Genomic DNA, 57,671 nt, shown 5'->3' on the forward strand with positions numbered 1-57,671 from the left:
TATGGTTGATCCGGACAGCGGCCGGATCGTCGGTGTGGGGATATGCGGCCGTGATACGGAAGGGCTAATCTCCGAAGGAGTCTTGGCCATTGAAATGGGTGCTTTGGCTGAAGATATGGCCTTGAGCATTCATCCGCATCCAACCCTTTCAGAAACCGAGGGCGAAGCCGCTGAGATGTATCTGGGCAGCGCCACCCACATCCTCTCAAAAAAAATCCAGTCCTAGGTCAGTTGACATACAGATCATTTTCCCCTTGACATAAGTATAGTGAAGGCATATATTTAGTTTATTAGCATATACTAATATTGATTATGGACAAAGTCGAAAAGCTGGTTGACATATTTAAGGCCCTATCTGATCCGACGCGCCTACGATTGGTGAAGTTGCTAAATGACTGCCCGCCGGGGGTTTGCCAGGGCGGACCGCTATGCGTCAATGCGCTGGCGCACCAGCTCGGGGTGACCCAATCGGCTGTTTCGCAGCATTTGCGTATCTTGCGGCAGGCGGGTCTGGTAAATGGTGATCGCCGTGGGTCCTTTATGCACTATTCACTTGATCCGGATGGACTAAAAAAATACCGCGAAGCGCTGCGAGAAACCCTGGGCGATGATTTTGTAGCCGGTTGAGGCCATTTTTTTTAATTTATTATATTAGTATATGCGTATATTTTTAAATATTAAAAGAGAGGAGGTGTTATTATGTGTTGTCAAACGACCCGTCATCATGGATTTCAGAGATGGGGCCCGCCAATGGCCTGTGATTGCGGATGCGATGAACCCCCGTATACGCGGCCCCGATTTATGACCAAAAAACAAAGGATTGCAGCATTAGAAACGCATCTAGCGGATCTGCAGGAGGAAGCCAAGGCTGTTAAAGAACACATTGCGCAAATCAAAAAAGAAAAATAGCCATGCAATTTAAAACAGAGAGGGGCAACCGCTCCTCTCTGTTCCGCACAAACACTCTTTGATGAGGTAAATATTTTCACATTGCCTGCCCAATTTCTAGTCTTTTTTCCATTTGTCAAACAAGAAATTTTTCGCCCACATTTCAAGACAGGCTATTGAAAGATGGTACGGATTAAATCTCCTTGGCCCAATTCCTTAATTCAAATTTTTGTATCTTACCGGTTGAAGTCTTCGGTAGCTCACAGAAGACAACATTTTTAGGCCTTTTGAATCCGGCCATATTTTCCCTGCAGAAAGCGATTAATTCGGATTCGGTCGTTTCTTCATAACCGCGATTGAGCTCCACAAAAGCACATGGGGTCTCTCCCCATTTCTCATGTGGTTTGGCAACGACTGCTACCAGAGAGACTGCCGGGTGTTTGGCCAGGACATTTTCGACTTCAACAGAAGAGATGTTTTCTCCTCCGGAGATAATGATGTCTTTGGAGCGATCCTTGATTTGGATGTAGCCGTCCGGGTGCATGACAGCCAGGTCTCCGGAGTGGAACCATCCATTTTCGAAAGATTTTTCAGTCTCCTCCTTATTTTTGTAATATCCTTTCATGACCGTATTACCGCGAATCATGATTTCACCCATTGTTTTACCATCTCTTGGCACCGTTTCCATCGTCAGGGGATCGAAAATATCAATTTCCTCCATCATTGGATACCTCACGCCCTGGCGCGCTTTGATTTCGGCCTTCTGGCCCATGGAACAATCATCCCAATCCGGATTCCAGGCACAGTGAAGTACGTGCCCGTATGTTTCGGTAAGGCCGTAAACATGCATCACTTCAAAACCAAGACCCTCCATTTTCTCCAGTATAGCGCTCGACGGCGGTGCACCCGCAGTCATGGCATAAACCTTGTGATCAATTTTGCGCTTTTCATTGTCCGGTGCATTGGCGATCATATTCAGAACGATGGGCGCTCCGCCGAAATGCGTAATTTTATGATCGACGATTAGATCATAGATATCTTTGGCAATGATATATCGACAACAGACGGCCGTTCCTGTCAGAGCGGCAATCGTCCACGGGTATCCCCATCCATTACAGTGAAACATGGGTACCGTGTAGAGATATTTCAGATGATTGGGCATATTCCATGCAATGACGCTCCCCATGGACATTAAATAAGCGCCGCGATGGTGGTAGACGACGCCTTTGGGCCGGCCCGTTGTCCCGGAGGTATAATTCAGTGTAATCGCCTGCCACTCATCAAGGGGCCTCTTCCACTGATAATCGGCATCCCCTTTTTCCAGAAATTCGTCGAAGGTAAATTCCCCGAGGCATTCTCCCTGGCCATTCTGCAAATTTGCATTCGGGTCTTCAATATCAATCACCAAAATTTCTTTTTCATGCTTGGTCAGGGCCTCTTTGACCGCAGGAGAAAACTGAGTATCGGCAATAAATGCCTTCGTGTCGGCATGATCCAGAATATATGCGATGGTATCGGCTTCGAGTCTCGTGTTGATCGTATTGAGAACCGCCCCGGTCATCGGGACCGAGTAGTGTGTTTCAAAAATTTCGGGCGTATTTGCTGCAATAATTGAGACCGTATCCCCTAATCCAATGCCGTGTTTTTCAAGGGCGCTGGCAAATTTCAGACAGCGATTATAGGTTTCAAGCCAGGTGTAGTTTCGATCGGCATATATTACGGAGGGATAGTTCGGATATATATCTTTGGTTTTTTCGATAAAGGACAAAGGCGAAAGTGGAACAAAATTCGCTGCATTTTTTTCGAGGTCCATCTCATAATTATTCTTCTTCGAATCCACGGTTTCCTCCTCTTAATTATGGTCCTGTGGGAAGGGCAACCTGCAGTCCTCAGAAGGGTGCATATTGCCCGGGATGTCAAATTTTCATAATCGATCCACCTCATTTGACTGGATGCATAGCCGTGTAAAAAATATCGATCAAACGAAACATTTTTATGGAACGTGCTGAAAAGAAATTCGCAAAAAAGGCCCGGCATATAGCAGAAACTGCACTTGACAAAATAGTGCCGGATTGCTAAGAACAGACCGACCGGTCCGTCTTACCCTTATTTTGAGGTTATGTCAATTGAATCTTAAAAATACCATCGTTCACGAATCTCTAAAACTCTTCTCGCTTAATGGATTTTTAAGCACATCCATTCAGGATATCCTCTCGGCTGCCGGTACCTCCAAAGGCGGTTTTTACAATCATTTTGCAAGCAAAGAAGACCTTTTCTTCCAGGTTCTGAACGAAGCCCGCAGAATTTGGCGCGAACGCAACCTGCAAGGCCTGGATAAAATAGATGATCCCATCAGCAAAATTGAGCAGCTGCTTTTAAATTATAAGGAAAGCTATCTTCTAGACTCAGAAAATTTTCCCGGCGGATGCATATTTATTATGTTTGCAGTTGAATTGGGTAACTCACGTCCGCACCTGTCCAGGGAAGTTCAGAAAGGCTTTGTCGGCCTCAAGACGATGCTCAAGAGAATATTGGATAATGGCCAATCGCCTGCAATGCAATACAGCGGCAATGACACAACCACTGTTACAGAGATAATCTTCAACGGCATGCTAGGAGCTTCGGTTAATTTCAGTGTGGATAGATCATATGAAGCTCTGGATAAATCCATTAACTCCTTGATTGATTATCTCAATAAACTCAGAGATTGAATTTGGCAATATAGAGATATATAAATTTATTGGCAGGAGGAGATTAAAATGATTGATTTTACGTTCACCGATGAGCGGAAAAATGGTGCTCCCGGAGGTTTATATCGGCGTAGGTTGTCTGGAAAGCAGCAGCACATGGTCGGTATCGTCGGCGCCCGGGTAATGGTCGCCATCAACAATGATGCCAAATCACCGATATTTGAGCAGGTCGATTACGGTATTGTCGATGACTGTAGAGAATTTTTGCCCACATTGATCGAACAAATAAAGCAGTACCAGGAGAAAGAAAATACCTGCGAATAGTCAAATTAATTTTGTCCTTATCGATAACATTTGTCAGGACATGAAAGGGGATAAAACATGGCAATAAAGAAACGAGAAGACTATCTAAAGGCGCTGCGCGAACTTAGACCGAATATCTTCAAGTTCGGCGAGCTTATTGAAGATGTTACGACCCATCCTGCGACAAAAAGAACAGTGGAGAGCCACGCGTTGAATTACGATGCAGCCAATGATCCGGCATTGCAAGACATTTACTCAACGACATCAACTTTTTCCGGCGACAAAATTTTACGCTGGAACTCCATGATGCAGAGTTCAAAAGATCTGATCGCCAATATGCGCATGAAACGGCAGAATTATCGGCGCACCGGCAGCTGCACCGGAGCGGTATGCGTCGGGTGGAATGCCATGAACGTCATGTGGGCCGTTTGTGGTGAAATGGATGAGGCCAACGGAACTGATTACCAACTTCGACTGAAAAACTGGATCCTATCGGCTGAGAGTAAAGGGCTGACAGTCGCCGGGGCCCTGACGGATGCAAAAGGCGATCGCAGCCTGAAACCTTCCCAGCAGCCCGATCCCGACACCAACCTGCGGATAAAGGAAGTTCGGGAAGACGGCATCGTCATTCGCGGGGCCAAGTTAATGATTTGCGGAACGGCAGCTTCCCAGGAGATTTTTCTGCTGCCGGGCAGTGTCTACGGTGAGGCAGATCAGGATTATGCGCTTGCCTGTGTTGTGCCCAGAGATATTGAAGGGTTGACTATTGTAGAGGCCACCAGACCCAGCGATCGGAGAGAGCTGGAGGATACAGCTGCTGTCGAAACGCCGGATACGGGTATTACCCAGGGATGGCTGCTATTCGAAGATGTTTTTGTACCCAAAGAAAGGGTGTTTCTGTGCAAGGAGTTTAAATACACCGGGAAGGTTATTCAATATTTCACCGCCAATTACCGCGCCTGTATCGGTGCCTGTGTCGCCGGGCAGGGGGATGTGATGATCGGCGCGTCGGTCCTGATGGCACGGCTAAATGGGCTGTCAGCCAAAGTGTTTACTGACAAGCTGGTCACAATGTCCGTCAACAATACGATCACCTACGGCCTGGGGGCCGGTGCGATCGCTTTGGGCACCAAACATCCCTCCGGTTCTTATTTTGCGGACTCCCATACCGCCCATACCAACAAAGTTATGGTGGCCACCCTGCCATATGAAGTAAAGCGACTTACTCAGGATATCGGCGGCGGAATCGTCGAAACCGGGTGCATGCCCTCTTATAAGGATTTTACCAATCCGCAGTACGGGCATCTTATTCAGAAATGTCTGAAAGCCGGCGCCGGATCCGCCGAATCACGATTTAAAGCCGCACGCCTGTCCGAATGGCTGACCATTGGCTCCGGCGTACCCGGTTGTATGCACGGCGGCGGGTCGCCGGACGGGGCCAAGCTGGTGGTGCGGTTTACGACACCGCTTGAAGAGTACGCCGATTATGCTAGAAAAATTATTAACATCGAGGAGGAAATTTCCGAACCGCAGAAAAAGTTAAAGAATTAGATGCGCTACGAAAAATTGCATATTAAAGGTGACGGAAATCTGTGTAATGTTGCATCGACGAATGCTCAAATTCAAGCTGATCGACAACCAAGCAGGTGGCTTGGGAAATGTGACAGGATACAATTTGTTCAATCAACCTATAAAAAACGGAATTGAATAGCTTTCCTTTGCCTTATTCGATCGATGATTTTGTTTCATGAGCTCGAAAAGATCCCCTGGTGTGCTGATAACCTTTTGAATAGTTGTTATTTCTATCAACCTGATTATCCGCCAGCACGCATTCGTGTTGTGGGCTGCGGCGGAATTGTCGTATCAGCGGTGGAATCCGCTTGATGCCTATAAATTTGGAATTTTGATACACTTATTTTGGAGAGCGAGAAATGTTTATTAATGGTCAGTGGGAAAATGCCAAAAGCGCACGCCGTTTTCAATCATTCAATCCCGCATCGGGTGAGCCTATCGGGGAAGTTCCGGATGGTGACGGAATTGATGCCATCAGCGCCATCGATGCGGCTGCTGATGCCTTTCCGGATTGGTCTTCTCAAACCGCATACCAACGGTCCCAGTTCCTTTATGCGGCCCATGCATTGATGATGGAAAACCTGGACCGATTGGCCAAGATAATGACCGAGGAGCAGGGCAAGCCCATCGTTGCCGCGCGTAATGAAGTTAAATACGGTGCCGAATTTCTGCTGTGGTATGCGGAAGAAGCCAAACGCATCTACGGCCAGACCATCCCATCTGCTAGGGCTGATCAACGCTTTATGGTGCTGCGCCAGCCTGTCGGTGTCGTCGGCGCCATTACGCCGTGGAATTATCCCATCTCCATGATCACCCGCAAGGTTGCTCCGGCGATAGCGGCAGGTTGCACCATCGTCTTAAAACCTGCCGAAGCAACCCCTCTATGCGCCATAGCCGTTTTTGACATTTTTGCTAAAGCCGGGATTCCTGCCGGTGTCGTCAACCTAGTGACAGCCCTGGAGCCGGGGCCGATTGGAGCCGCATTCCTGGATGATCCCAGAGTTCGGAAACTGACCTTCACCGGATCGACCCAAATCGGCAAGATGCTTGCCCGTGAGGCCGCAGCACAGTTAAAGCGGGTATCTTTGGAATTGGGTGGTCATGCGCCCTTTATCGTTTGCCGCGATGCGGACCCGATTCATGCGGCCAAAGGGCTGGCGCTGGTCAAATTTCTCAACACCGGTCAGGCTTGCATCAGCCCCAATCGTATTTATGTGCATACGGATCTAATCGACCCATTTATTGCTGAATTGTCCAAAAGGGTGTCAGCACTGAAGGCCGGTTCCGGTTTTGATCCGGGGGTCAGGATCGGTCCGCTGGTCAACGATGCTGCCCTGGAAAAAGTTGACCGCCAAGTTCAGGACGCAATCCAGAATGGTGCCGAACTGGTTATTGGTGGTCAAAGACTGCGTGAAGAAGGGCTGGACCAAGGTTTTTTTTATGCACCGACCATATTGAATCGTGTGACGGCTGATATGACCATATATCGGGAAGAGACGTTCGGTCCGGTTGCACCCATCATTCCCTATGAAAACGAAGACGATCTGCTATCCATGGCCAATGATACCAGCTACGGTCTGGCATCCTATGTTTATACACAAGACTTGAAAAAGGCCTTTACCTTATTTGAGGGATTGAATTTCGGAATCGTCGGCATCAATGATATCAATCCAACTTCGGCGGCGGCGCCTTTCGGAGGCATGAAGGAAAGCGGTTTAGGACGTGAGGGAGCCATCGAGGGTCTTGACGAATATCTGGAAACAAAGCTGGGTGGATTTTCCATCTGACCGCGCCGCATACGAGGATCCGCGATCATCAACACCCACATCTATGAGGGTGGATTTTGGCAAAGAAATAATTGCCGAAATACATCAAAAAAATTGCCGTGTTTTCTGAAGATCAAACACTTGACGAACCATATCGTATTTTAGTTCATGCCCCCTCTTGACTTCCATTTAGTTGATAAACACATAGTAATCGATTTATAAACATCACAAACGACCTGTTGCCTTTTAGAATTACAATTCACTAGATAAAAAAATATCAGGATAAATAGGAGAAATTCACATGTATTTGAGAAATTTTTATCATTAATTAAGGATAATGAAACCGTACATATCAGGCATAAAGGCTCTGCCGCATCCCAATCGGGTATAGTGTTAAACGTCCACTAAAAAATCTGATTTTACTATGATTGCATCCCATATCTTGTTTGATTAAATAGCGAAGCCCACACTTTGGCTGAATTGGGGAATGCGGCTATGAAGACTTTCCGTGCCTATCTGTAAAATCCTTTCTTATTTCCTTTAAAAATATATTCCAAAGCGCTGTTGATGAAAATTGGCCAGTCAATTTTGGATGGCTTGACGAAATGATCAATTGATACGTCTTTTTTGATTACTTGACCTAAATCAATTACCTTTTTTAATGTCTTTGTTAGATAAAATATAGGCTTATATTTTGTTGATTTGACCATTCGATATTCTTAATTGGAGGCACAGCCCATGTGTGAAAGCTTTAAAACCAAATGTGTCTGCGGACAAAAAACCGCTGAGATCTTTTTTGGCAAAATGGTTTTAGCGGAATCTTCAGTGGCAAAAGTCTTCTGCCCCAACTGCAGCCAGGATATAGACGCCAAACGCGCGGAACGTATATGGGATAATGACTGGATTCTTGAAATGGATATGAATGTGTTGCGCACCCATGCCGGTTCGATGGGAATCGCACCGCAGGAAGTGACCGCTGCCTGGGTATTTGATCAGGGCTATGCCACCTGGGTCGGCATCACCCCGGATGATACTGAAAGAAGGAATCAGGAGCGCAATGAAATCCAGAAACTGGCCAAAACCGATCTGCGTGCTTACTACGAGGCCATGAAGGAATGGGGGCTAAACCGTGAAAAGAAGTTTTTGGAAGAAGGCTGGCGCAAGATGAAAGCCCTGGCCTGAAACGGATGCAAAAATCCCCACAAATATTGGCATCGCGGATACAATCTTAGCTACCCAAAGATCAAGAGGGCAGGATGAAACTCATCCTGCCCTCCTGGTTTTTGTAGATTAGATGAATAACGCTTTTTTTGAATGTTTGACGGTTTACCTTTCAAAAGCGCTGTGGTCCTATTGAATCGCGTTTTTATAGTTTTCATCAACTTTTTGCCAGTTAATGATATTAAAGAATGCCGCAATATATTCCGGTCGGCGATTCTGATATTTCAGATAATAGGCATGCTCCCAGACATCCAAGCCCAGAATCGGTGTTTGTCCTTGACTCAGGGGGCTGTCCTGATTGGGTGTGGTGGTAATCTCAAGTTCTCCTTTGTTAACAACCAGCCATGTCCAGCCACTGCCAAAGAGTAAAGCAGCCGTATTTGAGAATTTTTCTTTAAAGCTGTCATAATCGCCGAATTTGGTCGTTATGGCTTTTGCGACGTCTCCGGCAAAATCAACCTCCTTCCACAACAACGGCCAGAAAAAGCTGTGGTTGGCATGCCCACCGCCGTGATTGCGAACAGCGGTACGAATCTTCTCCGGAATGGCATTCAGATCCGTTATTAGTTCTTCGGCGCTTTTGCTCTGGAAACTATCTTGGCCTTCAAGCGCGGCATTGAGTTTGTCGACATAGGTCTGGTGATGTTTGGTATGATGAATCTGCATGGTTTGTTCATCAAAATACGGTTCCAACGCATTATATGCATATGGAAGCGCAGGTAGTGTATGGCTCATGTTTGCACCTCCGAATCGTGTTGTAATTTTGACTTAAAGACAATAAGAAAAGATCTTTATGATTTTCATATGGTTAGGTTCAGTTTAATAATAAGCACTAAAATTGATCCGACAACTATTTGTGTGCACTAAGAAAACATATAAATATCAATCAGTTAATATTAAGAATGGTTTTTCTGATTTAGTAGCTGCATAAATTTTAAGCGACTGTATCGTGCAAACTCATGCATAAGAGGTGTACCGAAAGAACAGGGATCGAATTCAAATAATCGTTGAAGCGCAAATTCGATTTCATGTTCTCAACTTGCTTTGAGATCACAAGCTGTTCTTTCGCAACGCACCCTAATGCATTCAAACAGTGCACGATGTCTATGCTGACAATTGGGTTTTCCAAATCGGATGCAAAGCACTCGATTTCACCCGCAACGTTTGGGGCACTTCGCGCCCCTGTGTTTTCCCGCCTGTGTCGGTAAAACCCAAGCCACCCGCTGTGCGTGTGGTCGTTGACTCATTGCGCTACTGTCATGAGCACTGCAGAAATGCTCCTCGGCCGCTTAGTTCATTAAGACTTAGACTGGCGGTTACTTGCACTTGGAGACCTACTGATGACCCGTCTGAAAATCGTGTCGAATTTTTTAGGATTAACCCAAAGTACGGTTGGATTGCTGTTTATGGTGGTTTTGGTGGGCATGGGCGAGCGTATGGCCGAGCGCTTTCTGCCCATTTATTTACTGTCATTGGGTGGCGGTGTAATATCGATCGGCCTGCTAAACGGACTGGATAATTTCTTATCTGCCGTTTATGCCTTTCCGGGAGGGTATATATCCGAGCGCATCGGTTTTAAACGATCACTATTGGTGTTTAATTTTATGGCCATGGCCGGTTTTTTAGTCGTCATTCTGATCCCGGCCTGGCAGGCGGTTTTAATTGGTGCTGTCTTTTTCCTGGCCTGGTCGGCCATATCCCTGCCGGCGACCATGGGTCTGATTGCTAAAGTGCTGCCGACCAACAAAAGAACCATGGGTGTCACCATGCATTCGCTGGTGCGTCGCTTTCCAATGGCGCTGGGACCGATACTGGGCGGATTGTGTATTGGTGTTTGGGGGGTTGAGCAGGGTGTTCGCATTGCTTTTTGTGTTGCCTTAGCACTGGCAATATTAGCGGTTTTACTGCAACAAAAGTTAATAGAAGATGATAGTCAAGCTACGTCTGGTGACGATTGCCAGATCTCACCTGAAAAGAATCCTTGGAAATTGTTCCAATCGATGGATGTTTCGCTGAAAAGGTTACTGGTATCCGATATCCTTATCCGGTTTTGTGAACAAATTCCCTATGCCTTTGTCGTGGTCTGGTGCATGCAGACAGTTACCCGTCCGGTAACGGCTTTTCAATTCGGCCTGCTGACCGCCATTGAAATGGCCACAGCAGTACTGGTTTACATTCCGGTGGCCCACTTTGCAGATAAAACCACCAAAAAGCCTTTTGTCGTGGCCACCTTTATCTTTTTTACCTTTTTCCCTTTAGTGCTCTTATTCTGCCAGTCGTTTGTATGGTTGATTTCGGCATTTGTGCTCAGAGGCTTAAAAGAATTTGGCGAGCCCACCCGTAAATCGCTGATACTGGATTTGGCGCCGGAATCCTGCAAAGCCGGCATGTACGGTCTGTATTATTTTATGCGGGATGTGTGTGTCTCTGTCGCGGCCTTTAGTGGGGCTTTTTTATGGCAGATTAGCCCGGCAACCAATTTGATTGTCGCCTTCGCATTTGGTGTGGTGGGGACCATCGCATTTGCCCGCTATGGTACCGATGTCCGCAAGCCTAACGGTTGAAGCCATATTTTACCCGACGGTCATCAGGGCAAAATAAAACGCCCTATTTGTGATTGGCAAGATTATCAGAGGGATCACAAACAAGGCGTTGACTTATAAGGGATATATTCTTTTACGGTTCTCGCCGAACCAAGGTTGTCAGATTTCTTCGACGGCTCACATTATACGGACTCCACGCTGACGATTTCAGGGATTTTCTTTTTGACGTATGTTTCGATGCCCTGTTTGAGGGTCATCTGTGACATGGGGCACCCGCCGCAAGCACCCGTCAAACGGACGGTGACAACACCGTCCACTACATCGACCAACTCCACATCGCCACCATCAGCCTGAAGCGACGGCCGAATATCATCCAACGCGCTTTGAACCTGCTCTTTCATTGTTTTCTCCAGAATTGTTAAGGGTTATGGTTATTTAAAGATATCGTTTCCGACATTAATCTTTATACCACTTTGTGGCATTGGTCAAGCTTTTCCTGTCTTTTAGGTGGCAACAGTCAGCTGACTATCGCCTGGCTTAAAGGTTCAATGTCTGGCAACAGGTTTCTTGTCGCCAGTTGCTGCATCACACAAATAGATCTCTGGTTCTTGCCAGTAGCCAAGGGCGAGCAGCCAATGGCTGAAGAAATGACGCCTGCTTTTGGGGTCGAAGCCCCAAACGTTTGAACCCTGAACCCCTGAACGCTGAGCCTAAGAACCTGATACCTGACACACAAACCATTATTTGCTAAATTTTAATTACGAAATAGGAAATTTGCAATCGCGAATTCGTTGAATAAGGATTTTACTGCTGATTTCAATAGATGATTAAAAGCAACTGCTCATATGCTGGCCAAAACATGGGTGATGAAAAATCCAATTGACACGTCGCTTGGGGATGCGTTAATCATTAAACGTTCCTCAATAAACCGCGCATCATTCCTTTAAACCTGCTCAATCTCCTAAACGGGTACCCATCTCAATGTATCGGGTGAAGGGGGCTCAAAGATGATTGAATCCATATATCAAATTTTGGCTAAAATTGGTTACACACACCCGCTGCACCCGCCTGCCACCCATTTGCCCGCCGGCCTGATTATCGGCGGGTTTTTATTCGCTCTGGTAGCCTGGATTTTTAATCGCAAAAATGTGGCCCAGAGTGCCCGGCATTGTTTTATACTGGCCTTGATTATGGCAATTCCGACTGTATTGCTCGGTCTGATGGACTGGCAGCAGCGCTTTGGTGGTGCCTACCTGTTTGAGATCAAAATGAAGCTGGTACTGGCCGGAATACTGTTATTTTTGCTCTTGGTAGCTGCAGTTTACGGCGCTTTGGCCAGCGGTCTGACCAAAACCCTCGTGGCCATCTATACACTTTGCCTCCTGACCGTCGTCGGCCTGGGATATTTTGGCGGGGAATTGGTGTACGGTACCCGTGAGCCTGCTGCGGCCGAGGCCTCTGGGATGGCGGCCACCGGCGAACAACTGTTCAAGCAAAATTGTTCGGCCTGTCACTTTACCGACAGCACGGCAACCAAGGTGGGGCCGGGATTGAAAGGCGTTTTCAAGCAGGATAAATTTCCCGTCAGCAAGCATTCGGTTTCAGATGATAATTTTCGCCAGCTCTTAAAAACGCCTTTCAGCAAAATGCCGCCCTTCGGGCACCTATCTGAAGATCAGGTGGATGCTTTGCTGGATTATGTAAAAACGCTGTAACGTCAGTTTGATTAATGTTAACTCTTACCGAACAAAAGGACAAGAATTGCGAATGAAACCGAAACGATCATCTAAAAGGATTCTGGGAATTGCTTTGGGATGCCTATGCGCATGTTTGACCCTTTGGGGCTTTGCGCAGGCATGGGGGCAAACCTTCATCTCTGGTAAAGTCATCACAGCCGATGGCAAGGTGGTTGCCAGCGGTGCGGTGGCGCTGGAAAAAGGTGAGCTGCACAACGATGCCTTTTTAGCAGGCGGGGCGATTGGTTCTGACGGCACGTTTAAAATACCTTTACCGAGCGGCGGCCCATGGGGTCTGCACGTCTACAGTGAAGGATATATCTACTTTCCGCTACAGGTGCAGATCAAAGTGGGTGAGGACAACGACATCCCGGTGATTTTGCCGGTGGACGGGAACCCGGCTGACGATCCGCGGATCAGCGACATTCGTTTCCAAAAAATTTCCGATCAGGTCTTTCAAATCAAAATGCGGGTTGATGACGCCAACGATAACCTCGGCCCCCAGATGCTGGCAGTTGATGCCAAACGGTTTCGATCCTACCGGTTGGTGCCGGTCAGCGGCGATCTGAAGGATAAAAAAGCGGATTTTCCAGTTGGGGAATATGAATCGCCGTTTATCCCCATACCGCTTGATACGGAGGATTTAAACGACTGGCTTTTTGTGGTGGCGGATCATCAATGCAGCAATGGCCCAATTTATAGCGGTTTGAATCAATCCATTTTCAAACCGGCAGTTGCACATGCTGAAAAATTAGCCTGCGATGTGGCCGGGATCTGGAAGTCCAATTTTGATAAGGTGTATCAATTTGCTCCGGAAAAGGCAGGTAAGTTCAGCGGCAAGCAGTTCGCAGGCGATATTTTAATCGATAAGATGGCTCAATCCGGAAATAATGTCACTATGGACTTCCGTTTCAAAGGCGACAAGGGCAAAGCGGATCTTCAGCTGGCGTGTCAGGAAAATCAAATCCGTTTGGTGGGAACCTTCCAGTTGCCGGAGCGCTCCGGTGAGTGGGTCTTTACCAAACTACAAAATGCCAAGGCGACGCAATCCGGTAAGGATCTGTTTGCCGCCAACTGTTCAGGTTGTCATTTTATTGATCGCAAGGATACCAAGGTGGGTCCCGGGTTGCTGGGGCTTTTTAAAAATCCCAAACTTCCCCGGTCTGGGCGCGCAACCAGCGAAGAAAACGTCCGAGATACCATCGTCAACGGGCAAGGGAAAATGCCGCCATTTAAACACCTTGAAGAATCTAAAATAAAAGCCCTCATTGACTATTTAAAAACTTTATAAGGTGTGTCTATCTATTTCTTAAGCCGTTTATTCCCATAATAATTCATGGGCTCTGTGCTGAAGACTTGAGCGGCACAGAGCCCGTTGTCATTTTCCTCAATTTGGCAAATTTTGTTCAATTCAGATTACAGCATAATGACAAATAGGCTTCTAATAGGAATTGCCCTCCTATGTTTTCTGCCGATAACAATGGCGGGCAATGCGGCAGATCCAGATGGGTTGCTCCAACCACCGGGACTAAGACTGCTCAATGAACCAGCAACCGTAATTCCCGCCACCTATCAATACGTTAACCAGAAACGGGAGCTGCCGCTATATCGAAGCACCTCCGGTGCACCGATGACCGGATGGAAAAAGAAATTCATTCAAACACGCCGCTTTTCAAGTAATCATAGCGCCTGGATCTTTTACCGACCATCGGATTTAAAGCGAATTCAGGTCATCGGAAATTCTGTAACATCGGATCCGTTGCAAATCTGGCCGGTGGGGGCAACACTGATCCTGGAGGGATACAAAGGGGATGCTTCGCGGGCTGGTGACACCCAACCCATCGAGATTGAGATGATGACGAAAACGGCACCGGCACTCGCGTCCGCTACCAAAAACTTCTTTGCGGTTGAATGGAGTTATGCGCGTTTTTCTCCGGACGGCAACTGGTCATTGTCGAGACAGAAGTTAATGCAATGCCATCAGTGCCACAGCATTGCCTTTCAGCTGACAGGTGACCTCATTTTCACACAGTTTCCTTAGCACGCTGGGCCCCGTATAATTTGCATCACATGTTTTTCATACAGGTTTCAGGCCTCAAATGGTGTTCAGGTGTCAGTGTTCAGGTGTCAGGGAGCGTCAGACTAAAATCAAAAACAAATAAACATTCGACCGTTAATGCAACTGATTAGCAAGAACTCGAGACTGGCGACCGAAGGCCCGACACCTGAACACTGACACCTGAAAACTATAATTGGGGGCCTGTAGCATCATTTAAACCAATGCGCTCAAAATATACGATACTCCCAAATTTACTTACCAAATTCCTACCATGGCTGCATTTTTTTGGCGCCTGTCTTTTCTTTGTTCTTATCTATTTTTTTGCAGCCTTTCACAGCCAGCTCGGTCAAGAAATTTCGGCTGGTGAAAGTCCGGGCTTTGCTCTTGTGGGTCAACATCTGTTTGCCCTTTTGGGTTTGGCTGCAGGTTATTTACTTACCATCGCTGGATGCCAATATCTTTGGCTACGGGCCAGAACGATTCCGCATGCGGCTGCATTCAAAGTTGCGGCTGCTGTTCAATTTATAGGGATGGGAATTTTGGCATGGACGATAGTGAGCGGTTGGGTCCACTTTACTTCCGTTATAGCGATTTTGGTACTGGCATCCATTCTGGTGCAGGGTTATATGGTTCTATGGAGTCAACAGGCAAATAAAAAGAACATCCCTTATCGTCTGAGGCAGACAGAGTCTCATGTATGGTTATTTCTGGTTTTGCTCTTTATAGTAAATGTCATCGTAGCTCAGCTTGATCCTTCCTGGCACCGTTTAAAAGAATTTCTTCAGTTAAATGCCAGTATAGAAACTATAGAAATTTTCCTGCAAAAGCTAATCCCCGCGTTTTTTGCCGGTGTAACGGGATTGTGGTTTGGGATTGCAACACTGGCTGTCATTTCACTGTCAGCTTATTTACAGACCAGGTTTGAAGCAACATCTGCCCTAAAAGGAGTGTCATTTTTTCTACCGTTTATTTTACTTTGCGGTTTTTACACTGCGATCACCTTGTTCGCTCTGACGGTTGCTATTGAATGGCAGGTCAGCAAGCTGGGTCTCAAACCCGCCATATACGCACTGGCTTTTTTACTGTCAGCTGTCAGCGGTGCTTCTGTGTCCACTGCCTATTCGCGAATCATAGATTTCCTGCCTGCCAATCAAAAACGCAGCCTCGTGGGACTGGTTTGTGTCTCGATGGGTGTCTTAGTGGTCTATCCGTTATTTTGGCTGATGACTGCCAGACCCTATCGGCGCCATATCTGGATTATACTAATGTCATTCGTTATTTTGTTGTGCAGCTTTATAATATTTATCTTATTGTACGGCGATTTATTTAATCCTTGGTTTACTTCCTTCTCGTATCTGAAAAGCATTTTTATAAAATTATCAACCATGATAACCGCCGGAGCCTTAGTGCTTTTGTTGGAGGAGGTGACAGCTCCGAAAAAAGTTTTTTTAGCCGGATCGGTAAAAAGGCCGGCTTTATTGGTTCTCGTTGCTCTGGTCGGGTTTGTTCCTTTTGGACTGCTGAACTATTATCCGAATGCCAAAACAACTCTGCTGCAATTCAGTGATCTGACCCGGGTGGAAGCCGCCTATGCGAGAGAGCTTGCTGGTATGCTAAAACTGGACCGCTGGATTCGCCTGGGGCAAAATCCGGATTTCAATCAGCAGCCCCATCCTTGGCCACAGCCCTGGAAACTGCAAAAAGTGGGGCCTTCCTTTTTGCCGCATGACTTTAACCTGATGATCATTGTCGTTGATGCGCTCAGAGGAGATGCTTTTCATTCTGCCGGCTACCATCGCAACCTGACGCCTTTTTTGGACAAATGGGCGATAGAAGAGACGGTCTCATTTCGCCGGGCCTATAGCCAGGGCGGAGGCTCTTTTGCGGCTTTTCCCTTTCTGGTGGCCGGCCGAAGCCGCTTCACCCTCTACGGACCCAATTTGTATCAAGATAATCTCTATCTTAAAATTGCACAGGCTGAAGGCATCCAGCACTATATGGTGATGAAGGGCTTTGGCCCGCGCTCCATCTTCCCACCGGATCAACCAGTTACAGAGCTAACCATTCCCCGGGTCGTCGGTGAACGGCGCGCAGCCACTGCAGACGAAGTGTTTCAGTCAGCGCGTGAAGCCATCAGCCGTGTCAATGCAGATGAGCGGTTTCTGTGTTTTTTGCATTTGATGGATGTGCATAATGACCTTTATAAAAAACCCGAGGGCATCGATTATGGTGATGCTCCCCGGGATCTTTACGATAACAACCTGTCGTATCTGGACCGCGCCTTTGAGCGTTTTGTCGACTGGCTGAAAGCAAATCATATTTACAATAAAACCGTCATTTTATTTACTTCTGACCACGGGGAGCAATTCTGGGAACACGGTGCCAGCCTGCATGGCCATACCCTCTATGAGGAAGAAATTCGTATTCCGGCGATTCTTTTGATACACGGTATTGAAAAGCGGTTTGAAGACGTGCCCATACTCGCAGCGGATATGGCACCAACAATTGCCGAGCTGGCCGGCTACACTGTTGATCCGCCTTATGATGACCCGCATATGGGGATATCACTGGTACCGCTGATATTCAAAGATGACCGCAGCCGATATCTCCAAAGAGATATCGTCGGCCGGGCTTCTTTCAAGCGCCGTTATTTTTTGTATAGAAATTGGCAGTGGAAATTTGTCTATTTTGCCGAACTGGATCTGATCCAGTTGTTTGACGTGACAGAAGACCCTCAGGAGAAGAAAAACCTAATTGAAGAAAAACCTCGCCTGGCAGCTGAATTGGAACAGGAACTGCTGAGCTACCTAAAAGATGTGGAAGGCAAAACGTATCGCCCGCTGCTAACTCTCTCTGGACCTCAAACGGCTCATCCTTCCAAGGCTGCAAAATATTGAATTACCGGTATGATGCTTAGCCCGCTTTTCTTCTCTTCTTATATTGACACAACCTGATCCAAGTTTTACTTTCTTTATTAATAATTTGCTTCCAAAATCAATGCCCGTCGAAATCAAAAATTTCCCCATATAAACAAGGAGATCCAATCATGAAAAAATGGATATTCATCGGTCTGGGTGCCATCGTTGTTCTTCTGATCGTCGTTGTGGTTGTGGGTATTTCAAAACTGGGACCGCTTGTTAAGACGGCGGTTAACACCTATGGCCCCAAAATTACCAACACCGAATTGCGGGTGGACGATGTCGGGATTTCCTTATTTTCGGCCCAGGCAAAGCTTAAGCGGTTTTTTCTTGGAAATCCAAAAGGCTTCAAATCGCCCAGCGCGATGAAAGTCGGTTCAATCTTTGTTGATGTTGATCAAAGTTCAGTTACCAAGAATCCGATTATTATCAATAGGATCGAGGTTGTCGCACCCGAAATCACCTATGAAAAACGGGGCAAAAGCGATAATTTTCAATCGATACTCAACAATGTGAAAAGGAATGTGCCCCAAAAAGGGACCACCAAAAAGGAAACCACCAAAGAGGGACCGGGAAAACAGCTGATTATCAACGATTTTATTGTCAAAAAGGGGAAGGTCAATCTTGCTGTGGCCATGGCCGGAGGGGTACTGGGTGAACAGGAGATTAAGGCCGATCTTCCCGACATACACATCAAAGATATTGGCAAAAAGAAAGGTGGGGCTTCAGCGTCCGAAGTGGCCAAAGAGATCTTTGCCGCTCTTTACAGTCAAATCAAATCTCCAGTTGTCATGGGGGCACTAAAGGATCAGCTTAAAAATTTAGGCGGCGATTACGCCAAAACTGCAGAGAAAGCCTTAAAAGGCGCAACCGATATGGTTGAGGGCTCGAGCAAAGAGGCGGGCAGTGTGACCGATAAGGTCAAGGGTTTGTTCAAAAAGGAATAGAACCCATCTCATAAATGCATCTAACGCCCAAGGGCTTTGTTAAAAACCGATTCAAAGTACTCGAATACTTACGTGTATACTCCGTTTTTGAATCGGTTTTGTGCCGCGCCCTTGGACGTGATCTACTATTTTTGAGATGGGTTCTACGTATAATTCCTTCAAGGTTCACCGGATTGGATTTCATCGAGCGTTTTCTGAAATTGGGCGGCATGCGGTCCACCAAGCGCCACTGCTCGTTGCGCGGCAACCACTGCCTCACTTTTTTTCCCTTGCTCCCATAGCACCTGGGCCAGATTGTTAAAGGCAACACCTTTGAGGGGGAATCGAGCGGTTGTTTTTTGTAATACGGTTGCCGCTGATGATAAATCTCCCATGGCATAATAGCTGTTGCCTAACCCGATATGCGCCGCAAAACTCTGCGGCCAGCGGTGTAAAGCAGTTTGATATCCTTTTACAGCAGCGTCCCACTGGCGGGCTTTCTCCAGCCCGACAACCGCCGATAGCCATGGTTCTTCTTCTACGGTTGCCGGTAAACGGTCTGGCGGCAATACCAGCAAACCCCAATGGTCACCTCGCGCCCAGGTATTATCAAAAGTCCTTAATGCTGTTCTTTTCTGATTTGTGACTCCTGAATGCAAAACGATCACATCGGCGTCAAAATCATATCCGATGACGACGGCATAATGCCAGACGGGTATCCAGGAGAGCCCCAGGTTTTGTAATACGATGACCGGATGCCCGGCGTCGATCTCCTTCAGCAGAACACGGACCCCGCTGATGGGATAGGCTACTCTTCCCTGGCGGCGGGTGGCAGCAATCATTGCCGGTTGCAGGCTGCCCTTAAGAGACGGTGTGTAAACCTGGGGGGTGAGTTGATCCGGGTCGATTTGAAGGCCGCTCCAAGAAAGCGCCATCGCCAGAGATGCCGGCCCGCATTGGTATTCTTTTTGGGGGAAGAACGGCACCGCATTTAATTTGTGGCGAATTGGAACGGTGTCGGAGGCCCGCTGCCATTGTTCCGTCGATGTGGTGGAACATCCGTAAAAAAACAACAGCGCCAATACCCAACCCCAGAGCCAGGTTCGCCACCCTAAGTCCAGTTTGCGGTGCCGTCTGATGTTGTTTTTAGCGCACAAATGTAAAGACGTTGGTGTAACCCATAGCATCGGTAATCGCCAATATAATGACAAGGACACCGACAACGATCAAGAAGACCACAAAGAAGTTTCCACCGGCTGGCAGTTCTTCGATTTGATCGGCAATTCGCTGGGCTTCTGCATCGGTGAGACTATCAACGCGTGCCATGGCTTCGAGGGGATCGATCCCCTGAGCTCTGATGACCGCCTGCGCATCTTCACGCGCCAAAAGCGTTTTGATTCTGCTGCGGGCTTCCTGCCCGTCGGCGGTTATCATTAGGGTGGATTCCGTTTGAACCATGGCTGCCAATGCGGATTGGTAGGGCACGGTCAGCAGGACCATCATAATGACCATAAACACGCTAAGGAACTTGGATCGTTGCCGCAACAATTTCATTCTGTACCTCCTCCAAAGTAGTTTTCATAATCGTAACTTTAAAACGGGAAATTGTCAATTTTACAAACTCCAGAGATCTCCGCAGCCGCGGCAGCTTTTGGGAGGGTTGGCCGATTGGTGGGCATTGCGAAAGGATTGGTATGGCTCCCCCAGCCAGATTTCTTTAAGTGACGTTTCAAAAACATTGCCCAGGACAATGGACGTATAATCAGCGGTCGAAAAAGGTGAAATACAGCATGGCAACACATTGCCGTTTGCGGTGATATACATCAGTGTTGTGGGCCGCGTGCATGCTTTCCAGGAGTGGGGCTGAGCTGCATCTGTCTGAACACTTTCAAGCGGCGTCGTCAAACCCGATGCCATAAATTGGATGCCCAGTTGTTTTGCCAGATCCTGCCCCTGTTCCACCGTTTGCCTGATCTGGCTGTCGGATGCCACCAATGTCTTTTCGGATGTAGCCAGCCCGTAGCCATCGCCATCCTGAAAATATACCAACCGCTGTAAATGTACCTGGGGGACACCGATATCTGCCGCCAGCCTCACAAAATCGGGCAGCGCGGCGATATTTTCACGGGTGCCCAGATACCAGAGCGAAAGGGTGGGGTGAGACAACTGCTGCCGGCGCATGCGCTTTACAAAAGTCCGTAAGTTAGTAACAATTTGATCAAAGCGATCGCTGTCGCGCATGGCCTTGTATCCCCGCGCATTGGCGGCATCCAGAGAAATACGCAGTTCATCCAGACCGGCTTCCATCAGTTCATTTTGCCAGCGTTCATCCAATAATATTCCATTGGAGTTAAACACTACAAACACAGAGTGATTTTTTAAGTGGCGAATCATGTCCGGTAAGGCGTTATTTAACAGCGGCTCACCGATGCCGTGCAGCGCAATCCGTTCCAGCGTTGGCAGTTGGTGGGTTATCCGGACCAGCTCGTCAACGGTTACGTCGCGCGGCGGCTCCCAACTTCCGCGATACAGAATGCAGGCCCTGCATTTGAGGTTACATCTATTGGTGACCTCAAGATACAAATTGCGCGGAAGTTCCCGATTCGAGTCAAAAGCCACCATGATTTTAGAAAGGAATCCTTTAATTAAGCTTTAATGATCGTTGTACAGATAGTTCCGGTTCTGGTCGGCTTAGTTGCCGAGGACAGCCGTCCTGTGAGCCTGATGGGTTTGTTTCGAAAGATCGGGCAAAACTCATCGGGCTCATCAAAGCGGTTTCGAAGCTTGCGCCGGGCGGCACAACCACCGCCGCAATTGTCAACATGTTCGCATGTCAAACAGAATTGCGGTGTCTGGTGGGTTTGTTGAAAATAAGGCGAATCAAACACCGCCTCTTTTTCTTGGACCAGATCTGCGATGGTCAAATCCGATTCCGGCCAGTAAACGCAGGCTTTTAAATGTCCGTCGGGGGTAACCCGCATGCTGTGGCCGCCGCAGGGGGTACCTTTGAGGCCCTTGACTCCCAAGAAGGTATTGACCAGGGGTTCACTGACAGAAATAATTTCGGTGTTTTCAAACAGAAGATTAAATGCCTGCCAATACTGGTCGAAACTGGGCATAAATTCATTGGTATACATGGGTTGGTAGACATTCACCCTAAAGTCGGCGCTCAAAGATCCTGCAAGTGCAGCGATCTTACCCAGGTCTTTATAATTGACATTCATCAATACCGCTAGCATCGAAACGCGAATTCCCAGACGACGGCATCTGGCAATACCATCCATCACCGTTTGCCAGTTGCCCTGACCGCGAAAGGCATCCTGTCGCTGCTGATCCGGAAAGTCCACCGAAAATTCCACATCGCTGAAATATTTTAATTTCTCATCCGGCGTTATCGACAAGGTGTAGCCGTTGGAGGCCAGGCTGAGCCTGATCTGTCTATCATGCAAGTATTCTATAATGTCAGTATATTCTGGATTAAGACCATTCTCACCCGTACCAAAGCCGATGGCACCGACAGGGATGCTGTCGCACACGTTTTGAATATCGGTAAGGGTTAGATTATCAATCTGGTTCTGATCCCGGTAACAGTGTGCACAGTTTAAATTACAATCGCTGGTCAATCCGATTCCCAGTGAAACCATTGTCAGCTCCTAAAACTAATTTTATTTTGAATCCGATCTGTTTACTTGGGCTATTATTACCACGAAGATCACGAAGATCACAAAGGACATGGAGGAATAAAATTGGTTAATCTTCGTGCTCCCTGTGGTGACTTAGGTCAAATTCTATCGTTTAAACAGGTACTTGAGTGGTACCAAAAACATATAATACGTTGCCAGTACACTGCCGCGCAAAGAACCCGATACTTTGGAGACCCCGATTCGTTTGCGGTATCTGATGGGCACACTTTGAATGCGCAACCGGCTGCGGGCGGCTTTGACAACCATTTCCACCGGCCAGCCGTAAGTCATTTGCTCCATGCCCAATGCAAATAGTGTGGGGGTGCGAATTGCTCGAAATGAGCCAATATCGCTGATCTGGACACCATAAAGCAAGCGCAGCAAAAACACAATCATGCGGTTGCCAAACTGAGCATGCAGCGGCATGGCACCCCTTTCAAGATTACCGTCGATACGGCTGCCGATAACCAGATCCGCCCGATCCTGAATCACCGGATCGGCAATTCCCTTTAGCTGGGCCGGGTCATCGCTGCGGTCACCATCTAAAAACACAATAAGGTCGCTTTTCTCTGCGATCCGGGCGCCGGCCCAGCAGGCGGATCCATATCCTTTGCGAGACTCATAAATGACCCGGGCACCGGCGTTGGCCGCCTGCACAGCCGTTTCGTCGGTAGAGTTGTTATCGACAACGATGATCTCCGTGACGATATCGCGCGGAATGCCCCTGACGACATCGCCAATGGCCCCGGCTTCGTTGTAGGTGGGTATAACGACAGATATGTTTAAATTTTTGTTTTGGTTCATCTGTCAGTCTTCATAACCCGATGGTGTTAAAGACGCGCTAAAAAGTAGGCATCCTTTTGCCCAGGGGTGGCGGCGGTCCCTTGTTTTTTTGCGTTGATCCACCGGGCAATCAGTCCGCCGGCCAGCAGTGCCAGCAAGAGCCCATATTCCAGCAAAAGAATCCATGTCGGCATAATGCCTGATGGTGCGATATATTTTAAATAGGACAGGGTTACCATGCAGCTAAACAACAACCAGGCCACCGTTGGATAAAAGCATAAAAACGGAATTAACATAATCACATACCAGGGATGCAATGATGCTGGCATCAAGACAATCAACAATCCTGTCAGAATGAAGGCATATCGGATGGCCAGGTCCGATGGCTTGTTTTTAAAAAAAATAACCAATCCGGCGGCGGCCAGGCCGAGCAAAAATATGAGGCTCCAAACCGAATAATGTATTTGCGGCAGCAGCCGCATTAAGGCTGTTTTGACCCCCAGGTTAAAGCTTTCATATGGGTTTTGTAAATATATCGGTAAAAACCCCAAAACCTTACGCCCAGCTCCCAAAAAAGGCAGATAAAACAAAAAAACCGACACAGCAAATGCGAAGCATCCTTTGATGCGGTTGCCGCGGTTTAACAATGTGGGCAGTAGCAGCGCCGGATAAAGCTTGATGGCACTTGAGACCGCCAAGGCAGCGACAGCTGGTGTCTGTTTATGAATGGCATACAGATAAAACGCCAGTACCATCCAAAAAACGGTCAAGCCCTCCAGGTGGCCGCTGTAAGCGATTTCAAAAATCACCAGCGGGTTCCAGGCATATATTGAAATCCGCCAGCCTTCATACCCATAAACCCTTAAAAGCGCCAGCAGCACAAACAGCGTCAGTACATCAAAAAGGCTCATGAGGCCCTTATAACCGGTAACGTTGTTGCCAGCGATCAGATGAAATAGCCGGAAAAACAGCTGGGCACCGGGTGGATACAGGGTCGGGTATGATTTACGATTGATATGTGGGTATACCTGATCGTCGCGCTGCTCTTTCAGTTCAGCGGCATCCGGCGGGTACACGTAAGGATTAATGCCGTTTTGTTGAACCCGCCCATCCCAGATATAACGATACATATCTTTTGATAGCACCTCGGGCTCAGCGGGCACCAATAAGGCTCTGAATAACACCGCAAACAGCATAATGATGGAAACTATGCGAATAGATCCGCTCCATCTGGCGCGGAATTTAAAGATGAGATAAATGCTGATCAAGTAGAGCAGGCTTAACACAAAAAATATGAAAACATACAATTGGATACGGGTTGCTGCGAGCAGCTGACTGAAACCCAACATCGATTGAAGCCTGAAATTCAAAAAGTAAATCACACCCGAAACAACCCCCAGACCCACAATGGTCATAAATACTGGATGAAAAGGGGAATCGAGTTGCCTAGCTTGATGCGGTTTTTCCAAATCCATGTTTCACCGAAAGAAAGAACACATAGAAAAAGCCGGAGGTATAAATCAAAAGGAAGGGGCTGACCAGATACTTGCTGAAAAGCAAGAACATGAGAAGCCCGGTTAGGGAATATAGCCCGAGAAAAAGTTCTAGAATGGATACGGCATTCAATGGAATGGCATAACGTTTGTTTTTCCAGCGTTCGCCCTTTTGCCGGATGCCATATTTGGGGGTGCGAATGAATCCGCTTTTTATATCAAACAGGGCCTCCAGGACGGCCTTGGTGTTGTTGACGGCTATTCCGGTACCCAGGCACATCAAAAAGGGTAGATATTTGATGCGGGTTTTCCAGTCGCGGTAAAGAATGCGCTGGGAAAAAAGGTACAGAGATGATGGACCAAAGGTTGCCAGGCACAACACGGTAAAAATCATAATCGGGTACGCCAGAGAGTCAAAAAACCATTGGCTGTAGAGCATTGGAATGGATGTCAATACGACCAGCAGCATCATCGGGTGGACCATGTAGTGGGTTAGATGCAAAAATGCCTGGATCTTCACCAGCCAAGACACATCCGACTTTAACAACTTGCCCAGGTTTTTCCTGGCGGTTTGAATCGAGCCTTTGGCCCAGCGATGCTGCTGGGATTTAAACGCATTGATGGTTACCGGTATCTCGGCCGGACAAACCACCTGCGAGGCAAACATCAGCCGCCATCCCTTCAGCTGGGCCCTGTAGCTTAGATCCAGATCTTCCGTAAGGGTATCGGCCTGCCATCCGCCGGCCTCCTCGATGGTTTTTTTGCGCCAGATGCCGCCGGTGCCGTTAAAGTTCATAAACAGCCCGCCCCAGGCCCGTGATGCCTGCTCGACACCAAAGTGACCATCGATTCCGATGGATTGCGCACGGGTCAGCAAGGAATAGTCACTATTGATATGGCCCCAGCGGGTTTGCAGCATGCCGATCTGGGGGTCCTGAAAATAGGGTATCGATTCTTTGAGGAAATCTGGACCGGGAATAAAATCAGCATCAAAAACAGCCACCAGCGATCCCTTGGCGGTATTGAGTCCCTCTCTGAGAGCGCCGGCTTTAAACCCGCGTCGGTTGGTGCGATGAATATGGACAATATCGATGCCTGCGGCTTGCATTCGGGCCACTATGGCGCTCGCAATGTCAACGGTGTCATCGGTTGAATCATCTAGCACTTGCACTTCCAGCAGGTTTTTTGGATAGTCGATGTGGCAAACGGATTCGATCAGTCGTTTCACCACATAGCGCTCGTTGTAAATGGGCAGCTGAATGGTGACGTGGGGCCAGTCTTTGGGTGTTATGTACTGATAAAAGGCATCTTTGATGCGTTGATGCTTTTGGGCCGCTTTTGAATAATTCAGGCGGTACATGAGCATCAGAAACCAGCAATTCATGCCATAGGTCAAAAGCGCTGCCAGGGCAAAGAGATAAATGCCGAGCCAAATATATTGAACAAGATCCATGATCAATCAGATAAAGTTAGGGTGGAGGGGGGCAGTATCGGCTTGCTGAGCCGCAATATTATAAGAATGTTGCGCGTGGCAAACTGCGCATCTATTTTGCCCAGAATCTTTTCTGTCTAGCCTCCTTGTCTAAGCGATTGGTGGTTAAAAATCAATGAAAAACGGCAAAAACATTGATCAGATCAATAGCCGCTAACGGTTATCCTGGGGTATCTATTTTTTTGGAGCGATGATGAAAATCAGCCCATTTTTTTCACTATAATGTTCTATTGTGAATCCAGTTTGTTGCAAGGTGCTTTGGGTCCATTGCGGGCAAATACGTAATTTTCGATAGGCGCTTTTGTGCATCACCCATTGGCCTTTGCTTTTTTCATAGACGATATCATGTACTTTGACAGTGTTTTTTTCATACTCCAGAAAACAGGTAAAAAGGGTTGTATCATCGCTGCGGACCGGGATAAAGCGATCCAGCCCGACCAGCTCGGCTGACAAATTTCGAAACGATAGAATCAGCCGGCCGCCGGGCAGCAGTGCATCATGCGCCTGCTGTACCAGGGCTGCAGCATTTTCAAGGGATTCCAAATGGGTCAGCGTATCGCCCATGCAGACCACCAGTTCGATATTGTCGCGGACGTAGTTGCTGAAATTTGATAGATCATCGCAAATAGGTTCAATCGGCAGATGCGGCGCGATTTGCTTCAGTTGTTCCAATAGCCGGGCACTTAGATCCAAGGCGACAACACGAAATCCCAATTCAGCCAGCGGGATGGATTGAAACCCGCAGCCGGCGCCCAGATCAAATGCCCGGCCGCGATTCATCGACTGAATACCGTTCGCTTTAAAAAAGGCTCTATTTTCCGTTAGATTCCTTTCGACACCGCCGGCAATCCAGGCGTAATACTTTGCAAGATGATTGTCATAATGTTCGCGAACGCTAACCATGGCTGAAGGTCTCATTTTTTTTGCGCCATAAAATAAATAAACCCCCAAAAGAAGCGCTTAGAATTCGTTTTGGAGGTTTATCTTTTTACAACGATCAGCATGTATTTTAGGGGTTGATGACTTTACAGCTGTCGGCTTAACCTTCGCCGCCGTATTTAAAGGACAGATTCACCAGCGCACGGAAAGCGACAACCTGGCCGTTTTCAACTTTCATATCCAGCTTGTCAATTTCGGCTACTCTCAGATCTCTCAGAGATTTGCCCGCGGTTTCAACTGCATTTTTGGCGGCCTCTTCCCATGAAGTCGGACTCGTTCCTACCAGTCTGATGACTTTGTACACACTGTCAGCCATTTTTCCTCCTTTCTTGCAGCGTTGAGCGCAATGTCGATGGATCACTTATAGCGCCGGCGGTCCGTTTGCTTTACACCGGCGCAGCGAATGTTTTAGCCCTTTTGATTCTTGCGGGCACAAAAAAGCCTCCATACGAGCGAGGAACGCCGTTGGAGGCTTTAAACGCGTAATTTGGTATAATCTCTGATCATCAACTCCTCCTTTTATAAACCCAGTACAGGATGAATGGCATGTGGCAAAACTGAAACGATACTGCCTAGTCAAAGAAGGAATGCGATATGTGGGTTCGTCTACAATCGACCGAACCCCGCGCTGGTAAAACCGGTTTCAAATAAAAGCGAAATGCAGGTTGTGTATGAAAGGTAAGTTAAACAATGCGCGGACTAAAGTCAAGCGTGAAAAAAGGCGGGTTTAAAGCATCTGCATATTGTAAACGAGGGTAAAAGACGCTTCGTAAAAGAATTTATCTTAGCGCCAATCTTTATAGGATGTTTTCAGTTGCTGAAACCGATCGGCACCAATAATCTCCCTGACGCGGATAACAAAACCCAGACGCTCATTGGCCAGGTCAGTGCGAGCTTTCTCAAGGCGTTGGAACTGTTTGCGGACTTTGGCATCATCGACAGGTTCTTTCCCCAGGAGCGTATCGAGTTCAAACTGTTCCCTTTTTACCGCGCTTTTCAGATCGATGAGCTTGCGATGGCTGTCTTCATATAGTCCATCTAACTGACGGACCTCATTTGAGGTCAGATTGAGATTTTTCACCACCTTTTTATTGTACCACCACTTACCGGAAGGCACATCCTGCGCATTGACAATTGCGGGCAGGCTTATCACCAAGATCGGCAGCATAGCCATCAAGACCTTTTTCAACATCTTGCGGGTCCTTTCATCGTTAATGCGGATATTTGAGGGGTGTCTTCTGTGGCCGGAATGAGAAATTCCAGAAACTCTTCATCCGGGTTCAAATCGGTTTCACCAACAATTTCCAGATAGACCGTTGGCAGCGCGTTTTCCACCAGATCATTTATCTCTGTCATCAGCCTCTCTGCTTCTACCATATTTTTTGCTAAATTTCCAACACTACCTGGCTGCCGGCTTTGAATTAAAACTGTTGCCCAGACGACGATAACAGTGGCGGCGACGGCCGCAGCGCCAAAAGCAAATTTCCAGCTCAAAAATGGCACTTTAACCCTGTCGGTGTCGATGCTTACCCGCTTGCGGGGCTCAGGTGCATAGCGCTTGGCCAGTTGCCCAAAGCGTGACAGCTCCTGTTGTAAACGCTCCGCTTGCAGTCGACAATCAGCGCATTCATTCAAATGCTGTTTTAAGCTCTGGGACAGATCGGTTTCATCGATCACTGCCTGTAGAATGTCTTTTTCTCCCAGATGAGAAGCAATTGAGTTGTGATGACTCACGATAAATCCTCCTGAAGAAACTGACGCAAGTCTTTTTCTTTTTTAAATTTTGCCAAAGCCCGATACAGATGGGTTTTTATGGTGCTTTCGCTTTTCTTCAGTATTTGGGCGATTTCAGCAATGTTCAAATCGTCCATAAAACGCAGCATAAAAACCTCGCGTTCCATTTTCGATAATTTCTGGGCGATGCGTTCAACTTGCCGCCAGAAATCTTCAATTAAAACCTGTTCCAGAGCCTCGGGTTTCTCGCGGTGTTCATCTGCTTCCGGTTGAATCTCGGGGCCCTCATCGGCTGATTGGAAGATGGATCGGACTCTTTTTTTACGAAGATAGTCGTTTACCCGGTTTACGGCGATCCTATACAGCCAGCTGCGGAATCGATCCGGCTCACGAAGCCGGGAAATGCTGCGAAAGGCCCGGACAAATACGTCCTGAGTCAAATCTTCAGCATCCATTTGCCGATGTATGCGGTAAAAAATCATGCGATATATGTCTCCCTGGTAGCGATCGATCAGTTGATCGAAAGCCAAGCGATTTCCGTCTCTGGCCTTTATGACCAGTTGGGTCAGCTGCGGATCAGCGGTTTGAGAGCCAGGCGGTTTATGTGCCGGGGGTGTCATTTTTCAGTATCTGCCAGTCTATTCGCCCATAAGAACAGTTATTAAAAAAGTGTTCTCATCATAATGGCTCAAAATACGATTGTCCACAACTGTTATACGATCATTTTGAAAACCCCTCAACTAAGGCCCTATAAGGTTGCAGCACACGGTAGGCTCGCTTACCAGATGTGCCAGAGATCGCGATCCGCTTGCCGGCCATAGTGTTGACGTAGCCACCAGAATCGCTGTGTATTCCAGCGTCGATTCCTCTCGTTTTCGTTTTGCTTTAATCGCCGGATATGCCGATTGGATTTATGCAGCCAGCGGTTTATGCGTTTCTTCTCTTTACGTGACAATTGTCCATCACTTGCATAAGACCGAAGGTGTTGGCGAATCTTGCGCTGCTCTCTTATCAGCTGCCGTGTTTCATGCCGTGTCAGTTGGCCTTTGTTAAAGCCTTTCCAGATTTTTTTTTGCTGCTGTTTTAGGCGCTGCTGGTAATTGCCAGCCCATGATGGTCCGCTGAAGATCAATCCTGTCAAACCGACGATCGCCAGTATCATTAACATTTTTTTCATTTGTCTTTCCTCCTTTTGTCAGATGTTCTGACTGCTAAGACGTGAAAAAGAAAAAAATGGTTTACAAAGATGCGGCCCCGATTCTCGGCTCAGCTGATTTTCACCTGAATTTCAGCTAGCCGTGTTGATGCCCAGAACACGGATGATATTGTACTTGCATAAGAATGGATTCCTTTGTAAGAATGCGTCTCTACCTATTGTAAAGAGGGATATAGCCTTTCGTGGACCTTAAACGATCCAGCATCAATCAGCTTCCGCTTTCCAAGTTGGATGTGGGTGCGGCGGCGTCATTTATTGCCCAAACGCAACGATCCGATGGAGAGATTCCCTGGGCTGCGGGCCAAAAATCAGATCCTTGGGACCATATTGAATCTGCCATGGGTCTCAGCGTGGGGGGGTATTATAAAGATGCCAGAAGGGCGTTTCGCTGGTTGGCTGACAGGCAGCTGGAAGACGGCAGCTGGTATACCGCCTACCGCCAAGGTGTTCCCGAAGACAAAACCAGAGACGCCAACCTATCGTCCTATATTGCTGTGGGTTTGTTTCAATATTTTTTAATCACCGGGGACCGCGCCCTGCTAAAGCAATTGTGGCCAACCCTGATGCGGGCCATTAATTTTGCCCTGAGTCTGCAAACCGCCAATGGTGAGATCTACTGGGCCATCAGCCCCAAAGGCAATATTGATCGCATGGCACTTTTGACGGGATCCAGTTCCATTTATCTTAGCATCAAATGTGCCCTGGCAATTGCAAAAATTTTAGGGGTTTCCGTCCCCTCTTGGCAGACTGCCGGTCTCAAGCTGGCCGATGCCATTCAACATAAACCCTATTTGTTTAATATGACCAAATCACGCTATTCGATGGATTGGTTCTATCCCATTCTGGCAGGTGTGATTACCGGTGAAGCGGCTCAAAAACGGATCGATAAATACTGGAAGAAATTTGTGGTTGAGGACCAGGGGGTGCGCTGCGTATCGGATAAGCCCTGGGTCACGATTGCAGAAACAGCTGAGCTAACGCTGGCCTTGGCCGCTATGGGCAACCTGGAACTGGCCAGAATCGTTTTCAACTGGGTCATTGACCGGCGCTATGAAGACGGGTCATTTTGGTGCGGATTTACCTACCCGGACCTGGTCATCTGGCCCGAGGATAAACTTACCTGGACCAATGCGGTGATGCTAATTGCCGCAGATGCGATTTACAACTTAACCCATGCAAGCGAGCTGTTCAGCCATCAATTCTGGGCGACATCCAGGCTATCACCGTTTGCCAATTCTACCTGAGTGGTCCTATCAAGCATGGACAATAGCGATTGGAATAGTTTTACCACCGGGAAAATATAGACCAAAGAGGGTTGTCTTGATGATGACCTAAGCCCCATTCCAAAACGGGAAACAGCATCTTTGTGAATACCATTAAAGGGCAATGTCCTTGCAGAAAGATCACCGCCCATACGTCATCAAAAGAGCGGTATTGAAGTTTCAAAAGTTTTACACTGCCCATTTCTTGCGCCCGCATTTTGCCGCTCTTGGGAAATCCGCCACCGTTATCAAACCCTGGTATGTGGAAGTGTTTGGCTCTCCAGTTGTAATGGGTGATCATGCGACCATTGTTGCCACTTCGGATAAGCGGGTGCGGTTTTCTGTGTGGTCGGATGCGCAATTAAATGGAGAGATTCGATTTGGTGACTACGGTATTGTCTGTCCGGGAGTTAGAGTCAGCTCGGCCGCAAAAATAAATATTGGTGACAACTGTATGCTGGCCAGTGGTGTATATATAACCGATTCCGACTGGCATGATATCTATAACCGGGTTGCTTTGGGCAAGACGGGTCCGATTGAGATCGCTGCGAATGTCTGGATAGGCGATAGCGCTATTATCTGCAAAGGGGTTTCCATCGGAGAAAACAGCATCATCGGCGCCGGTGCTGTAGTCGTTAATTCCATTCCTTCAAATTGTATTGCAGCCGGCAATCCAGCCAAAGTGGTCAAGCGTCTTGACCCGCAGAAATCCTTTACAACGCGCAAACAATGGTTTTTGCAATCTGCCAATCTGTATGCTGAAATAGATCAATTGGACCGGGATTTGCTGCAGGGAAATACACTGCGGCATTGGTTGAGGTATTTGTTTTTCCCCCATAAAGGCGACTAAAAAGCGGTCTCAAAAATGCATCTAATCCGCCGGAGGCGGACAGGCAGCCCAATGGCTGCGTTAAAAACCGATTCAAAATGCTCGAATACTATCGTGTATGCTCCACTTTTGAATCGGTTTTCGCCTTGCCCTTGGACGTGATCTACTATTTTTGAAACCGCTTTACAATCTTCGATATTCAATTTCAGTTAAATTAAATTACCTATTACTATGTATACCTAACGCCGAAAATTGTAACTGCATTATCGAATTGACCTACTGATCTCTTTCTCCTCTTTCCGATGCTCTCTGGCTCATGGCCGTGAGCGAGTAGCCAGAAGCCAGCAGCCAGAGGGCTGAAACCTGACACCTGAACCGCCAACGGCGGAACTATAGTACCTGACACCCTTATTTTACGACATGCCTGCGACTTGCCAGATAGAATCCCCCGAACAACAGTCCACCCGATAAAGCAATCAAACTGCTGATCATAAACAGAGTGAATGCACCGCTGATTTCGTACAGATAGCCGCTGAAAAAAAAGCCGACCATCAAACCCAGGCCGTAACTGACCGCATTGTTGACCGCTTGACCCAGGGTCTTGGCTTTGTCGGGTGTTAGACGATCAATGTACAAAATGCTGGCAATGTGAAAGGTGCCGTAGGTGACAGCGTGCAAGATCTGGGATAGTAGAATTGCCGCTGCAGATTGAACAAAGCAAAGCACAAACCACCTCAGTGCGGCGATCATAAAAGAAAATATTAGGACAGATTCCAGCGAAAAGCGGCGGAAAATTTGATCGGATCGAATCATCACCAGGATTTCGGCAGCGGACGCCAGGGCCCAGGTTAATCCGATAAAGGTACTGCCATATCCCAAATTTTCCAGGTGGATCGAAAAAAAGCCGTAATAGGCCCCATGGCTGACAAGCATTAAAAATGCGCAAAACAAAAATACCAGCACTCTACCGTCCAGCAGGCTGCCGGCACCTGTGGTTAGGCGTTTTTTTTTTGGCGGTTGAATCGCAGGGATTTGAGTTGAGATTAAGGAAAACATCAGTGATCCGGCAAGAATAAGGACCACAATAATTTCTACCGAGTAAACATCAATCATTTTACCGAGTACCAGCACAACGAAAATAAAGCTAATGGATCCCCAGACACGGATGTGACCGTAACTTTTTTTCTCCTCTCCCAAAATGTCCATGGTGAATGCTTCCAGAAAAGATATGATGGGGGCGTAGAACATTCCGTAAAGGGTGGTGATGATCAGCATCGGAACAAAGTTAACGGTGAAAAGAAACTGCATCCAGATCAGGGCGCTGCAAAAACTGCACAAAATATATATGGGGCGACGGGCGCTAAGGCGATCAGCCAGAGCACCCCAGATGAGGGGGAAAATAACCATAGCGACCGAACGAACAGCAGATAAGACCCCGATGTTCAGGCCGCTGAAGCCTAAATGATAGCAGTACAGGTTAAAATATGGCAAATGAATTCCCAGTACGCCGAAATACAAAAAGTACTGAGAACCGATAACAATTTTGTCTGTCGGCTTGCTTTCGGTGGCCATAGCTGCTTCATACGGTATTTATGCTCAAAGGGCAAATTTTTTTCACAAGCCATTGGCGGTGATATCTTGCCGTTATCGAGATCAATGAACCGGCTGGTGGGCAAACGCATCGGGTTTTGAAAGTGCCAGCGAGGGCCTGCATCGAGCATGAAAAAAGGAAGAGATTCCGGGGTCGGCTGACGTCAGGCCCAGCTAAATGGGCTAATCAATATTGACGGTGACCTGTTTGGTTTTCTCTTGCACGGGCCTTGGGACGGTGATCGTTAAAATCCCGTTTTTAAATGATGCCTTAACGTGTTCGGGCTTAATGGATTCCTGCAGCGTAAACGAGCGTTGAAATTTGCCAAAGGTGCGCTCTTTGCGGTAGTATTGCTCATCTTTGATTTCCGGATCCAGCAGTCTTTCACCCTTAAGCGTTAAAATATTATCTTTAACCTCTACGGTGACATCTTCTTTTTCGATGCCGGCTAATTCCACTTTGAGGATAAAACCCTCGGCTGTTTCATAGATATCAACTGGCGGCCGCCAGTCGTGAAGCCCACTGTCATCATCCATTTCGCGCGAGCCACCAAAGGATTCGCTGAAAATTCGATTGATACGATCCTGTAATGCGGCCACGTCCCGAAAAGGATCCCATCTGACGATCGACATATTAAAACCTCCTTATTTTTAAGGACTTAGTTGGCCAAAAAATTAATCATACATGGTTTCTTGTCAAGCTTTACAAAGCATCCAAACGGTGTTATTTTGACTCGATTTATAACATCCAAAACAATTTATCAGATTAGACATTTAGGAGCCGGTGATGGACTTTATCAAAATTAGAATTGCCGAAGATTTTGGTCATCTGGGTTCTAACCTTGAAAAAACAATCGAAGACATGTTTCGATCGATGAGTCCGGCCTTCACGTTAGCCGAACGAACCTGGAAACCTCCGATGGATATGAATGAAACGCCGGATGAAATTGTGATCGTTGCCGAAGTTGCTGGAATTGATAAAGAGGATCTGGAAGTTGAAATCAGCAGTAAGGCTGTCAGGATTAAGGGGAACCGCGTTGCCCGACATTGCACCGATGACACCACCTATCGACTTGCCGAGATACAGTATGGTCGCTTTGAAAGAATACTCTATCTGCCGGCACCCATCGATCCAGAAGTCGTATCTGCCGGTTATACCAGCGGCCTGCTCGAGATCCGGTTGGCAAAAATGCCGATCGAAAAAACTCATAAGATCCCGATATCAGACGGATGATATTCATCTGGTAGATGGCTTTTCAAATTTTTAAATACCAAGATCCAAATTATTTTATAAAAACCCAGACACCCCCTTCTGGAGGAACTCATGACGGATCAACCTGATCAAAAATCACCGGTCGAAATCGATTCCGAAAAAATACCCGAACTGCTTCCGATTCTGCCACTATTTGACGCAGCCCTGTTTCCGAAAATGGTATTACCATTGGTGGTGATGCAGGGTGAGTCGGTGCGGCTGATTGATGAGGCCATGGCGCAGAATCGGATTATCGGCCTGGTGGTATCCAAGAAGCCGGAAGAGGGAATAAAGCCCGAGCGCAATGATCTGGCGTCGATCGGCACCAGCGCCCTTATCCTGAAAATGGCCAAGACCCAGGACAATCGAACCCAGCTTCTGGTACAGGGTCTTCACCGTTTCAGAATAAAATCCTGGGAAAACAGCAGACCCTATCTGCGAGCCCGGATCCAGGTGCTGGAAGAGAACGAGACCAAGGGGAAGGAAACCGAAGCACTGATGTCCAACCTTATCGGTCAGTTTGTTCGAATCGTTGAGCTTTCCCCAGGGTTACCACCTGAGATTGGCCAGATGGCCAAATCGATTCCTGAAGCCGGCACTCTGGCGGATATGGTGGCATCCACCATCAATGCCACGCCGCAGGAAAAGCAAAAGGTTCTCGAAACTCAAAATGTAAAGGAGCGCCTCAAAGAAGTCACCCGTCTGGTGAATCATCAGCTCAGCGTTCTTGAACTGGGCAACAAAATTCAGAGCCAGGTCAAAGGTGACATGGATAAGAGTCAGAAGGAGTATTATCTCCGGCAACAGCTTAAGGCTATCAAAGAGGAGCTGGGCGAACAAGATGAGACCCAGGTCGAAATTGAAGAATATCGGGCTAAAATTGAAGAAAAGAATTTGCCCCCTGAAGCCCGCAAAGAAGCCGAGCGCGAACTGGATCGGCTGTCGAGAATGCATCCTTCTTCCGCTGAATATACCGTGGCATCCACCTATTTGGATTGGATTACCGCTTTGCCGTGGCACGAGAGCACCCCGGATAATGTTGATATCAAAAAAGCACAAAAGATATTGGATGAAGACCACTATGGGCTCGAAAAACCCAAACGGCGCATCATCGAATATTTGGCGGTGCGCAAGTTAAAGCCGGAGTCAAAAGGCCCGATTCTATGCTTCGCCGGCCCCCCAGGAACCGGTAAGACGTCACTGGGTCAATCGATTGCGCGGGCCCTGGGCCGCAAGTTTCATCGCATTTCTCTGGGCGGTGTCAGAGACGAGGCTGAAATTCGTGGGCACCGGCGGACTTATGTCGGCGCGCTGCCGGGCAGAATTATACAGGGGTTACGAAGGGCCGAATCCAACAATCCGATCTTTATGCTCGATGAAATCGATAAAGTGGGCAGTGATTTTCGCGGCGATCCGTCTTCCGCGCTTCTGGAAGTACTGGACCCCGAACAAAACTTTTCTTTCACCGATCATTACCTGGACGTCCCCTTTGATCTTTCCAAGGTGATGTTCATTACAACTGCTAATATTTTAGATACCATACCGCCGGCTTTGCGGGACCGTATGGAAGTATTGATGTTGCACGGGTACACTTTGGATGAAAAGCTCAAAATTGCCAAACGCTATCTCATCCCGCGGCAGCGGGATGAACACGGCTTAAAATCCAAGCAGATAAAATTTAGCCAGGGCGCCCTCAAACAGATCATCACCGGCTATACGCGTGAAGCCGGATTGCGCAATCTAGAAAGGGAGATCGCCAATGTTTGCCGTGGTGTGGCCAGCAAGATAGCCACCGGAAAGGCCAAAGCGGTAACCATCAACCTAGACGATATCCACGGTTACCTGGGGCCGATCCGATTTACCTCTGAAACCAAAACCAGAGTGTCGACACCGGGTGTGGTCACGGGCTTGGCCTGGACGCCCACCGGTGGTGAGCTCTTATTCATTGAAGCCACTGCGATGAAAGGAAAAAAAGGATTGACCCTCACAGGTCAGCTGGGCGATGTCATGAAAGAATCGGCAACAGCAGCGCTGAGTTTTATCCGCTCCAACGCGAAACAATTGAATGTTGACGAAGATTTTTTTGACGCGCATGATTTACATATTCATGTGCCGGCCGGGGCGATCCCCAAAGACGGCCCTTCGGCGGGTGTAACTATGTTGACGTCCCTGACCTCTCTGCTGACCGGCAAAACCATTCCCAAAGACCTGGCAATGACCGGTGAAATTACACTCAGGGGCCAGGTGCTGCCGGTTGGTGGTATCAAAGAAAAAGTTCTGGCCGCTCATCGGGCCGGTATCAAAGAAATTATCCTGCCGGAGTGGAATCAAAAGGACCTTGAGGATGTTCCTGCTAAAGTCAAAAAGGAAATTCGCTTTCATTTTGTTGATAAAATGAAAGACGTTCTGGAATTGGCTCTTTATCGTCCAAAGCGGCCAAAACGAAAAAGGCGACCTCAAAAGCGCAAACCCTAATACGAGACAATTATCATCCGGAAATCGTTCCTTCACCTGAAGCGTCATTGGAATTGGCGGTATCAACGATCCTGCCGGCTAAAGAATTAATGGTTATGTATGGCATCCGACGTCTACGCATTCGTTTAAGTAGTTTAGGTTTCATTCTGGTTTGTGCCAGCTTTGTTTTCTGGTGTTTCGGCTGTGCGAGCGAGCCCCAGACCTCACAACCGCCACCGCCCAGCAAGCCCGGCCAACCCAAACCCTATAAAGTTCTTGGCAAGTGGTATCAGCCACTGCCCCATTCGGAAGGTTTCCGTCAAAGGGGATTGGCCTCCTGGTACGGGCGCGAATTTCACGGCAAAAAAACGTCCAACGGTGAGATCTATAATATGTATGCCATGACCGCGGCGCACAAAACCTTGCCGCTGGGCACTTATGTTCGGGTGCTGAACCTGGAAAACAATCGCAGCGTGGAGGTGCGCATCAACGATCGCGGACCTTTTGTGCGCGGCAGAATAATCGATCTATCCTATACGGCTGCTAAACAAATTGGTATCGTCGGCCCGGGTACCGCCAGAGTTGAAGTCGTTGCTCTGGGCAAACGAACAACAACTTCCGGCACTTCGGCGTCGACTTACAAAGCCGGCGATTACTCTACTGGCAATTTCACTTTTCAGGTCGGTGCTTTCGTGAGTCGTGAAAATGCTGAGAAACAAAGGCGCCAACTGGCGCTCCGCTATAAAAACGCTCATATTGTGACATATGACCGCGGCGATCAGGTCTTTTATCGCGTGCGGGTCGGCCGGTTTACGACCCTGGAAGAAGCCATTGAGCAGGAAAAAATTCTGATACAAGACGGCTTCGTCGATCCCATCCTGGTTGCTGAATAGACAGGCGTAACAATCCGTAGCTCGACTCTGCGGTTATTTGTAATTTTTATCAACCAATCGGCTCTTTATCGTCTCTACAGTGATTCGTACTAATTAATTAAAAAAAATCAATGGGCGATTGGCGTCCAGGCAGTTGCTCGTGATCACTGCTTAACACACAATTGGGGAGCTGACTATTTTGCTGAAGAAAGTGGTTTTTCTCGATCGAGATGGTACCATCAACCAGGACTCTGATGCCTACATCAAAAACTGGTCGGAATTTAAATTTGTGCCCCGCAGTTTAGAAGCACTGAGCGATTTGACCGCCGCCGGTTACACCATTATGGTGATTACTAACCAATCGGCGCTGCCGCGGCAACTCATTACCCTAACCGAACTTGAACACATTCATACGAAACTTAAAGCGGCTGCTGAACAAAAGGGCGGCAATATATGTGATATATTTTTCTGCCCCCATATGCCGCAAGATGGCTGCGATTGTCGCAAACCGTCCCCTGGCCTAATCGTTCAGGCCCAATTAAAGTATCATATTGATCTGGCGGCGAGCATAATGGTTGGAGACAGTGCCCGGGACATCGAGTGTGCTCACAACGCAGGATGCGGGTGCTCGATTCTGGTGAAGACCGGTAACTATCAACAAGCCCAATCGGATCTGGCGGCTGCCAAATTGGGGGCCGATTATGTGGCCGCGGATCTATATGATGCGGCCTCTTGGATTCTGGCTTCAGAACCGTAAACCACTTTGGTGTTTTCCTTTGCTGCAAGGCTTTAAGATCGCACAGATTTGCCCTTGATTTACCTTGCAATTTCGTTGGTGCTAATCTATATAAACAAATTCGCACGCAGCTACCAGCGAAATCACCTTGAATATATGTTGTCTTTATTCAATACTTTGCAGTTGCATTAGCAACAAGCATCCACTTTATCTTAACTCTCTTTTTGCATTAGATCTTTTTTGATACCGCAGATCAAAACGACAGCGGTGACGCTATGGAATCGATTATTGCATCCGGCGCATTATCTCCTTGGGAACCCAACGTTTTCAGCTTGGCGATCTATGTCGTGCTGATTCTCATTTTTGTTGCATCTCAGCTATTTATTGCGGTCTGGCTCGGGGAAAAGAAGAAAACAGCTGAAAAGTTGAGACCTTATGAAAGCGGTATCATTCCCACCGGGAGCGCCCGTCTGCAGTATCCGGTCCCTTTTTATTTGGTGGCTATTTTTTTTCTGATATTTGATGTCGAGGGTGCTTTTATTTTTGCCTGGGCCATCGCTCATGGCAAACTCGGTTGGGCCGGCTGGCTGCAAATTTCATTTTTTATCGTCTTGTTGCTGCTGGGTTTATTATACGTTTGGCGAAAGGGGGGGCTCGATTGGGGTCCACTAACCCACAAGGATTAAGCGACCGCTTGCTAAGCGGCACCGATGCCTTAATTAACTGGGCACGCAAATACAGCCTTTGGCCGATGTTTTTCGGGCTCTCATGCTGTTTTGTTGAAAAAGCAACCGCTTTGACAGCTCGTTACGACTTGGCCCGTTTCGGTGCCGAAGTGTTGCGCCCCTCTCCACGACAGGCCGATCTGCTTGTTGTTTCTGGTACGGTTTTTAAAAAGATTGCCCCGGTTGTCTTGCGTTTGTACGAGCAAATGGCCGAACCCAAATGGGTGATTTCAATGGGCTCCTGCGCCAACTGCGGTGGTATGTATGACGTCTATAGTGTCGTGCAAGGCATCGATCAGATCCTTCCGGTAGATGTGTATATACCTGGCTGCCCGCCGCGGCCGGAGGCCGTTCTGCAAGGCATTGTGGAGCTACAGAAAAAAATCGAAACCGAAAGTCCCACCCGTCCCATATTCCATTTAAAAGGCGGAACCCAGGGAAGTGTTACACCCCTGCGGGTAGACGGCCAGACCAAATTGCGGGATCCTCGCGGACCCGGCATGCAGGGAACAGCTATCCGGGGCACATCGGTTGTGCCTCCTGATTTCTGGGGCAGCCGCTCGGATCTGATGTGGACACCGCCTGCACGGCAGATCGAACTCAATTCATCCGATCAAGAATTATCGCAAGCGCTGAGTGCCCGATTTGGTGATGCGCTGCAACCCGTAGCGCCCGCATCTGACATGCTCACATTGCAGGTCACCGAAAACCGACTTATCGATGTGCTGCAATACCTGAAGCATGAGGCCACACCCAGATATCAGCGCCTGGACGATTTGACAGCCATCGACGAATCCGCTCGCCGGCAGCCGGAGAATTTTCCGGACTACACCATGGTCTATCATCTGCTGTCCTACGATTCGGCCAGCCGCATACGGCTCAAAGTCCCTTTAAACAGTAAAACACCCAGCATCCAAAGCATTACCGACATCTGGCCTTCGGCCAACTGGTATGAACGCGAAGTGTTTGATCTGATGGGTGTTCATTTTGAGGGCCATCCCAATCTGCGCCGCATCATCATGCCGCCTGACTGGCAGGGGCATCCATTGCGCAAAAGCCACCCGGGCCGAGCGACCGAAATGGCGCCCTATACACGCGAAGATGCCGAGAAACTGCAGCCCTTAGACGGGGGCGTCTATGCTAAAACCGGTGACGGTGAGCAGCCGTTGATCCTCAACATCGGCCCTCATCATGTCAGCACCCACGGGTTGTTGCGCTATATCGCTTCATTGAACGGAGAGGAAATTGCGGGGCTGGAATTGGAAATTGGCTATCACCATCGAGCTGTTGAAAAAATCGGTGAGCGTCAGACGTGGCACCAGTTCATCCCCTATCTGGCCCGGGTGGATTACCTGGCGGGTGCGGCCAATGATTTGCCCTATCTGCTGGCAGTAGAGAGCCTTGCGGACATCAAAGTGCCGCAGCGGGCCCAGGTGATTCGGGTGATGCTCAGTGAGTTGTTCCGCCTGAGCAACCATCTGGTCTGGCTGGCCACCTATGCCCATGACGTGGGCGCCATGACACCGAATTTTTACACCTTTCGAGAGCGAGAGATGATTCTGGACATCGTGGAGCTGATTACCGGTGGTCGCTTGCACCCTTCTTGGTTTAGAATCGGTGGTGTGGCCGCAGACTTGCCCGAGGGCTGGAAAGCAGCGGTTGATCAGTTCGTCAACATATTCCCACAGCGTTTGACTGAATATGAAAATTTAATTCGCAAAAATCCGATCTTTAAAGCCCGCACCCAGGGAGTTGGCCGCATTTCCTTACAAGAAGCCATGGACTGGGGAGTGACGGGTCCTAACTTGCGCAGCTGTGGGTTGGATTGGGATTTGCGCAAAAAAATGCCCTATTCAGGATACGAAAACTTTGAGTTTGAGGTTCCTACCGCCACTGAAGGCGACTGTTATGCGCGTTACCTGGTGCGGATAGAGGAGATGAGACAAAGTATCCAGATCATTGACCAGGCGGCCAATAACATGCCCTCTGGCCGTTACGTTACCGATGATTACCGCTATGCGATCCCCGGGCGAGAGGATATGCTCAAAGATATCGAAAGCCTCATTCATCATTATATCAACGTCACCCGGGGCCCCAAAATTCCACGCGGCGAGGCCCACGCTGCCTGTGAAATTCCGCGCGGTGAACAGGGCTACTATGTCGTCAGTGACGGCCTGGGTTATGCTTATCGGGTGCGGATTCGCGGCCCTGGCTTTGCCAATGTTCAAGTGATGCCGTTGCTGGCGGTGGGGGAGAGCATTGCCGATTTAATCGCCATTATCGGCTCAGTTGATTATATTTTGCCGGATATTGATCGTTAAAGTTTTGATGTGTTCAGGTGTCGGGTGTCAGGTGTCAGTCTCTGGCCCGACGGGCCTAATTTTTGCCTTGAAATCTGAAGGCAACCAGCGTTCCAAGATAGATATTAGGTCTCGATGTGAAACACAGTGTCCTGACACCTGACACCTTTCATAAACTAAGCTAATAGATAAAGACATCTTATGCTGCCGGGTGACGTTAAAAAATCATTAGAAGAGAAGATCGCGCATGCCGATCACCCGCGGGAGCTGGTGGTTGATGCCATGCTGGCCCTTCAGGATCACTATGGCTATTTAAGCGATGAAGCCGTCGAACAGACAGCGGCACTGCTGGGTATGTCTGCCCTCGAAGTGGAAGAGCTAGCGACATTTTATACCTTTATTTATCGTGAGCCGGTGGGCAAATACGTGATCCATGTTTGCGACAGTCTGATTTGCTGGATGGACGGATATGATTCCGTAAAGGATTATCTCTGTCAAAAACTGGATATCGATGTGGGCGGCACATCAGCTGACGGTTTGTTTACGCTTTTGCCGGTCTGTTGTATTGGATATTGTGATCGGGCGCCGGCCATGCTGATCAACCGCAAGGTTTATGGCCCTCTTACGACGGAAACAATCGATAAGATCTTAGAAAAGCTTCGATCCGAAGCTGAAAAATAGATATTTTACCACGGAGAACAAAGAGCACACAGAGATTCATCTAGACACAAATTTTTTGGTAAATAGTATTTGAATTTTTCTCTGTGCTCTCTGTGAACTCTGTGGTGAATTCTTAAATTAAAAAATTTAGAGAATTTATGGAAACGTATCCGCAGATACTTTTGGAAAACCGCAAGCCGGACCGCATCAACACGCTGGCAGAATACGAGCAAAACGGTGGCTATGAGGCCCTGAAAGAGACCCTCAAACAGCATAGTGAATCTGATACCATCCAAATGGTTGATGATTCCAATCTGTTGGGGCGGGGCGGTGCCGCCTTCCCAACGGGTTTTAAACTTAAAACAGTTGCCACAGATGCCCCCCTTCCAAGGTACATTGTCTGCAATGCGGATGAAATGGAGCCCGGAACATTCAAAGATCGCGTGTTGATCCATACCAACCCGCACATGATGATTGAGGGTATGATCATTGCCGGTTACAGCATCAAAGCCGAAAAAGGCATTATCTTTATCCGGCCCGAGTATGAAAGCGGGGCCAAAATTCTGGAACGAGAACTAAAACTGGCTGAAGAAGCGGGTTATCTGGGCACTAACATACTGGGCAGTGACTATTCCCTGGATATCGTTGTGCATCGCAGCGGCGGGCGCTATATCTGCGGGGAGGTTACCGCGCAATTGAATGCGCTGATGGGCAAACGACCAAATCCAATGCAGCCGCCCCCGTATCCGACCGAAAAAGGTCTGTGGGATCTGCCTACCGTGCTGAGCAATGTCGAAACCTTTGCCTACATACCGCATATTATACGCCATGGACCGGATTGGTTTAAAGGTCTTGCCACCACCGATACCGGTGCAGGGACCAAAATATTTTGTATCAGCGGCAAGGTCAACCGGCCGGGGGCATATGAACTGCCCATCGGCGTCCGGTTGAGTGAGATCATTGAAAAGATTGCCGGTGGTATGCCCGAGGGCTCTGAATTTAAGGCCTGCCTGCCGGGCGGCGCATCCACCGGCTTTTTGCCCAGGGAGCACTATGACATTGAGATGGATTTTGAATCTCTAAAAAAGGCAGGTAACCGCCTGGGTACCGGTGCCATTATGGTGTTTGACCAACACACGTGCCTAGTGGATGCCACCTTGAATTTGACCGATTTTTTCGCGCGCGAATCCTGCGGTTGGTGCACCCCTTGCCGGGAAGGTCTGCCCTACGTCCGGGATTTGCTCGCTCGAATAGAAAATGGTGATGGCGAACAAGATTATATACCGATCTTGGAAGAGATGGGCAAACATTTGTGGAGCGCCTATTGCGCTTTTGCACCCGGAGCTGTAGCACCCTTGCAAAGCTTGTTGACCCATTTCCGGGAAGAAGTTGAGGCACATATTCATCAGAAGACATGTCCATTTAAGACTGCTTCTACTTAGTATAAAAATTGTTATAAGCAGTTAAACAGTTAATATTTGCTAATCTGAAACAACGGACGACGGACGACGGACCACGGACATACAGATGCCAAAGATTATCATCGACGATCGCGAAATTGAGGTTGCCGAAGGCACCAAGGTGATCGATGCGGCCGAACAGCTGGGGATCATGATTCCGCGCTTTTGTTATCATCCCGCTTTGGGATCTGTAGGGGCTTGTCGAGTGTGTGCGGTTAAGTTTTTACAGGGTCCGTTTAAAGGGGTTCAGATGAGCTGCATGGTCGATGCCCAGGATGACATGGTGGTATCGACGATCGATGAAGAAGCGGTGGCATTTCGCAAATCCGTGATCGAGTGGCTTATGCTGCACCACCCTCATGATTGCCCTGTTTGCGATGCTGGCGGACATTGTCTTCTGCAGGATATGACGGTATCCGGCGGCCACGGCATCCGAAGATATCCGGGCAAAAAACGCACCTATCCAGACCAGTATCTGGGGCCGTTGATTCAGCATGAAATGAACCGCTGCATCCATTGTTATCGCTGTTCGCGATATTATCAGGAATTCGGCGGTTACCGCGATCTGGGCGCAATGCAATCCGCCAACCAGACCTATTTCGGGCGCTATCAGGAAGGCATCTTGGAAAGCCCCTTTTCAGGCAACCTCATTGATATATGTCCTACTGGCGTTTACACCGATAAACCTTCACGCTATGTTGGCCGGCGCTGGGATTATGAGCGCAGCCCGTCGCTGTGCATCAATTGCTCCCTGGGCTGCCATACCATCGCCAGCAGTCGTTATCGCAAAGTCGTCAGACAAGAAGCCCGTCTGAGCGAAGTCATCAACGGGTATTTTATTTGTGATCGCGGCCGCTATGGTTTTCTTTATAACAGTCAGGAACAACGTCCCCGCTGTGCGCGTGTAGACGGTCAGACCGCATCCCCGGACCAGGCGCTTGCAGCTTTAAAACAACGACTGGACGCCATTACTCACCAAGATGGTGAACAGGCGGTAGCCTGTGTCGGTTCGAACCGCAGCAGCCTTGAAACGCTGGCCATGGTCAAACACGTCAGCCAGGAAAACAGCTGGCAGCCACCGGCGTACTTTGTTGATGAAGCCATCAGTCGCAAAGTAAAAACAGCCATTTCCAGACTCGATTCGGACCTGACGATCTCAATGCGTGAAATTGAATCAGCTGATTTTATTGCAGTGTTGGGTGCTGATCCGCTGAACGAAGCGCCCATGCTGGCGCTGGCTCTGCGCCAGGCTGTGCGCAAAGGCGCGACAGTTGCTGTTTTCGATCCGCGGCCCATATTTATGCCATTTGAATTCACGCATCTGCCCGCCAATCCGGATGCGGCTTCTGCCGATTTTGGCGCCATGATCCGCGCAGCCCTTGAGCCGGAAACCAGAAAAAACTTGGACGGGTCAGCGCGCGAATGGTATGAGGCCCTTGCAACCATCGAACAGATCTCAGACGCTCGGCAAGCAGACCTCGTTGCCCTGGCTGAAAAGCTGAGGGCCTGTCAGCAACCTGTAATTGTATGCGGTACGGAAGTGGTGCACCAGCAAACACCGATAATGGCTGCCGATGTCGCCATACTGTTAAAGACCGCCGGAAAATCCTGCGGCCTGTTTTATCTGATGCCCGGTGCCAATGGGTTTGCGGCGGGACTGCTTGCAGATGAAAACCATTCCGTGGCAGCACTCATCAGTGCTATTGAGCAGGGTTCGATCAAAGGGCTGATCCTGGTTGAAAATAATCCGCTGTGGCAGTTCCCGAACCGAAAGCGACTTGAACAGGCTCTGCAGCAGTTAGAGTTGTTAGTCGTAATGGATTATCTCAATTCCGAGGTGGCCGAGAAAGCAGATATTTTTCTGCCGACAACAACCCTTTATGAAAGCGGAGGCATCTACATCAATCAGGAAGGCAGAGCCCAGGTTGTAGGACCTGCCTATCGGGGTGGTATTCCTATCACGCAGACAGGTGGCGGAGATCACCCCCCCCGGGTATACAGCACGCAAATCCCGGGCTCTGAACCTCAGGCAGCCTGGCAATGGCTGGCTCATTTGATAGACAGCCAGCCACAATCGGACACAGATAATTTGAGGGCTGAGATAAGGCAATGGCTGGTCAAAAATGAATCCGGATTTAAAGCGCTGCCAAGTTTTGCAGAAATTCCGCCAGAGGGAGCCCGCTTTTTCCAAGCGCTTCAATCCCAGGGGCAGTTTGAGCGCCAACAGATAAACAGCGGCTTGGCAAAAGAGGGCCAGTTAGAGATTCTGATGGTTGAGCGAACCTTTGGGACCGAAGAACTCTCTGCTTATTCAACGTGCTTGCAGGAACTGGCTTGCACGCCCGGTATTTTCATGCAATCAACTGACGCCAAACAGCTAAACCTGGCTGATGGGGATCAGGTGGCTGTTGAATTGCAAAGCGGAACGATAACGGCCCAATTACAGGTGGCTGAGAACATGGCTTCCGGAATGCTGGTAATTCCCCGTAGCCCAGAGTTGGGGTGGCAAATAATGAACACCGATCCTGAATTGGTTACCAAAGATCAGATACGCAAATTAAACAATTCAGCAAAAACACTTGAATGATTCTTTATAGCAACCAAAAACTTACAACAGACAACAGGCAAACAGCATGCTAGACTGGTTTGTGGGATTCATCATCTTGATCGTTAAATTGGGTTTAGTGCTTCTGGCGCTGTTGTTGCTGGCCGCATATCTAGTGTGGGTGGAGCGCAAGTTTTTAGCCCGTTTGCAGATCCGCTACGGCCCGAACCGGGCCGGAAAATATGGCCTGCTGCAGCCGATAGCAGATAGCATCAAGATGCTCATCAAGGAAGATATTGTTCCAGCGACTGCTGACCGCTTCATCTTCCTGCTGGCACCTGCTGTGGTAGCCACTACAGCCCTGATGATGTTTGCGGTTGTTCCTTTCGGCAGTCATATAACGCTCTGGGGTCGGCAGATCCCGCTTGTCATTACCGACCTCAATGTAGGCTTGCTGTATATTTTTGCCCTGTCATCTTTAGGTGTATACGGTGTCGCCATGGGGGGTTGGGCCTCCAACTCAAAATACAGCCTGCTGGGCGGAATCCGGGGTGCGGCTCAAATGATCAGTTACGAGCTGGCCTTAGGGCTTTCTTTGGTTCCGGTTATCATGTTGGCGGGTTCTTTTAGCATCGTTGATATCGTCAATGCCCAGGCCAAGGTCCCGTTTGTTATCCTTCAGCCGTTTGCATTTGTCATTTTTATGATCAGTGCCATGGCGGAGAGCAAACGTATTCCTTTTGATATGCCTGAAGCTGAAAATGAGCTGGGCGCCGGCTATCACACCGAATATAGCGGTATCCGATTTGGGCTGTTTTTTCTGGGTGAATATGTTCACCTGCAGGTATTGGGTGCTTTGGTGGCGGTATTGTTTTTAGGAGGCTGGCGGGGGCCGATCTTACCGGCGCCGGTATGGTTGTTTATCAAAATGATTTTTGTGGCATTGATCATGATTTGGGTGCGCGGAACCCTGCCGCGGCTGCGTTACGATCAGCTTATGGCGCTGGGTTGGAAGGTGCTCATACCATTGTCACTTATCAATATTATGGTAACGGGAGCAATTTTGCTCATATTGCCTAAATAGGCAATTGCTCCTGGCTGCTCGCTGCTGGCTACTGGCACAAGTTCAGTACTAACAGCCAGCGACCAGAGGCCAGTCGCCAGAAGCAGACAATAACTTGATGTGAAATGGAATCCTAATAATTATGACCGAAGCAATTGAAGCAATCAAAGCGCTTGCGACTGGCTTTGCGACAACATTTAAACATCTCTTTCGAAAACCGATAACGGAAGAATATCCAGAATATAAACGTCCGTTGCCGGCGCGCAGCCGGGCGCGTATCATTTTAACCCGGGATCCGGACGGTGCTGAGCGCTGCGTGGCCTGTTATCTGTGCTCGGCGGTTTGCCCGGTCAGTTGCATATCCATGCAATCTGCCGAAGGTGAGGGCGGCCGACGATATGCCGAATGGTTTCGCATTAACTTCGCGCGCTGCATTTACTGCGGTCTGTGCGAGGAGGCCTGCCCGACGTCGGCCATTCAGCTAACCCCGCAGTTTGAAAACTGCAAAAATGACATCCTGGCCTTTGTCTATGAAAAAAAAGACCTGCTGGTGGACCACCAGGGCAAAGATAAAGAATATAATTTTTACAAATATGCAGGAGTGGCCACAGATGCAGGCAATAAAGGGGAGCATGAAAAGGAGGCGAAGCCGGTCAATATAAAGACTAATCTACCTTAAAACTGTTTTAAAACATTCATCTTTTGCTCGAGGGCTGTGTTATAAACCGTTTTAAAATACTCGCGTACTACCGTGTACGCTCCGTTTTTAAAACGGCTTACGCCTTGCCCTCAAACAAAATTCAAACGTTTAAAACCAGTTTTACTTTTGTAAAAAAATACAATAATTTTTTGTGTTATGTGTCATGTGTCATGTGTCATGTGTCAGTGTTCAGGTGTCAGCCTTTCTAATAGACCCTGACACCTGCTTGCCGCGGCGAAGCTCGCAGAGCGAAGACAGGACACCTGAAACCACTAAAATATTGGGGTAAACATTTTCCAATCCAACGCCCATTGATGGAAAAATTGGATAAATGACCATTTACGCAATCATATTCTACATTCTAGCCGCCATTATCGTTTTGACCACCGGTTTGGCGATTACACGCCGGAATCTGGTGCATGCCGTGGTGTATCTGGTGTTCTCCTTTTTTGGCAGCGCCATGCTGTTTTACCTCTTTGGGGCGCCCCTTCTGGCAGTATTGGAAGTGATTATCTATGCCGGCGCCATTATGATTTTATTTTTATTTATCATCATGATGGTCAAAATGGACACAGCCGAAGGGCAGTTGTTTCCGATTCAGCAATGGTTGCCGATTGCCCTGATGGGTGTGGTCTATCTGATCATCGGTGCTGTCATTATATCTTCGGCTCCGGGCAGCGACGTTATGCTTGAAGTCGCACTGGCCAGCCCTGAAGCATTCGGCGCCTATCTGTTTCAACGGCACTGGCTTGCAATTGAGATTATATCCGTGTTGTTGTTGGTGGCCCTGGTAGGTGCCCTATATCTGGGGCGCAAGAAAGGCGAGGACAGCGCATGATCGTTCCATTCAGCCATGCACTCATTTTAGCCGGGATCCTATTTTTGATGGGGATGTTTTGTGTTGTGGTGCGACGCAATTTGATCATGATGGTCCTGGGGGTTGAAATTATGTTAAACGGCGTCTCGATCGCCTTTGTCGCAGCGGCTTTACGCTGGCAGCACCTTGAAGGCCAGGTGTTTGTGCTTTTCATTTTGGCCGTGGCCGCAGCCGAGGTGTCCATTGGATTGGCATTGATCATTTATGCATATCGGCGTACCGGGTCATTTGATCCAGCAAGGTATAACCTCCTTAAGTAAAGGACGCTAATGGCAAGATCTAGATTGTGAAATTCTAAAACGCGAAAACCAAGGTGTCAGGTGTTCCGCCGCAGACGGATTCTGGTGTCAGCCCTTCTAATCGACCCTGACACCCGAAACCTACTGAATATTGACAACGGAAGCTGCTTTAAACCGATCAAATCGAAAGGACTAAATGGCTTCACCAGTGATTAACGATCCGACCTTGATTGCAGCCCTGCTGACCACTCTGCTGCCGCTGTCGGCTTTCATCATCATTATGGTGTTTACCCGCGCCTGGCCGCGGTTTTCGGCAGGATTGTCGATCGCAGCGATTGGTATCTCATTGGTCAGCGCTCTTTTTCTGATGGTCAAACACTGGGGGCTGACATCTCCGATTACCTTTACCTTCCGCTGGGTGGTCTCCGGTGACATTCAAATCCCCTTTGGGTATCTGCTGGATCCGGTCAGTCTGCTGATGCTGGTTGTGGTGACGGTGATCAGTTTTCTGGTTCAGGTGTATTCCATCGGTTATATGGCCGGGGATCCGGGCTTTTCCCGTTATTACGCATTTATGTCACTCTTTGCCTGGGCAATGATGAGTCTGACCCTGGCGCCCACAATGCTTCAATTGTACATTTTCTGGGAGCTGGTGGGGCTTTCCTCCTATTTGTTGATCGGTTTTTGGTATGAAAAGTTCAGCGCGACAGAGGCCGGCAAAAAAGCATTTGTTATGACACGGTTCGGCGATGTCGCCTTTTTTATCGGGTTGCTGCTGGTGTTGGTGTATCTGGGCAATTTGAACATACTGGACATCAACGGACCGCATGTGCGCGCCCAAATGCCGCCGGTTTACATTACGCTGTCAGCTTTGCTGATATTTGGCGGTATTGTGGGTAAAAGCGCTCAATTTCCTCTGTTGACCTGGCTGCCGGACGCCATGGAAGGCCCCACGCCGGTCAGCGCCCTGCTGCACTCAGCCACCATGGTTGCCGCCGGTGTCTATCTGTTTGCCCGTCTGTTTCCATACTTTAGCCTGTCGCCGACGGCCATGCTGATTTTTCTGGTGATCGGCACCATCAGCATGCTGATGGCTTCCACCATGGCGATGGTCAGCCGGGATATCAAGCAGGTATGGGCTTATTCGACCATCAGCCAGCTGGGCTTTATGATCATGGGTCTTGCGGCCGGCAGCTATTTCGCCGGTGTTTATCACCTGACAACCCATGCCGGATTTAAGGCATTGCTCTTTTTGTGTTCCGGGGTTTTTATTCACGCCTACGAATCCAATGATATTTTTGAGATCAGCGACCGGGGCGGTCGCAGCCTAAAAATTCCCACCATCTGTATCATTATCGCCGCGGCTGCTCTGGCCGGCCTGCCGCCATTGTCCGGGTTTTTCAGCAAAGAGTTAATTCTGGCCGGGCTGGCGGAATTAGACAACCCTATCTGGTTGGTGGCGGGATTGCTGGGCGCATTTTTGACCGCTTATTATGCCTTCCGCCTGATCTTCATTCTGATGTTTCCCGATACGGCCCAGCCACCGGCTTCAAACGCATCAGCGCAGGGCCATGCCAGTGATCACCATAGCACCCATTATGGACTGATGGCCTGGCCATTGATCATTTTAGCAGCCGTAACTGCCGTGCTGGGTTTATATCAGGAGCCGCTGGACCACTTTTTAACCGGTCAAAGCACCCTTGCTGAGCAGGGGACTGCCCACCACGGGTGGCTGCCGTTTGTGGCTCTGGCGATCGCAGCAGCCGGGGTGGGCCTGGCCTGGTTTGAATTTGGCCGCCGAAACGCCGCAAGGGTGGGGTTCGTGGAAAAAATGCCGGCGCTGAAAACCCTTTTTGCCCGTCGCTGGTATATCGATGATTTCTATCGCCTGTGCCTGAACACCATCGTTTATAAAGGATTGGCCAACTTTTGTAAGCAAAACGATGATCATGTCATCGATGGCAGCATTGACGGTCTAAGCAACGCAACTATTGCCAGCGGCCGGATTTTATCCCGTCTGCATCTGGGGATGGTGCAGTACCGGTTGCTGGTTATTTTTATTGTTCTGGTTTTGTTGGCTGTATATTTCATATTTTAAGGATGTGAGCCGAGAAAATGGCGATTGCCGAATTTCCATATCTGACATGCATCTTGCTAAGTTGCGTCATTGGCGTTTTGGTGATGCTTTTTATGCCTGAACGCCATTCGCAGGCGATCAAATGGGTGGCGGCGATTTTTTCCGGCATCACACTGGTACTGTCCCTGTACTTGTTTTTTGCATATGACAAAAGCCAAGGCGGGCTCCAGTTTGTTGAAAAAGTCGTCTGGGTCGAGTCTGTAGGGATCACCTATTTTAATGCGGCCGACGGATTCAACTTGCCCAATTTATTGCTGACCGGAATTGTGTTTTTCACAGGTGTGCTGACGATGTGGGAAATGCAAAACCGTGTCAAAGAGTTTTACATACTGTATTTTGTGATGGTCACCGGTGTGTTTGGGCTCTTTATGAGCCTGGACTTGTTTTTCATTTTCGTCTGGTATGATGTATCGCTGTTTCCGATGTATTTGCTGATCGCTGTCTGGGGAACAACGCGCAAAGAATATGCTGCCATGAAGTTGACCCTGTACTTGCTGGCCGGCAGTGCGCTAATCTTACCGGCGATTGTTTATCTATTTGTCAAATCCGGCCTGCATACATTTGACCTCGTCACCCTGATGCAGCCGGGAACTTTCAGTGCCGACCAGCAGAAATTTGCCTTTATTTTGCTTTTTATAGGCTTTGGCATTCTGGCTGCTGTATGGCCCTTCCATACTTGGTCACCGGTCGGCCATGTTGCCGCCCCGCATGCCGTCAGCATGGTGCATGCCGGTGTGTTGATGAAAATCGGCGCATTTGGCGTGTTGCGAGTGGCGATTCTGCTTTGCCCGGAGGGCTGGCAATACTGGTCGAATCTGATGGCGTCTTTGGCTGCTGTGGGCATTGTTTATGGTGCGCTGGCGGGTCTGCGCCAAACCGATCTTAAATATGTGATTGGATATTCCAGTGTTTCCCACATGGGCATTGTCGGCCTGGGGCTGTCAACGGTTAGCGTTGACGGACTGAACGGCGCTATTTTTCAGATGTTTGCTCATGGGGTAATGACGGCGCTGTTCTTTTCGTCGGTGGGCTATATTTACGACCGAACCCATACAAAGGCAATTGACGAGTTGGGTGGCTTAAGCCGTATTATGCCGGTGGCGTCGACGTATTTTATCGTGGCGGCCATGGCCAGTATGGGGATCCCCTGCCTGGCCAGTTTCTGGGGAGAGTTGGTGGTTTTCATCTCAGCTTTCAAGGTCTATCCGATTCGCGGTTCGATAGCTGTTGCTGCCCTGGTGGTCAGCGCCCTTTTTATGCTGCGGATTGTGCAAAAAACATTTTACGGTCCGAAAAACACCAAATTTGAACAACTGCCGGATGTATCCCTTCGACTGGGAATTCCGCGCATGATTCTATTGGCGGTCCTGGTAATTTTTGGCCTTTTTCCGTCTTTGCTATTTGATGTAATCGATACAGCAACCATTCCATTCATTAACGGGTTACCCTGATGAAGTGGATGATATTCAGCCCTGAAATTTATTATCTTCTGGCAAGTCTGTGGTTCCTGGCACTCTCAATGCTGCCGCCAACCCGCGCCAGGCGCGATTATTTCAGCGCCTTGTTTCTGGCCGCCGGCGGTGTATTGGTGAGCCTGATGACGGTCAGATCGGGCGGGCTGCTGTTTTTCAACACCTATCAGATTGATCTGTTCTCACAGGTATTTAAGGTGTTGCTGTCCCTAGGGCTCTTTTTGATCATTTGCCTGTGTGCCAATTTAAGCGGTGTCCGTGAAAAGCACCATTCAGATTTTTATCTGCTCCTGTTTGTCTGCACCCTGGCAATGCTGCTGCTTGTCAGCAGCCGGCACCTGTTGGCGATTTATGTATCGCTTGAGCTCTCAAGTTATGCCCTGTACATTCTGGTGGCGCTACGAAGCGATAAAGAATTGGGCATTGAGGCCGCGATGAAATATTTTCTGATTGGCATCACCGCCTCGGCTGTAATGCTCTTTGGTCTGGCGTTACTATATGCAACCACACAGGCGGCGCATATCGATGATATGCTGCGGGTCATCCCTGCGGTTATCGATAAACCTGCTGTTATCCTCGGGCTGCTGCTGACCCTCAGCGGGTTCTTTTTCAAACTGGCGGTTTTCCCCTTTCATTTCTGGGCGCCGGATGTATACCAGGGCGCCGCCCATCAGGTGACCGCTTATATCGCCACCGCCTCCAAGGTAGCCGCCATTGCCCTGTTAATCCGTATGATCGCCTCTGTGGGTGGCGATGATGCCAGCAATTATCTGGCGCACGCATTGGTGACCCTTGCGATTATTTCGATGACTGTCGGCAATTTGGCCGCCATCGTCCAAAAAGATGTCAAACGGCTGCTGGCCTACTCAACGGTGGCTCACGGCGGCTACCTGTTAATCGGTATCCTAAGCATGAGCGCCGCTGGCTACGGCAGCGCCATTTTTTATGCCGGATCCTTGCTGATCATGAAATTCACCGCCTTTTTGGTAGTTGTAAAGGTGGCCGATGATGGACGCAACATCCAGGTAGATGAGCTGGCCGGACTGCATCAGCGTTCTCCACTACTGGCAATGGCCCTGATGGTATCTATTTTTAGCCTGGCAGGCATACCACCAACGATTGGTTTCAGCGCCAAGCTCTTTGTTTTTGTGGCAGCCATGGAGCAGGGGTACTTTACGTTGGTGCTGATTGCGATGCTGAATGTTTTGATTTCTCTTTATTATTATCTTTTGGTTTTAAAAGCCGCTTATTTGCTCAAACCGGATAGCGTCCAGCCTGACCTGCAGCTGTCCCCCTCACTAAAATTGCTCACCGGCACACTGATTTTGGTTATGGTTGGGCTGGGTATTTATCCAACTCTTCTGCTCGAAGTTGCCGACGCCGCCGTCCGCGCACTCCTGTAAAGATATATTCAACCTTATTGGGGAAAAATGTAAGAAAAGAGCTATATCCAAAAATAATAGATCGTTTTACAGGTTAGCCGCCTGAGGCGGGCAAGCCGGTAACGGGCTCAACCTGTAAGATCAATTTCCCAAAAACAGTTTTAAGGCGGAATAATTAGAATGATTAGTGAAAATAATTGAAAGGATTAGGCGTCGGTGTCCGGTCTCTCCGGCATGGGGATTTTAAGAAATTCAATGCCTTCTTCTTGAAGCATTTTTTCTTCTTCTTTGGTGCTCACGCCGCGAATATTACGCGGCTCTTCAACACCATAGTGGATTTTTAAGGCCTCTTTTGCAAAGTCGCAGCCGACGTCGTCGAAATTTTTATCAACAAAATCAACTATTTCTTTGCCAACTTTTTTCAGTTGTGCTTCCTCTAGCGAAACCTTTTTCGGTATTTGTGAGGATTTGATCGCAAAGGTGGAGGGGATTCTAGATACACCGGTACTGTTGCACACCGGACAGGCGATCAAGCCTTTCTTTTTCTGACCTTCATAGGCATTGCTGTCTTCAAACCAGCCTTCAAAAGAATGGCCTTGGACACATTGCAGATCATATGCGATCATATAGGAACACCACCCGCATTAAAGAATTAGCGTAAACAACAACCACTAGAAAAATCTGACACCTTCCATTTAAGACCAAAAACTTAGCGTATAATTAACACGTTTGTCAATAAATTTAAAGGCGTTATGTTTAATTTGTCTAATTTGACAGAATGTTGTAAAATAAGACACAGAGCAGATTTTTGTTTTAAAAAATCGGATCGATCCGCACCGCAAGCATTTGGTACGGCTTTATATCGCCATTTTCCAAAGGACCGCATTGCGGTATAAGGGGTCATATAAAAAATCGTTTGAAAATCAGAGCGCTTTTTGACACCTATAACAGATCCGCCGTTTATCCCAATTTAATGAATGCTAAAATATCGAATCTGAAAGGGCCTGTTATGAATTTTTCGTTCAAACGTTTCGGAGTCTGTGGGCTGTTATTGATTTTAAGTCTATGTGCCACTGCGATACAGGCGGAAACCATGTTTATTTCTGACAATTTGAAAATAACGTTGCGATCCGGGCCGAGCACCGGAAACAAAATACTGGCAGTGCTTCAATCCGGTCAGACAGTTGAAGTTGTGAACCCCGGTGATGAATGGTCCCAGGTCACCATGGCCGATGGAAAAGAGGGCTGGGTCCTGAGTCGCTATCTAACCCCTAATCCAACCCATAACCTGAGACTGGAACGGCTGGATACCAAGCATAAAAACCTAATGGCCCAGGCCGCCGCCTTGCTTGAGGAAAACAATAAGCTCAAAGCCGAAAGCAAAAGGCTCAGAAGCGAGTTTCAGACCACGCAAAATCAGATGCAAAAAACCACCAGCGAATATGAAACCCTCAAAACGGAAGCCGCCGAATTTTTAACTCTCAAGGCCAATTATGATCGAGCGGCTTCACAACTGGCTAAACAAACCGAAAAGGCCCAAACGCTTGAAGAACAGTTGACCAAGATGGAAATGAATTACGCTATAAAGTGGTTTCTGGCCGGATCGGCGGTATTGATTGTGGGGTTTTTAATTGGATTCAGCACCAAGCGTCAGCGCCGGCGCCCATCGCTGGTCTGATTTTAAAAGCGGGATTGCTACGCATTGATTTTTGAAAACCGGCATTGAGTGCCTGGCGATAGAAGAATTCATCTTCTTGGGCGCTCTCAATTGACAGGATCGCGGAATATCATTATATTAGCAAACTGAAAGAGGTTATTGACCCTATTTCAGCCTCCAACCCGAACTTTTAAATTGGAGTGCAAGCCCAAGAACGCTTGTGGCCTGCGTCTTGCTTTGTGACAGAGTTTTCTCATCACCGGTGCAGGACGTAGGGATTGCCGCTCAACCTAAAGGTTAGAGTTAACAGCATTGATGCTATCGAACCAAGTTTTCATCCTAATTCTTCTGCTTTTACTCTCCGGATTTTTCTCTTCCGCTGAAACCGCTCTGTTTTCCATCAGCAAAGCCAGGGCCATTCATCTGGCCAAACAAAAAGGGGCGACCAATCGGCTGATAAAAAAAATGAAGGACGACCCGCACCGGCTTCTGTCAACCATTCTGATAGGCAATAACTTTGTCAATGTCGGTGCTTCTGCCATCGCCACCGCTATCACCATCGATCTGGTCGCAAGCCATGCGGTGGGCATCGCCACTGGAATCATGACCTTCCTGATTCTGATTTTTGGTGAAATTTTTCCCAAGTCAATCGCCACCCGCAACAATGTTTTAATTGCGCGCTTTGTCATATTCCCGTTGTATTGGCTTTCGATTTTATTGACGCCCATAATTTTATTTCTAAATTTTATTCCCAAAATGACCGGTAAAATCCATAAAAAGCCGATTGTGACCGAAGAGGAATTGATGACCTTCGTTGAAGTTGTCGAAGAAGAAGGGGGGATTGAAGAGGAAGAAAAGGAACTGATTGAAAATATTTTTGAATTTGACGATACCAATGCGTCTGAAATCATGACGCCCAGAGCCGATATGTTCGTTATTAATGCAGATGAGGTCCTAAAGCTGGAAGAGATCGTTCGATCCGGCTATACCCGTATCCCGATTATCGAAGGCAATATCGACCATGTGGTGGGTATCTTAAACGTCAAAGATTTACTCATGCATCAGGTCACAGCCAAATCTGATGAAGCGCCTGATGTGCGCAAAATCATGCGCAAGCCTTATTTCGTGCCCGAGAATAAGAAGTTGGATAGTTTACTGAAACAATTTAAAACACGAAAACAGCATCTGGCCATTATCGTTGATGAGCATGGCGGTGTATCCGGTCTGATAACTCTCGAAGATGCACTGGAAGAAATCGTTGGCGAAATCGTTGATGAGACCGACACTTTCGAACCGAATATTGTAAAGCTCAAACCCCATGAGTGGCGCGTTCTGGGTAAATCCGAAATTGATGAAGTCAACGAGAAGATACCCATGAACATACCGGACTTAAAGGATTATGACACTTTTTCCGGCTATGTTCTCAATCAAATCGGCCGAATACCCCATGAGAAAGAAGAAATTATACTGGGCCACTTCCTGATCACAGTCAATGAG

The 57,671-nt window shown here is 48.3% G+C and carries 53 protein-coding genes (1 of these 53 running past the window's edge); 34 read left to right on the plus strand and 19 right to left on the minus strand.

The window, feature by feature from the left end; genetic code table 11:
* From QNJ26_17345 to QNJ26_17355, 3 genes are all read left to right on the plus strand, one after another.
* Nucleotides 1-226: dihydrolipoyl dehydrogenase (locus tag QNJ26_17345; GenBank protein MDJ0987308.1), on the plus strand; the 226-nt coding region annotated here is incomplete at its 5' end.
* 86 nt (nt 227-312) lie between these two features.
* Nucleotides 313-627, plus strand: coding sequence for a metalloregulator ArsR/SmtB family transcription factor (locus QNJ26_17350; GenBank protein MDJ0987309.1), 315 nt, complete (start codon nt 313-315; stop codon nt 625-627).
* A 72-nt stretch (nt 628-699) separates the two neighbouring features.
* The gene (locus QNJ26_17355) at nt 700-909 is read left to right on the plus strand and encodes a hypothetical protein (protein ID MDJ0987310.1); all 210 of its coding nucleotides are present in this window, start codon (nt 700-702) and stop codon (nt 907-909) included.
* Between the two features lie 172 nt (nt 910-1,081).
* On the opposite strand, the gene QNJ26_17360 is transcribed toward QNJ26_17355, so the two are convergent.
* Complete coding sequence (locus QNJ26_17360; protein MDJ0987311.1) at nt 1,082-2,728, minus strand: acyl-CoA synthetase; 1,647 nt, start codon at nt 2,726-2,728, stop codon at nt 1,082-1,084.
* A 286-nt stretch (nt 2,729-3,014) separates the two neighbouring features.
* Between QNJ26_17360 and QNJ26_17365 the strand changes: the two genes are divergently transcribed.
* The 5 genes from QNJ26_17365 to QNJ26_17385 all read left to right on the plus strand — a co-directional run bounded on the left by QNJ26_17365 (nt 3,015) and on the right by QNJ26_17385 (nt 8,401).
* Nucleotides 3,015-3,599 (plus strand): TetR/AcrR family transcriptional regulator, encoded by a 585-nt coding sequence (locus QNJ26_17365; GenBank protein MDJ0987312.1) that lies wholly within the window; start codon nt 3,015-3,017, stop codon nt 3,597-3,599.
* Nucleotides 3,600-3,647: 48 nt separating this feature from the next.
* Nucleotides 3,648-3,902: a hypothetical protein gene (locus QNJ26_17370; protein MDJ0987313.1), complete on the plus strand. Its 255-nt coding sequence runs from the start codon at nt 3,648-3,650 to the stop codon at nt 3,900-3,902.
* A gap of 57 nt (nt 3,903-3,959) precedes the next feature.
* Nucleotides 3,960-5,432 (plus strand): 4-hydroxyphenylacetate 3-hydroxylase N-terminal domain-containing protein, encoded by a 1,473-nt coding sequence (locus QNJ26_17375; protein ID MDJ0987314.1) that lies wholly within the window; start codon nt 3,960-3,962, stop codon nt 5,430-5,432.
* Between the two features lie 380 nt (nt 5,433-5,812).
* Nucleotides 5,813-7,240 (plus strand): NAD-dependent succinate-semialdehyde dehydrogenase, encoded by a 1,428-nt coding sequence (locus QNJ26_17380; GenBank protein ID MDJ0987315.1) that lies wholly within the window; start codon nt 5,813-5,815, stop codon nt 7,238-7,240.
* A 717-nt stretch (nt 7,241-7,957) separates the two neighbouring features.
* Entirely contained in the window at nt 7,958-8,401 is a 444-nt protein-coding gene (locus tag QNJ26_17385) for a hypothetical protein (GenBank protein MDJ0987316.1), read from the plus strand.
* Nucleotides 8,402-8,569: 168 nt separating this feature from the next.
* On the opposite strand, the gene QNJ26_17390 is transcribed toward QNJ26_17385, so the two are convergent.
* A complete protein-coding gene (locus tag QNJ26_17390) occupies nt 8,570-9,175 on the minus strand; it encodes a superoxide dismutase (GenBank protein MDJ0987317.1) in 606 nt (201 codons plus the stop codon).
* 605 nt (nt 9,176-9,780) lie between these two features.
* Between QNJ26_17390 and QNJ26_17395 the strand changes: the two genes are divergently transcribed.
* The gene (locus tag QNJ26_17395; protein MDJ0987318.1) at nt 9,781-11,004 is read left to right on the plus strand and encodes an MFS transporter; all 1,224 of its coding nucleotides are present in this window, start codon (nt 9,781-9,783) and stop codon (nt 11,002-11,004) included.
* A 161-nt stretch (nt 11,005-11,165) separates the two neighbouring features.
* On the opposite strand, the gene QNJ26_17400 is transcribed toward QNJ26_17395, so the two are convergent.
* Nucleotides 11,166-11,384 carry a NifU family protein gene (locus QNJ26_17400; GenBank protein MDJ0987319.1) on the minus strand — a complete coding sequence of 73 codons (219 nt, stop codon included), beginning with the start codon at nt 11,382-11,384 and terminating at the stop codon, nt 11,166-11,168.
* A 606-nt stretch (nt 11,385-11,990) separates the two neighbouring features.
* Between QNJ26_17400 and QNJ26_17405 the strand changes: the two genes are divergently transcribed.
* From QNJ26_17405 to QNJ26_17425, 5 genes are all read left to right on the plus strand, one after another.
* On the plus strand, nt 11,991-12,698 hold the full coding sequence (locus QNJ26_17405) for a c-type cytochrome (protein MDJ0987320.1): 708 nt from the start codon (nt 11,991-11,993) through the stop codon (nt 12,696-12,698).
* A 52-nt stretch (nt 12,699-12,750) separates the two neighbouring features.
* Nucleotides 12,751-14,010 carry a cytochrome c gene (locus QNJ26_17410; protein ID MDJ0987321.1) on the plus strand — a complete coding sequence of 420 codons (1,260 nt, stop codon included), beginning with the start codon at nt 12,751-12,753 and terminating at the stop codon, nt 14,008-14,010.
* 189 nt (nt 14,011-14,199) lie between these two features.
* Nucleotides 14,200-14,760: a cytochrome P460 family protein gene (locus tag QNJ26_17415; GenBank protein MDJ0987322.1), complete on the plus strand. Its 561-nt coding sequence runs from the start codon at nt 14,200-14,202 to the stop codon at nt 14,758-14,760.
* 557 nt (nt 14,761-15,317) lie between these two features.
* On the plus strand, nt 15,318-17,675 hold the full coding sequence (locus tag QNJ26_17420; protein MDJ0987323.1) for a sulfatase-like hydrolase/transferase: 2,358 nt from the start codon (nt 15,318-15,320) through the stop codon (nt 17,673-17,675).
* Nucleotides 17,676-17,824: 149 nt separating this feature from the next.
* Nucleotides 17,825-18,643: a hypothetical protein gene (locus QNJ26_17425; protein MDJ0987324.1), complete on the plus strand. Its 819-nt coding sequence runs from the start codon at nt 17,825-17,827 to the stop codon at nt 18,641-18,643.
* Nucleotides 18,644-18,801: 158 nt separating this feature from the next.
* Here QNJ26_17425 and QNJ26_17430 read toward each other — a convergent pair whose 3' ends face one another.
* From QNJ26_17430 to QNJ26_17490, 13 genes are all read right to left on the minus strand, one after another.
* The gene (locus QNJ26_17430; GenBank protein MDJ0987325.1) at nt 18,802-19,809 is read right to left on the minus strand and encodes a PA2778 family cysteine peptidase; all 1,008 of its coding nucleotides are present in this window, start codon (nt 19,807-19,809) and stop codon (nt 18,802-18,804) included.
* Nucleotides 19,769-20,176, minus strand: coding sequence for a PA2779 family protein (locus QNJ26_17435; GenBank protein MDJ0987326.1), 408 nt, complete (start codon nt 20,174-20,176; stop codon nt 19,769-19,771). The genes QNJ26_17430 and QNJ26_17435 overlap by 41 nt, the downstream gene beginning before the upstream one ends.
* A gap of 60 nt (nt 20,177-20,236) precedes the next feature.
* Complete coding sequence (locus QNJ26_17440; GenBank protein ID MDJ0987327.1) at nt 20,237-21,244, minus strand: radical SAM protein; 1,008 nt, start codon at nt 21,242-21,244, stop codon at nt 20,237-20,239.
* A 23-nt stretch (nt 21,245-21,267) separates the two neighbouring features.
* Nucleotides 21,268-22,266, minus strand: coding sequence for a radical SAM protein (locus tag QNJ26_17445; protein ID MDJ0987328.1), 999 nt, complete (start codon nt 22,264-22,266; stop codon nt 21,268-21,270).
* Nucleotides 22,267-22,410: 144 nt separating this feature from the next.
* The gene (locus QNJ26_17450; GenBank protein ID MDJ0987329.1) at nt 22,411-23,109 is read right to left on the minus strand and encodes a glycosyltransferase family 2 protein; all 699 of its coding nucleotides are present in this window, start codon (nt 23,107-23,109) and stop codon (nt 22,411-22,413) included.
* A 26-nt stretch (nt 23,110-23,135) separates the two neighbouring features.
* Nucleotides 23,136-24,563: a glycosyltransferase 87 family protein gene (locus tag QNJ26_17455; protein MDJ0987330.1), complete on the minus strand. Its 1,428-nt coding sequence runs from the start codon at nt 24,561-24,563 to the stop codon at nt 23,136-23,138.
* Nucleotides 24,535-26,034 carry a glycosyltransferase gene (locus QNJ26_17460; protein MDJ0987331.1) on the minus strand — a complete coding sequence of 500 codons (1,500 nt, stop codon included), beginning with the start codon at nt 26,032-26,034 and terminating at the stop codon, nt 24,535-24,537. Before QNJ26_17460 ends, QNJ26_17455 begins: the two co-directional genes overlap by 29 nt.
* 213 nt (nt 26,035-26,247) lie before the next feature.
* Nucleotides 26,248-26,991 carry a class I SAM-dependent methyltransferase gene (locus tag QNJ26_17465; GenBank protein MDJ0987332.1) on the minus strand — a complete coding sequence of 248 codons (744 nt, stop codon included), beginning with the start codon at nt 26,989-26,991 and terminating at the stop codon, nt 26,248-26,250.
* Nucleotides 26,992-27,112: 121 nt separating this feature from the next.
* Nucleotides 27,113-27,328 carry a dodecin family protein gene (locus QNJ26_17470; GenBank protein MDJ0987333.1) on the minus strand — a complete coding sequence of 72 codons (216 nt, stop codon included), beginning with the start codon at nt 27,326-27,328 and terminating at the stop codon, nt 27,113-27,115.
* Nucleotides 27,329-27,796: 468 nt separating this feature from the next.
* Nucleotides 27,797-28,204 (minus strand): periplasmic heavy metal sensor, encoded by a 408-nt coding sequence (locus tag QNJ26_17475; GenBank protein ID MDJ0987334.1) that lies wholly within the window; start codon nt 28,202-28,204, stop codon nt 27,797-27,799.
* Nucleotides 28,198-28,746 carry a hypothetical protein gene (locus QNJ26_17480; GenBank protein ID MDJ0987335.1) on the minus strand — a complete coding sequence of 183 codons (549 nt, stop codon included), beginning with the start codon at nt 28,744-28,746 and terminating at the stop codon, nt 28,198-28,200. Before QNJ26_17480 ends, QNJ26_17475 begins: the two co-directional genes overlap by 7 nt.
* Nucleotides 28,743-29,366 carry an RNA polymerase sigma factor gene (locus tag QNJ26_17485; protein MDJ0987336.1) on the minus strand — a complete coding sequence of 208 codons (624 nt, stop codon included), beginning with the start codon at nt 29,364-29,366 and terminating at the stop codon, nt 28,743-28,745. Before QNJ26_17485 ends, QNJ26_17480 begins: the two co-directional genes overlap by 4 nt.
* A 158-nt stretch (nt 29,367-29,524) precedes the next feature.
* Nucleotides 29,525-29,923, minus strand: a complete 399-nt coding sequence (locus tag QNJ26_17490; protein MDJ0987337.1) for a hypothetical protein — start codon at nt 29,921-29,923, stop codon at nt 29,525-29,527.
* A 221-nt stretch (nt 29,924-30,144) separates the two neighbouring features.
* Here QNJ26_17490 and QNJ26_17495 point away from each other — a divergent pair, with 221 nt between their 5' ends.
* On the plus strand, nt 30,145-31,206 hold the full coding sequence (locus QNJ26_17495) for a phenyltransferase domain-containing protein (GenBank protein ID MDJ0987338.1): 1,062 nt from the start codon (nt 30,145-30,147) through the stop codon (nt 31,204-31,206).
* Between the two features lie 142 nt (nt 31,207-31,348).
* Nucleotides 31,349-32,074 carry an acyltransferase gene (locus QNJ26_17500; protein MDJ0987339.1) on the plus strand — a complete coding sequence of 242 codons (726 nt, stop codon included), beginning with the start codon at nt 31,349-31,351 and terminating at the stop codon, nt 32,072-32,074.
* Nucleotides 32,075-32,461: 387 nt separating this feature from the next.
* Here the strand turns inward: QNJ26_17500 and QNJ26_17505 are convergent, their stop codons facing one another.
* Both QNJ26_17505 and QNJ26_17510 read right to left on the minus strand, forming a co-directional pair.
* Nucleotides 32,462-33,625, minus strand: a complete 1,164-nt coding sequence (locus tag QNJ26_17505; GenBank protein MDJ0987340.1) for an MFS transporter — start codon at nt 33,623-33,625, stop codon at nt 32,462-32,464.
* A 201-nt stretch (nt 33,626-33,826) separates the two neighbouring features.
* Complete coding sequence (locus QNJ26_17510; GenBank protein ID MDJ0987341.1) at nt 33,827-34,276, minus strand: Hsp20/alpha crystallin family protein; 450 nt, start codon at nt 34,274-34,276, stop codon at nt 33,827-33,829.
* Between the two features lie 154 nt (nt 34,277-34,430).
* On the opposite strand from QNJ26_17510, the gene QNJ26_17515 reads away from it, so the two are divergent.
* From QNJ26_17515 to QNJ26_17590, 16 genes are all read left to right on the plus strand, one after another.
* Complete coding sequence (locus QNJ26_17515) at nt 34,431-34,877, plus strand: Hsp20/alpha crystallin family protein (protein ID MDJ0987342.1); 447 nt, start codon at nt 34,431-34,433, stop codon at nt 34,875-34,877.
* Between the two features lie 90 nt (nt 34,878-34,967).
* The gene (lon, locus tag QNJ26_17520; GenBank protein MDJ0987343.1) at nt 34,968-37,370 is read left to right on the plus strand and encodes an endopeptidase La; all 2,403 of its coding nucleotides are present in this window, start codon (nt 34,968-34,970) and stop codon (nt 37,368-37,370) included.
* A gap of 47 nt (nt 37,371-37,417) precedes the next feature.
* Complete coding sequence (locus QNJ26_17525; protein MDJ0987344.1) at nt 37,418-38,242, plus strand: septal ring lytic transglycosylase RlpA family protein; 825 nt, start codon at nt 37,418-37,420, stop codon at nt 38,240-38,242.
* Between the two features lie 178 nt (nt 38,243-38,420).
* On the plus strand, nt 38,421-38,978 hold the full coding sequence (gmhB, locus tag QNJ26_17530; protein ID MDJ0987345.1) for a D-glycero-beta-D-manno-heptose 1,7-bisphosphate 7-phosphatase: 558 nt from the start codon (nt 38,421-38,423) through the stop codon (nt 38,976-38,978).
* 254 nt (nt 38,979-39,232) lie between these two features.
* Nucleotides 39,233-39,643, plus strand: a complete 411-nt coding sequence (locus QNJ26_17535) for an NADH-quinone oxidoreductase subunit A (GenBank protein ID MDJ0987346.1) — start codon at nt 39,233-39,235, stop codon at nt 39,641-39,643.
* An 8-nt stretch (nt 39,644-39,651) separates the two neighbouring features.
* Nucleotides 39,652-42,003, plus strand: a complete 2,352-nt coding sequence (locus tag QNJ26_17540) for an NADH-quinone oxidoreductase subunit B/C/D (GenBank protein ID MDJ0987347.1) — start codon at nt 39,652-39,654, stop codon at nt 42,001-42,003.
* Nucleotides 42,004-42,183: 180 nt separating this feature from the next.
* Nucleotides 42,184-42,663: an NADH-quinone oxidoreductase subunit NuoE gene (nuoE, locus tag QNJ26_17545; GenBank protein MDJ0987348.1), complete on the plus strand. Its 480-nt coding sequence runs from the start codon at nt 42,184-42,186 to the stop codon at nt 42,661-42,663.
* A gap of 137 nt (nt 42,664-42,800) precedes the next feature.
* Nucleotides 42,801-44,084 carry an NADH-ubiquinone oxidoreductase-F iron-sulfur binding region domain-containing protein gene (locus tag QNJ26_17550; GenBank protein ID MDJ0987349.1) on the plus strand — a complete coding sequence of 428 codons (1,284 nt, stop codon included), beginning with the start codon at nt 42,801-42,803 and terminating at the stop codon, nt 44,082-44,084.
* A gap of 85 nt (nt 44,085-44,169) precedes the next feature.
* Nucleotides 44,170-46,689, plus strand: a complete 2,520-nt coding sequence (nuoG, locus tag QNJ26_17555; GenBank protein ID MDJ0987350.1) for an NADH-quinone oxidoreductase subunit NuoG — start codon at nt 44,170-44,172, stop codon at nt 46,687-46,689.
* Between the two features lie 46 nt (nt 46,690-46,735).
* The gene (gene nuoH, locus QNJ26_17560) at nt 46,736-47,731 is read left to right on the plus strand and encodes an NADH-quinone oxidoreductase subunit NuoH (GenBank protein ID MDJ0987351.1); all 996 of its coding nucleotides are present in this window, start codon (nt 46,736-46,738) and stop codon (nt 47,729-47,731) included.
* Nucleotides 47,732-47,852: 121 nt separating this feature from the next.
* On the plus strand, nt 47,853-48,389 hold the full coding sequence (nuoI, locus tag QNJ26_17565) for an NADH-quinone oxidoreductase subunit NuoI (GenBank protein ID MDJ0987352.1): 537 nt from the start codon (nt 47,853-47,855) through the stop codon (nt 48,387-48,389).
* 352 nt (nt 48,390-48,741) lie between these two features.
* Nucleotides 48,742-49,248 carry an NADH-quinone oxidoreductase subunit J gene (locus tag QNJ26_17570; GenBank protein MDJ0987353.1) on the plus strand — a complete coding sequence of 169 codons (507 nt, stop codon included), beginning with the start codon at nt 48,742-48,744 and terminating at the stop codon, nt 49,246-49,248.
* Nucleotides 49,245-49,547, plus strand: a complete 303-nt coding sequence (gene nuoK / locus QNJ26_17575; GenBank protein ID MDJ0987354.1) for an NADH-quinone oxidoreductase subunit NuoK — start codon at nt 49,245-49,247, stop codon at nt 49,545-49,547. The genes QNJ26_17570 and nuoK overlap by 4 nt, the downstream gene beginning before the upstream one ends.
* A gap of 175 nt (nt 49,548-49,722) precedes the next feature.
* Nucleotides 49,723-51,624 carry an NADH-quinone oxidoreductase subunit L gene (locus QNJ26_17580; protein MDJ0987355.1) on the plus strand — a complete coding sequence of 634 codons (1,902 nt, stop codon included), beginning with the start codon at nt 49,723-49,725 and terminating at the stop codon, nt 51,622-51,624.
* A gap of 17 nt (nt 51,625-51,641) precedes the next feature.
* The gene (locus QNJ26_17585; protein MDJ0987356.1) at nt 51,642-53,114 is read left to right on the plus strand and encodes an NADH-quinone oxidoreductase subunit M; all 1,473 of its coding nucleotides are present in this window, start codon (nt 51,642-51,644) and stop codon (nt 53,112-53,114) included.
* Nucleotides 53,114-54,538 (plus strand): NADH-quinone oxidoreductase subunit N, encoded by a 1,425-nt coding sequence (locus tag QNJ26_17590; protein MDJ0987357.1) that lies wholly within the window; start codon nt 53,114-53,116, stop codon nt 54,536-54,538. Before QNJ26_17585 ends, QNJ26_17590 begins: the two co-directional genes overlap by 1 nt.
* Before the next feature lie 185 nt (nt 54,539-54,723).
* Here the strand turns inward: QNJ26_17590 and QNJ26_17595 are convergent, their stop codons facing one another.
* A complete protein-coding gene (locus tag QNJ26_17595; protein MDJ0987358.1) occupies nt 54,724-55,143 on the minus strand; it encodes a DUF1178 family protein in 420 nt (139 codons plus the stop codon).
* 467 nt (nt 55,144-55,610) lie between these two features.
* Here QNJ26_17595 and QNJ26_17600 point away from each other — a divergent pair, with 467 nt between their 5' ends.
* Both QNJ26_17600 and QNJ26_17605 read left to right on the plus strand, forming a co-directional pair.
* Nucleotides 55,611-56,195 (plus strand): TIGR04211 family SH3 domain-containing protein, encoded by a 585-nt coding sequence (locus tag QNJ26_17600; GenBank protein MDJ0987359.1) that lies wholly within the window; start codon nt 55,611-55,613, stop codon nt 56,193-56,195.
* Nucleotides 56,196-56,489: 294 nt separating this feature from the next.
* On the plus strand, nt 56,490-57,671 hold the 5' portion of the coding sequence (locus QNJ26_17605) for a hemolysin family protein (protein MDJ0987360.1). Its footprint extends 81 nt past the window's final position; 1,182 of the gene's 1,263 nt are visible here — the first part of the coding sequence; it begins with the start codon at nt 56,490-56,492; its stop codon lies beyond the right edge, outside the window.

It is taken from the genome of Desulfobacterales bacterium, assembly GCA_030066985.1.
In the GTDB taxonomy this organism is placed as follows: Bacteria; Desulfobacterota; Desulfobacteria; order Desulfobacterales; family JAHEIW01; genus JAHEIW01.

Excerpts from the sequence above, each read along its gene's own strand:
- QNJ26_17350 (MDJ0987309.1), top strand. The coding sequence starts at position 313 with ATGGACAAAGTCGAAAAGCTGGTTGACATATTTAAGGCCCTATCTGAT.
- QNJ26_17355 (MDJ0987310.1), top strand. The coding sequence starts at position 700 with ATGTGTTGTCAAACGACCCGTCATCATGGATTTCAGAGATGGGGCCCG.
- QNJ26_17370 (MDJ0987313.1), top strand. The coding sequence starts at position 3,648 with ATGATTGATTTTACGTTCACCGATGAGCGGAAAAATGGTGCTCCCGGA.
- QNJ26_17375 (MDJ0987314.1), top strand. The coding sequence starts at position 3,960 with ATGGCAATAAAGAAACGAGAAGACTATCTAAAGGCGCTGCGCGAACTT.
- QNJ26_17380 (MDJ0987315.1), top strand. The coding sequence starts at position 5,813 with ATGTTTATTAATGGTCAGTGGGAAAATGCCAAAAGCGCACGCCGTTTT.
- QNJ26_17385 (MDJ0987316.1), top strand. The coding sequence starts at position 7,958 with ATGTGTGAAAGCTTTAAAACCAAATGTGTCTGCGGACAAAAAACCGCT.
- QNJ26_17390 (MDJ0987317.1), bottom strand. The coding sequence starts at position 9,175 with ATGAGCCATACACTACCTGCGCTTCCATATGCATATAATGCGTTGGAA.
- QNJ26_17395 (MDJ0987318.1), top strand. The coding sequence starts at position 9,781 with ATGACCCGTCTGAAAATCGTGTCGAATTTTTTAGGATTAACCCAAAGT.
- QNJ26_17400 (MDJ0987319.1), bottom strand. The coding sequence starts at position 11,384 with ATGAAAGAGCAGGTTCAAAGCGCGTTGGATGATATTCGGCCGTCGCTT.
- QNJ26_17405 (MDJ0987320.1), top strand. The coding sequence starts at position 11,991 with ATGATTGAATCCATATATCAAATTTTGGCTAAAATTGGTTACACACAC.
- QNJ26_17410 (MDJ0987321.1), top strand. The coding sequence starts at position 12,751 with ATGAAACCGAAACGATCATCTAAAAGGATTCTGGGAATTGCTTTGGGA.
- QNJ26_17415 (MDJ0987322.1), top strand. The coding sequence starts at position 14,200 with ATGGCGGGCAATGCGGCAGATCCAGATGGGTTGCTCCAACCACCGGGA.
- QNJ26_17425 (MDJ0987324.1), top strand. The coding sequence starts at position 17,825 with ATGAAAAAATGGATATTCATCGGTCTGGGTGCCATCGTTGTTCTTCTG.
- QNJ26_17430 (MDJ0987325.1), bottom strand. The coding sequence starts at position 19,809 with ATGCTATGGGTTACACCAACGTCTTTACATTTGTGCGCTAAAAACAAC.
- QNJ26_17435 (MDJ0987326.1), bottom strand. The coding sequence starts at position 20,176 with ATGAAATTGTTGCGGCAACGATCCAAGTTCCTTAGCGTGTTTATGGTC.
- QNJ26_17440 (MDJ0987327.1), bottom strand. The coding sequence starts at position 21,244 with ATGGTGGCTTTTGACTCGAATCGGGAACTTCCGCGCAATTTGTATCTT.
- QNJ26_17445 (MDJ0987328.1), bottom strand. The coding sequence starts at position 22,266 with ATGGTTTCACTGGGAATCGGATTGACCAGCGATTGTAATTTAAACTGT.
- QNJ26_17450 (MDJ0987329.1), bottom strand. The coding sequence starts at position 23,109 with ATGAACCAAAACAAAAATTTAAACATATCTGTCGTTATACCCACCTAC.
- QNJ26_17455 (MDJ0987330.1), bottom strand. The coding sequence starts at position 24,563 with ATGGATTTGGAAAAACCGCATCAAGCTAGGCAACTCGATTCCCCTTTT.
- QNJ26_17460 (MDJ0987331.1), bottom strand. The coding sequence starts at position 26,034 with ATGGATCTTGTTCAATATATTTGGCTCGGCATTTATCTCTTTGCCCTG.
- QNJ26_17465 (MDJ0987332.1), bottom strand. The coding sequence starts at position 26,991 with ATGAGACCTTCAGCCATGGTTAGCGTTCGCGAACATTATGACAATCAT.
- QNJ26_17470 (MDJ0987333.1), bottom strand. The coding sequence starts at position 27,328 with ATGGCTGACAGTGTGTACAAAGTCATCAGACTGGTAGGAACGAGTCCG.
- QNJ26_17475 (MDJ0987334.1), bottom strand. The coding sequence starts at position 28,204 with ATGTTGAAAAAGGTCTTGATGGCTATGCTGCCGATCTTGGTGATAAGC.
- QNJ26_17485 (MDJ0987336.1), bottom strand. The coding sequence starts at position 29,366 with ATGACACCCCCGGCACATAAACCGCCTGGCTCTCAAACCGCTGATCCG.
- QNJ26_17490 (MDJ0987337.1), bottom strand. The coding sequence starts at position 29,923 with ATGAAAAAAATGTTAATGATACTGGCGATCGTCGGTTTGACAGGATTG.
- QNJ26_17500 (MDJ0987339.1), top strand. The coding sequence starts at position 31,349 with ATGTCCTTGCAGAAAGATCACCGCCCATACGTCATCAAAAGAGCGGTA.
- QNJ26_17505 (MDJ0987340.1), bottom strand. The coding sequence starts at position 33,625 with ATGGCCACCGAAAGCAAGCCGACAGACAAAATTGTTATCGGTTCTCAG.
- QNJ26_17510 (MDJ0987341.1), bottom strand. The coding sequence starts at position 34,276 with ATGTCGATCGTCAGATGGGATCCTTTTCGGGACGTGGCCGCATTACAG.
- QNJ26_17515 (MDJ0987342.1), top strand. The coding sequence starts at position 34,431 with ATGGACTTTATCAAAATTAGAATTGCCGAAGATTTTGGTCATCTGGGT.
- lon (MDJ0987343.1), top strand. The coding sequence starts at position 34,968 with ATGACGGATCAACCTGATCAAAAATCACCGGTCGAAATCGATTCCGAA.
- QNJ26_17535 (MDJ0987346.1), top strand. The coding sequence starts at position 39,233 with ATGGAATCGATTATTGCATCCGGCGCATTATCTCCTTGGGAACCCAAC.
- nuoE (MDJ0987348.1), top strand. The coding sequence starts at position 42,184 with ATGCTGCCGGGTGACGTTAAAAAATCATTAGAAGAGAAGATCGCGCAT.
- QNJ26_17550 (MDJ0987349.1), top strand. The coding sequence starts at position 42,801 with ATGGAAACGTATCCGCAGATACTTTTGGAAAACCGCAAGCCGGACCGC.
- nuoG (MDJ0987350.1), top strand. The coding sequence starts at position 44,170 with ATGCCAAAGATTATCATCGACGATCGCGAAATTGAGGTTGCCGAAGGC.
- nuoH (MDJ0987351.1), top strand. The coding sequence starts at position 46,736 with ATGCTAGACTGGTTTGTGGGATTCATCATCTTGATCGTTAAATTGGGT.
- nuoI (MDJ0987352.1), top strand. The coding sequence starts at position 47,853 with ATGACCGAAGCAATTGAAGCAATCAAAGCGCTTGCGACTGGCTTTGCG.
- QNJ26_17570 (MDJ0987353.1), top strand. The coding sequence starts at position 48,742 with ATGACCATTTACGCAATCATATTCTACATTCTAGCCGCCATTATCGTT.
- nuoK (MDJ0987354.1), top strand. The coding sequence starts at position 49,245 with ATGATCGTTCCATTCAGCCATGCACTCATTTTAGCCGGGATCCTATTT.
- QNJ26_17580 (MDJ0987355.1), top strand. The coding sequence starts at position 49,723 with ATGGCTTCACCAGTGATTAACGATCCGACCTTGATTGCAGCCCTGCTG.
- QNJ26_17585 (MDJ0987356.1), top strand. The coding sequence starts at position 51,642 with ATGGCGATTGCCGAATTTCCATATCTGACATGCATCTTGCTAAGTTGC.
- QNJ26_17590 (MDJ0987357.1), top strand. The coding sequence starts at position 53,114 with ATGAAGTGGATGATATTCAGCCCTGAAATTTATTATCTTCTGGCAAGT.
- QNJ26_17595 (MDJ0987358.1), bottom strand. The coding sequence starts at position 55,143 with ATGATCGCATATGATCTGCAATGTGTCCAAGGCCATTCTTTTGAAGGC.
- QNJ26_17600 (MDJ0987359.1), top strand. The coding sequence starts at position 55,611 with ATGTTTATTTCTGACAATTTGAAAATAACGTTGCGATCCGGGCCGAGC.